Annotated in this window: 36 protein-coding genes, 1 tRNA gene and 1 pseudogene; 24 read left to right on the forward strand and 14 right to left on the reverse strand. The window is 59.0% G+C overall.

Going from position 1 to position 55,174, the window contains the following annotated elements; all coding sequences use genetic code 11:
- The 7 genes from pyrE to PLJ71_11220 form a co-directional block, all read right to left on the reverse strand.
- On the reverse strand, positions 1–479 hold a 479-nt coding region (pyrE, locus tag PLJ71_11190; GenBank protein ID HQM49240.1), incomplete at its 3' end, for an orotate phosphoribosyltransferase.
- Positions 476–1,168, reverse strand: a complete 693-nt coding sequence (pyrF, locus tag PLJ71_11195) for an orotidine-5'-phosphate decarboxylase (protein ID HQM49241.1) — start codon at positions 1,166–1,168, stop codon at positions 476–478. The genes pyrE and pyrF, both read right to left, overlap by 4 nt.
- Positions 1,169–1,182: 14 nt before the next feature.
- Positions 1,183–2,109, reverse strand: coding sequence for a dihydroorotate dehydrogenase (locus PLJ71_11200; GenBank protein ID HQM49242.1), 927 nt, complete (start codon positions 2,107–2,109; stop codon positions 1,183–1,185).
- 1 nt (position 2,110) lies between these two features.
- Positions 2,111–2,893, reverse strand: a complete 783-nt coding sequence (locus PLJ71_11205) for a dihydroorotate dehydrogenase electron transfer subunit (GenBank protein ID HQM49243.1) — start codon at positions 2,891–2,893, stop codon at positions 2,111–2,113.
- 28 nt (positions 2,894–2,921) lie between these two features.
- Positions 2,922–4,007 (reverse strand): DNA integrity scanning diadenylate cyclase DisA, encoded by a 1,086-nt coding sequence (gene disA / locus PLJ71_11210; protein ID HQM49244.1) that lies wholly within the window; start codon positions 4,005–4,007, stop codon positions 2,922–2,924.
- A gap of 55 nt (positions 4,008–4,062) precedes the next feature.
- On the reverse strand, positions 4,063–5,424 hold the full coding sequence (gene radA / locus PLJ71_11215; GenBank protein HQM49245.1) for a DNA repair protein RadA: 1,362 nt from the start codon (positions 5,422–5,424) through the stop codon (positions 4,063–4,065).
- A 140-nt stretch (positions 5,425–5,564) separates the two neighbouring features.
- Complete coding sequence (locus tag PLJ71_11220) at positions 5,565–6,452, reverse strand: hypothetical protein (protein HQM49246.1); 888 nt, start codon at positions 6,450–6,452, stop codon at positions 5,565–5,567.
- Positions 6,453–6,661: 209 nt separating this feature from the next.
- Between PLJ71_11220 and PLJ71_11225 the strand changes: the two genes are divergently transcribed.
- Entirely contained in the window at positions 6,662–7,918 is a 1,257-nt protein-coding gene (locus PLJ71_11225) for a diaminopimelate decarboxylase (GenBank protein ID HQM49247.1), read from the forward strand.
- Here the strand turns inward: PLJ71_11225 and PLJ71_11230 are convergent.
- From PLJ71_11230 to PLJ71_11240, 3 genes are all read right to left on the reverse strand, one after another.
- The gene (locus PLJ71_11230) at positions 7,910–9,952 is read right to left on the reverse strand and encodes an ABC transporter permease subunit/CPBP intramembrane protease (GenBank protein ID HQM49248.1); all 2,043 of its coding nucleotides are present in this window, start codon (positions 9,950–9,952) and stop codon (positions 7,910–7,912) included. The genes PLJ71_11225 and PLJ71_11230 overlap by 9 nt on opposite strands.
- Positions 9,949–10,698: an ATP-binding cassette domain-containing protein gene (locus PLJ71_11235; protein HQM49249.1), complete on the reverse strand. Its 750-nt coding sequence runs from the start codon at positions 10,696–10,698 to the stop codon at positions 9,949–9,951. The genes PLJ71_11230 and PLJ71_11235 overlap by 4 nt, the downstream gene beginning before the upstream one ends.
- Positions 10,699–10,909: 211 nt before the next feature.
- Positions 10,910–11,794 carry a sugar phosphate isomerase/epimerase family protein gene (locus PLJ71_11240; GenBank protein ID HQM49250.1) on the reverse strand — a complete coding sequence of 295 codons (885 nt, stop codon included), beginning with the start codon at positions 11,792–11,794 and terminating at the stop codon, positions 10,910–10,912.
- A 246-nt stretch (positions 11,795–12,040) separates the two neighbouring features.
- Between PLJ71_11240 and PLJ71_11245 the strand changes: the two genes are divergently transcribed.
- From PLJ71_11245 to rsgA, 4 genes are all read left to right on the forward strand, one after another.
- Positions 12,041–12,829: a 3-ketoacyl-ACP reductase gene (locus PLJ71_11245; GenBank protein HQM49251.1), complete on the forward strand. Its 789-nt coding sequence runs from the start codon at positions 12,041–12,043 to the stop codon at positions 12,827–12,829.
- A 171-nt stretch (positions 12,830–13,000) separates the two neighbouring features.
- A complete protein-coding gene (gene glyS, locus PLJ71_11250) occupies positions 13,001–16,042 on the forward strand; it encodes a glycine--tRNA ligase subunit beta (GenBank protein HQM49252.1) in 3,042 nt (1,013 codons plus the stop codon).
- Complete coding sequence (locus tag PLJ71_11255; protein ID HQM49253.1) at positions 16,039–16,806, forward strand: class I SAM-dependent methyltransferase; 768 nt, start codon at positions 16,039–16,041, stop codon at positions 16,804–16,806. Before glyS ends, PLJ71_11255 begins: the two co-directional genes overlap by 4 nt.
- A complete protein-coding gene (rsgA, locus tag PLJ71_11260; protein HQM49254.1) occupies positions 16,803–17,855 on the forward strand; it encodes a ribosome small subunit-dependent GTPase A in 1,053 nt (350 codons plus the stop codon). Before PLJ71_11255 ends, rsgA begins: the two co-directional genes overlap by 4 nt.
- A gap of 101 nt (positions 17,856–17,956) precedes the next feature.
- On the opposite strand, the gene PLJ71_11265 is transcribed toward rsgA, so the two are convergent.
- A complete protein-coding gene (locus PLJ71_11265) occupies positions 17,957–18,442 on the reverse strand; it encodes a prepilin-type N-terminal cleavage/methylation domain-containing protein (protein HQM49255.1) in 486 nt (161 codons plus the stop codon).
- A 522-nt stretch (positions 18,443–18,964) separates the two neighbouring features.
- On the opposite strand from PLJ71_11265, the gene PLJ71_11270 reads away from it, so the two are divergent.
- Entirely contained in the window at positions 18,965–23,257 is a 4,293-nt protein-coding gene (locus PLJ71_11270; protein HQM49256.1) for an acyl-CoA dehydratase activase, read from the forward strand.
- A gap of 113 nt (positions 23,258–23,370) precedes the next feature.
- Here the strand turns inward: PLJ71_11270 and PLJ71_11275 are convergent, their stop codons facing one another.
- Positions 23,371–23,859: a prepilin-type N-terminal cleavage/methylation domain-containing protein gene (locus PLJ71_11275; protein ID HQM49257.1), complete on the reverse strand. Its 489-nt coding sequence runs from the start codon at positions 23,857–23,859 to the stop codon at positions 23,371–23,373.
- A 497-nt stretch (positions 23,860–24,356) separates the two neighbouring features.
- Here PLJ71_11275 and murC point away from each other — a divergent pair, with 497 nt between their 5' ends.
- From murC to PLJ71_11320, 9 genes are all read left to right on the forward strand, one after another.
- Positions 24,357–25,793: a UDP-N-acetylmuramate--L-alanine ligase gene (murC, locus tag PLJ71_11280; protein HQM49258.1), complete on the forward strand. Its 1,437-nt coding sequence runs from the start codon at positions 24,357–24,359 to the stop codon at positions 25,791–25,793.
- Positions 25,790–26,578: an FtsQ-type POTRA domain-containing protein gene (locus PLJ71_11285; GenBank protein ID HQM49259.1), complete on the forward strand. Its 789-nt coding sequence runs from the start codon at positions 25,790–25,792 to the stop codon at positions 26,576–26,578. Before murC ends, PLJ71_11285 begins: the two co-directional genes overlap by 4 nt.
- Positions 26,579–26,640: 62 nt before the next feature.
- Positions 26,641–28,047, forward strand: coding sequence for a cell division protein FtsZ (gene ftsZ / locus PLJ71_11290; GenBank protein HQM49260.1), 1,407 nt, complete (start codon positions 26,641–26,643; stop codon positions 28,045–28,047).
- A gap of 117 nt (positions 28,048–28,164) precedes the next feature.
- A complete protein-coding gene (locus tag PLJ71_11295; GenBank protein ID HQM49261.1) occupies positions 28,165–30,027 on the forward strand; it encodes a hypothetical protein in 1,863 nt (620 codons plus the stop codon).
- A gap of 106 nt (positions 30,028–30,133) precedes the next feature.
- Positions 30,134–30,898, forward strand: coding sequence for a MotA/TolQ/ExbB proton channel family protein (locus PLJ71_11300; protein ID HQM49262.1), 765 nt, complete (start codon positions 30,134–30,136; stop codon positions 30,896–30,898).
- On the forward strand, positions 30,895–31,323 hold the full coding sequence (locus PLJ71_11305) for a biopolymer transporter ExbD (GenBank protein ID HQM49263.1): 429 nt from the start codon (positions 30,895–30,897) through the stop codon (positions 31,321–31,323). The genes PLJ71_11300 and PLJ71_11305 overlap by 4 nt, the downstream gene beginning before the upstream one ends.
- Entirely contained in the window at positions 31,320–33,665 is a 2,346-nt protein-coding gene (locus PLJ71_11310) for a tetratricopeptide repeat protein (GenBank protein HQM49264.1), read from the forward strand. The genes PLJ71_11305 and PLJ71_11310 overlap by 4 nt, the downstream gene beginning before the upstream one ends.
- 40 nt (positions 33,666–33,705) lie before the next feature.
- Positions 33,706–35,460 (forward strand): VWA domain-containing protein, encoded by a 1,755-nt coding sequence (locus PLJ71_11315; protein HQM49265.1) that lies wholly within the window; start codon positions 33,706–33,708, stop codon positions 35,458–35,460.
- A gap of 100 nt (positions 35,461–35,560) precedes the next feature.
- A complete protein-coding gene (locus tag PLJ71_11320) occupies positions 35,561–37,210 on the forward strand; it encodes a galactokinase family protein (protein ID HQM49266.1) in 1,650 nt (549 codons plus the stop codon).
- Here PLJ71_11320 and PLJ71_11325 read toward each other — a convergent pair.
- Positions 37,207–38,316 carry a DegT/DnrJ/EryC1/StrS family aminotransferase gene (locus tag PLJ71_11325; protein ID HQM49267.1) on the reverse strand — a complete coding sequence of 370 codons (1,110 nt, stop codon included), beginning with the start codon at positions 38,314–38,316 and terminating at the stop codon, positions 37,207–37,209. The genes PLJ71_11320 and PLJ71_11325 overlap by 4 nt on opposite strands.
- 243 nt (positions 38,317–38,559) lie before the next feature.
- On the opposite strand from PLJ71_11325, the gene PLJ71_11330 reads away from it, so the two are divergent.
- The 7 genes from PLJ71_11330 (at position 38,560) to PLJ71_11360 (ending at position 50,603) form a co-directional block, all read left to right on the forward strand.
- The gene (locus PLJ71_11330; GenBank protein ID HQM49268.1) at positions 38,560–42,207 is read left to right on the forward strand and encodes a WD40 repeat domain-containing serine/threonine-protein kinase; all 3,648 of its coding nucleotides are present in this window, start codon (positions 38,560–38,562) and stop codon (positions 42,205–42,207) included.
- Positions 42,208–42,636: 429 nt separating this feature from the next.
- Positions 42,637–44,385 carry a tetratricopeptide repeat protein gene (locus PLJ71_11335; protein ID HQM49269.1) on the forward strand — a complete coding sequence of 583 codons (1,749 nt, stop codon included), beginning with the start codon at positions 42,637–42,639 and terminating at the stop codon, positions 44,383–44,385.
- Positions 44,386–44,402: 17 nt separating this feature from the next.
- Positions 44,403–45,152 carry a glycosyltransferase family 2 protein gene (locus tag PLJ71_11340; protein ID HQM49270.1) on the forward strand — a complete coding sequence of 250 codons (750 nt, stop codon included), beginning with the start codon at positions 44,403–44,405 and terminating at the stop codon, positions 45,150–45,152.
- Positions 45,153–45,306: 154 nt separating this feature from the next.
- Positions 45,307–45,381 (forward strand) — tRNA-Arg (locus PLJ71_11345).
- Positions 45,382–45,491: 110 nt separating this feature from the next.
- Positions 45,492–46,697 carry a hypothetical protein gene (locus tag PLJ71_11350; protein HQM49271.1) on the forward strand — a complete coding sequence of 402 codons (1,206 nt, stop codon included), beginning with the start codon at positions 45,492–45,494 and terminating at the stop codon, positions 46,695–46,697.
- A 159-nt stretch (positions 46,698–46,856) separates the two neighbouring features.
- On the forward strand, positions 46,857–47,966 hold the full coding sequence (locus PLJ71_11355; protein ID HQM49272.1) for a C45 family autoproteolytic acyltransferase/hydrolase: 1,110 nt from the start codon (positions 46,857–46,859) through the stop codon (positions 47,964–47,966).
- 234 nt (positions 47,967–48,200) lie between these two features.
- Positions 48,201–50,603: a protein kinase gene (locus PLJ71_11360; GenBank protein HQM49273.1), complete on the forward strand. Its 2,403-nt coding sequence runs from the start codon at positions 48,201–48,203 to the stop codon at positions 50,601–50,603.
- A gap of 31 nt (positions 50,604–50,634) precedes the next feature.
- Here the strand turns inward: PLJ71_11360 and PLJ71_11365 are convergent, their stop codons facing one another.
- On the reverse strand, positions 50,635–53,148 hold the full coding sequence (locus PLJ71_11365) for a tetratricopeptide repeat protein (GenBank protein ID HQM49274.1): 2,514 nt from the start codon (positions 53,146–53,148) through the stop codon (positions 50,635–50,637).
- Between the two features lie 532 nt (positions 53,149–53,680).
- Between PLJ71_11365 and PLJ71_11370 the strand changes: the two genes are divergently transcribed.
- Complete coding sequence (locus tag PLJ71_11370) at positions 53,681–54,424, forward strand: TetR/AcrR family transcriptional regulator (protein HQM49275.1); 744 nt, start codon at positions 53,681–53,683, stop codon at positions 54,422–54,424.
- A gap of 117 nt (positions 54,425–54,541) precedes the next feature.
- Positions 54,542–54,853, forward strand: a pseudogene (locus tag PLJ71_11375) (prepilin-type N-terminal cleavage/methylation domain-containing protein).
- The last annotated feature ends 321 nt before the right edge of the window (positions 54,854–55,174 follow it).

Consider the following 55,174-nt stretch of genomic DNA (forward strand, 5'->3'; position numbering starts at 1 on the left):
GGCTCGTACGGGCAATCGAACGACGCTTCTCCGGAGCTGCGGTCAATGAGGACGGAAACGCCGGCGATCTGAGCGCCGCGCTGGCGAAGATGGGCGATGCTCTTCTTGATCGAGCCTCCTGTCGTGGCGATGTCCTCGACAACGAGCACACGTTCCCCTTGACGGAGCAGGAAACCCCGTTTGAGCGCCATGGCGCCGTCTTGTTCTTTTTCGGTGAATGCCGCGCGGCATCCGAGATGCCGGGCCGTTTCGTAGGCCAGGATGATTCCGCCGGTGGCTGGGCCGACCACCAGATCGATGCGGGCGTCTTTGAACCGGCTGGCCATGGCGGCGCAGAGGCGCTCGGCGATGTCTGGAAACTGGAGTACGCGCGCCGCCTGCAGGAACTGGCGGCCGTGGCGGCCGCTCGCGTAGAGAAAATGGCCGTCGAGAAGAGCGCCAGCCTCCCGAAAAGCTGCCAGTACCTGCTCGCCGTTCATCCTTGCAACTCCTCCAGGATCAATCGTACGGCTTCGGGCGGATTTTTGTGTTTGAGGATGGGGCGCACCACGACGATCATGTCCGCGCCGGCTTCCGCGGCTTCCCGGGGGGTCATGATACGGGCCTGGTCGTCCTGGGCTGCCCATTTGGGCCGGATTCCGGGCGTGACAATAAGGGGTTTCGGACCGACGGCTTCTCGAACCAGGGCGATCTCGCGGGGAGAACAGACAACCCCGTGGGCCCCGGCGTCCACCGCAAGTCTGGCCAGCCGGGACACGGCCTGGGCCGCCGTTTCCGGGAGCCCGATCTCGCGGCGGAGCATATCGTCCGTGAGGCTGGTAAGGACCGTGACGGCCAGGATTCTGGCCTGGGTTTCTTCGACCGCTTCGCGGGCTGCCGCGATCATTGCTTTTCCGCCCGAGGCGTGAAGCGTGAAAAGGCTCGCGCCAAGGTCTGCGGCAGCTTTCGAAGCCTTGGCGACGGTGTTGGGGATGTCGTGAAACTTCAGGTCGAGGAACACGTTCTTTTCGAGGCCCCGCACTGCCTCGACAATCTCCGGTCCGCACCGCGTGAACAGTTGTGACCCTATTTTGAACCACTGGCACCCTGCCGCGGCGCCCACCGCGGCCAAGGCCTCTTCGCGCGTGTCGACGTCCAACCCGGTTATGAGTTTGGTCTTATCTTTCATAAGCCCCCATCCGATCAGGTTTGCATGACGCCGATGAGTTGTCTTACGTCGGGGATGTTGTGCCGACTGAGATACTCCGCGATACCTTCAACAATCCGCAAGGCGATATCCGGCTGGCGGAAGGACATCGAGCCGACCGACACCGCCGTGGCGCCGGCCAGGAGGAATTCGATAGCGCTTGGCGCGCCGGTGATTCCTCCCGTGCCGATGATCGGTATGCGGAGCACGCGCGCGGCGTCCCAGACCATTTTCAGCGCTACAGGGCGAATCGCCGGGCCGCTCAGGCCTCCCACAATATTGGCCAGACGCGGTTTCCGGGTTTCCGGATTAATGGCCATGCCAAGGAGCGTATTGATGAGGCATACGGCGTCCGCCCCGGCCTCTTGGGCGGCCAGCGCGGGCTCCTGGATATTCATCACGTTCGGAGTCAATTTTATGTACAGGGGCAGTTTCGTGGCGGCGCGAATGGCGCGCGTGTATTCCGAGATCGCCTCGCAGCTCTGGGCCACAAGAACCGGGCCCCTGGCCGTGCGCGCGTCGTGGACGTTCGGGCACGAGAGGTTTGCCTCGATGGCATCCGCGGCGCCTTCAGACTCGAGCCGCTGCGCCAACTCGGCATATTCGTCCGGCAAATACCCGTAGATATTGGCGATAATGGCCGCTTTGCGCGCGCGCAAATAGGGGACCTTTTCCGCCAAGAACCGTTCGATGCCGACGTTTTGAAGCCCGATGGCGTTAAGGAGTCCCGCGGGCGTCTCGACGAGGCGCGGGGGTTTATTGCCCGGCCGAGGCTTCAGCGAAATGCTCTTGGTCGTGACCGCGCCCAGGAGGGACACGTCGAAATACCGGCCGAACTCCTCGCCGTATCCGAACGTGCCCGAAGCGACCGTTACCGGGTTCTTCATGTGCAGGCCGCCGAGGTCGACGGCTAATGTCGGCATATTACAGGTCATAGGCTGGGTTATGTGCTTCCCAATCGATTATTGCCGCGTCAAAAACGGGGCCGTCCACGCAGACGCGAACCATTTTCTCGCCCTCGTACTCCTCGATGGATTCGACAACGCATCCAAGACAGGCGCCGTCACCGCAGGCCATCTGTGCTTCCAGAGAAACCAGACAATTGGCCCCGGCGCGCCGGGCAACCGCCGCGGTAGTCCGCATCATGATCATGGGACCGCATGCATATACGCGGGTGGCTTCCCCCGGATTCAAGCGCTCGAGCATCCCGGCCGCATAAGCCTTCTGGCCCGCGGACCCGTCGTCCGTCGCAAGGTACACCGTACAGCCCAGGCCTTTGAACAGGTCTTCGCAAAGCAGGAGCTCTCTTGTTCGTGCGGCCAGCACCACCTCGGGGGGACGTTGACACGCCCCAACCAGAGCTTGTGCAAGGGCGGGAAACGTCGCCACGCCGATACCGCCCGACACGATAATGTGGCGCTCGAAGCTGCCGTCGACGGGGAATCCATTGCCCAGAGGCCCCTGGAGCGAACACTTCTGTCCGGGAACGCGCTGGGCCAGGAGCGCGGTGCCTTCCCCTTCGACCTTATAGAGGATGCTGACGCCGTCGTCATGGATTTCGGAGAAACACATGGGGCGGCGCAAGAAAGGGTAAAGGGTCTCAGACACCTCGACCATGCAGAATTGGCCGGGTATCGCCGCGCGGGCAATGTCTGGAGCATGCAGGCGCATGCGCCAGTGGCCCGGCGCGACACACTCCCTCGCCACGATCTCGCAATCCCGGATAAAGCGCATCTCAGGTCCTGCCTCGATCCAGGGCCAACTGGCTTCTCAGATTGTTGAGGCTGAGGCGAACCCGCTCCGCCAACACCTCGCCCACGCCCTCCACAGCGTCCAGTTCATCCTTCGGGGCGCGCATGATCTGTTGAAGCGTACCGAACCGGTTCACCAAGTTGTCGATGATCTGCGGCGTCAGACGGCGCGTCTGCGACAAGACCCGATACCCCCGCGTAGACAGATAGGTATCAACGCCTCGCAGGTTTGCGCCGTAACCGAGGGTCTGGCTGATGGTTTCCAGCGACAAGAGCTCGTCGTGCGACAGTTCTTCGATGCGCTGCTCGGCGATTTCAGCAGTAAGAGAGGGCTTTTCCTTATAGTAGTCTTTTATGACGAGCCGGGACTCCTCGATTGGGATGGACAATTCGCCCAGCTGCAACTCGATCAGGCGCCCTTCCGTTCCCAGTTCGAGAATATAGGGTTCGATCTCGGACGCTATCCGGCGCGACATCTCGCAGCGCTGAATCGCCTTGCACACGTCGAATATGGTGACCATGTCCTCGAATTCGCGGGCGCTCAGGTCCAGCATGGATTGGTTCAGGCTGGTAATGTACTTCTCGAGGGTCTGAAGCGCTTGTGCCGCCTTGTTGAGCAAGGTGGGAAGGCTGTCCAGCACGTGCCGTGTGTGCTGCACATACAAAGTCACGCTTGAACGCCGTTCCGAGACCGCTACCACCGCGCACTTTGCCTGCTTCGCCATACGTTCCGCGGCGATGTGGCGGGTACCGGTCTCGTGCGATACGATGGAATTGCTCGGCGTCAGGAAACGGTTGGCGTAGGTAATGGTGGTGCCGTCTTCGTTCAAGATGATGGCGCCGTCCATTTTCGAGAGTTCATACAGCAACTGCGGCGTGCATGCCGCGTTCAATTCAACCCCGCCGTCGGACAGCTCGGCCAGCCTCTTGGGATCTCCAATGCACAAAAGCGCTCCCAGACGGCTCTGCAACATCATCGAAATGGCTTCCCGGATCTTGGTTCCCGGGGAGATCATCTTGATGGCTTCGCGATAGGCAATGGACTTCGATTTGCGTTTTGACTTCACCATACCCCTCTTTCCTCGGCATGTCTGCATCACGTCTCTATGATGTCACGGAGGGTTCTTATCTTTCCATAGCTATCTCGATGGCCTGGCTCACCCGTCCCACGGGCCATACCGTTGTTCTCGCATCTTCGGCATCCTGTGCGCTACTCTTGGGGAGAATGCACGTGGTAAAGCCGAATTTAGAGGCTTCGCTGACCCGCTGGCGCACCATATCCACGCCCCGCACTTCGCCCGCCAGCCCGATTTCGCCAAACGCGGTCAGGTGAGGCGCGGCCGGGGCCTCCATGAAACTGGATACCAGGGCCAGAGCAATGGCCAAATCGGCCGCCGGTTCGTCCAGCCGGACCCCGCCGGCAACATTGACAAAGACGTCCCGGTCAGCAAAGTGCAGACCCGCGCGCTTCTCGAGGACCGCGAGGATTAGACTTACGCGGTTTGGGTTGACCCCCGTTACCGTTCGCCGGGGAGAGCCCAGATTCGACCCGCACACGAGGGCCTGCACTTCGACCAACAACGGCCGCGTGCCTTCCACGCTCGGCAGCACGATCGAACCGCTAACCCCTTCCGGGCGCTCATTGAGGAAGAGGGCGCTCGGGTTAGGCACCTCTTGGAGGCCGGTCTCGGTCATCTCAAAAACGCCGATCTCGTTGGTTGAACCAAACCGGTTCTTCACGGCGCGCAGGATGCGCAGGGCCTGCTTCCCCTCACCCTCGAAATACAGCACGGTATCAACGAGATGTTCCAGCATGCGCGGCCCGGCTATCGAGCCGTCTTTCGTGACATGGCCGACAAGAAAAACCGGCGTGCCCGATTTCTTGGCCAGGCGAAGAAACTCGCTTGCGCAATCCCTCACCTGGGAGATGCTCCCCGGCACGCCAGGCGATTCGGCCGAATACACCGATTGGATGGAATCCACCACGACCAAGCTGTACGCGCCCTCCAGCACGTATCTTGATATGGCCGTCAGCTCCGTTTCTGTCAGCATGAGGAGGTTGTCGGAGAGGGTTCCGAGACGCCGCGCGCGGAGCTGCGACTGGCTGAAAGATTCCTCGCCGGACACGTAAAGCACCGGCTGCCCTCCCGTCGCCAAGCCGTGAGAGATTTGCAGCATAATCGTCGATTTGCCAATGCCAGGGTCGCCCCCCACAAGGGTCAGGGACCCCGCCACAATCCCTCCGCCCAGAACGCGGTCGCACTCCGCGATGCCCGTGGAAATCCGTGCAGGCGGCTCCCGGCCTTGCTCGGTCACAGGAATCGGTTTGCCGCCGTCACTTATCGTTGTGCGGACGTGCTTGCCGGCTTCCACGAAGGGTTCTTCGATAACCGTGTTCCACTGTCCGCAGTCCGTGCAGCGGCCGACCCAGCGCATGTAGGTCGCGCCGCACTTCTGGCACACAAATGTCGATTTGGTCTTGGCCACCAGGAGATTCCCGTGAGAAGTTGCTCGTGCCTTGAAACCACGATCTCTACAGGTTTACCGCCGCACAGGAGGCTCATAACGCCTGAAGAATACCAGATGAGAAAGGCCCAATAAAGCACCCGTATATCTTTGAACACCAGCTATGTCTTCAGGAACGCCTGCAGTTTGGTCCGGAAATCTTCGGACGATATCTCGGTCCCTGAAGCAGAGTAAACGATATTGCCGCTTGTGTCCTGCAGGACGATTGAAGGAACAGCCTTCACACCGTACTTGATAACGGCCGGATCCTCTTGGGAATACAGAACACGGATGTTGATGAATTCGGCTAATGCCTTCTGGGCAAACGGCGTCTGAAAGACCGTTTCTTCAAGTCTTGAAGATTCTTCCGCGCCATCGTAAAAGAAGATGCACACAGGGCGCTTGTACTGCGAGGCGATATTCATTCCCTCGTCATACTTGTAGTACCACTGTACGGGCTGGGGCGGGGAATCGTCCGGGCTGAGGTCACCTGAGTCCGTTGCAGTATCCGATGAAGACATGCCGGTCTTCACCTTGCCGATTACGAAAGGAAATCCTATCAAGAGTATCAATAGCACGCCAACAACGCAGGCCAGGGTCACGTAGAACCGCTTATTGGACGAGCGCCGTGGCATCTCGGCAAAATCCGGCGCGGGGGAGGGGGCGCTGGGAGCCGCCGCCGCTCCACTCTGCCGGGTCGCGTCGTGACCCATCAGGCTTGCCAAATCCGTTGGACCCTCTTGGATAGCGCCATGCTCGCGCCGCAGACGGTTCAGAAGAGCCTGCGATTTCTGATCGTTATGCATGGCCACCGCCTGTTCGCAGATACGGATGGCCTCCAAAGGACGCTGCAGTTCGGCCAGACACATGGCCCGGCCATAGAGAACGTCCTTTTGATCCGGGAACGCGGCGTTGATTTCGTCCAGCATGATCAGCGCCTCGGGATACCGTTTTTGCGCAAACAGCGTCTTTGACTGCTGAAACTTCTGGGCCGCCTCTTGACTCGTCATAGCGGATTCTCCCTCAAATTCAATCGGCTGGTCTGGGGATCTGGCTTCAGTATACACGTTTCCCGCTGGGTCACCTCAATTGCGCGATGTGCTTGGCGGGACCAGCCAGATGAAGGCTGGGGAAGCGTCAAGTGGCTCACGCGGTCCCGTATATGGTATGTATAAGCCCCTCATGTGTCACAAATGAAGAGGAAAGGTGGAACACACTGATGGAACCCCTGCGATTCTTGACTGGCGGACAGGTTCGCGCCCTCGAGCGTGAGTTCGGCACCCCTGTGTACGTATACGATGCGGCAACCCTTGAAAACCAGGCCCAACAGGTCCTCCATTTCCCGAATCCCTTCGGGCTGACAGCACGGTTTGCCATGAAGGCCCTGCCGACGGGTGCTATTCTCCGGCTGCTCCATGACCTCGGGCTTCACATTGACGCCAGTAGCGGCTACGAAGCCTCGCGTGCGATGAAGGCGGGAATTCCGCCACAACATATCCAGCTGACGGCCCAGGAAATGCCCGGAAACCTGGCAGAGCTGGTCAGGGCGGGGGTTCAGTTCAATGCGTGCTCCCTGGCACAGCTTGCCGCCTTTGGAGAGCTGTTTCCGGGCGCCTCTTTAGGCGTACGTATGAATCCGGGGATGGGTTCGGGGCACAACAACCGGACCAATGTCGGCGGGCCCTCCTCGAGCTTTGGCATCTGGCGCGATTATGTGCCTCGCGTGCTCGAGACTTGCATGCACCACGACTTGCATGTCACCAGAGTGCACACCCACATTGGTTCCGGGGGAGACCCAAATGTCTGGACGAAGTGTGCAAACCTTTCCCTCGAAGTCGCCGCCCAATTTTCCGAAGTCACCACCCTGAATCTGGGCGGAGGGTTCAAGGTGGCCCGCATGCCCGGGGAAGTGTCCGCGGACCTGCAGGAAATCGGCGCGGCCGTCAGCGGGCTTCTTTCGAAACATGCCGATACCCACGGCAGGCGCCTGAGACTGGAAATCGAGCCGGGTACCTTTCTTGTGGCCAATGCTGGCGCGCTTGTGGCGCGCGTCATGGATGTCGTAGACACGGGCGCGGATGGGTACGCGTTCATAAAGATAGACGCGGGAATGACTGACATCCTCCGTCCGGCGCTCTATGGAGCACAACACCCGATAACGCTCGTTCCGGCCGCCGAAGAGGAGCGCGCGGAAGCGGAGTACCTCGTCGCGGGGCATTGTTGTGAAAGCGGCGATGTATTGACCCCTGAACCGGGCAACCCCGAAGGGCTTCTGCCGCGCCGTCTCCAAGAGGCCCGCATTGGCGACCTGCTGGTGGTCGGAGGCGCCGGAGCATACTGCAGCGCCATGTGTTCTAAGAACTACAATTCCTTTCCGGAACCGGCCGAGGTCATGCTGAAGAAAGATGGCGGAATGCAGCTCATCCGAAAGCGGCAGACCCTGGCTCAACTGCTTGCCAACGAGGTTCTACCCTGACAGTTCTTTGTCCGGCCGCGGAAAACGCAGGTGGAGATAGCCGATTCCTGCCGTCATTGCCGACGCCGCAATACCGATGAGCCACCAGGGAAGGCCTGCCTGTCCCGCGGAGAGGTTGCCGATGGCCTGGGCAAGCCTCAGGGGAATCCGCTCAGAGGCGATCAGCACTGCTGTGCCGTTGAAGACAAAATGCGCCAGGATGCCATTCCAGAGCGAGCGTGTCCGCCAAACGACATACGTGAGGACGACACCGGTCAGGCCCGTCAGCACGACACGGTAAATGCTGAGGTGGAATACGCCGAACAGAATGCCAACCGCCGGGATCAAGGCCCAGGAAGGCAGGCGTTTCTCCAGGCCCGACAGGATCGCCCCCCGGAAAAGCAGTTCCTCGCATATGGCCGGCGACACAGCCACCACGGCCAGGAGTACGAAAATATTGGTCTCGCCCACGCGCATCGCCTGAACGTACTGTCTGGAGATTTCTTCGGGCATCGGCAACACGCTGTTGTGCCAAATACCCAATTGAAACGCGAGCACCAGCCACGACAACCCGATCACGAGCGTTGCGATTGCCCCGTCAATCGTGAACGGCCGCAGGCGGAAGGCGTTGAGCAGATCAACCCGCACATACCAGAGCAGTCCGACCGCCGGCAATGCTATCAGCACCCATTCCGTAATCAGCAGGCCGCCCATAAGATTCTTCGACTGCACATAGACGCCCACGTAGAAGATGAGCAGGATGACCAGCGTGTACAACGTCATGGAAATCCCGACGGTGGGCTCCGCACGGGGGCGCAACAGCGAACGGCGCAGGGTAAGAGGAAGGCCCTTGTCTTCGGACAAAATGACGTCTTCGCGCTGGAACAGCCAAGTCGCGCAAACCAGGGAAAGCAACGCATAGATGCTCGTGCTCAGCAAGACGCTGAAAATGGCCTCGGGTGCCGCGCGGTCGGTGAGCAGGTCACGAAACAGCAGGCCAATATTGACGATGGGCACAAACTGCAGAATCGAACCCAGCTCGAGGCCTGGCAAACCGGCCAGCCCGGCCGGAATCGTTATCACCAGGAAGAAGGGAGTTACATAATTCTGAGCCTCTTTGAATGTACGCGCAAGCACCGCGACCGACATCATCAATGCCGAGACAAACAGCGCCAGAGGCACCAGCAGGAATATCATCAGAAACGCCGTGCCCAACGGAAACTCGACAGGTGTCTTCTCGGGACTGACCTGCATCTTCGTGAGCAAATCGGAAAGGTGGAACGTAAACGTCATGGCCATGCTGGCAAGATTCAGCAAACCCGTCAGCATCGAGATGCAGAAAACCGTCAAGAACTTGCCGCACACGATCTCGAACTTGGTCGCCGGCGTAGACAACAGCGCTTCAAACGTGCCTCGCTCTTTCTCGCCAGCCGTGAGATCCACCGCCGGATAGAACGCCCCGATGCCAACCATGAGAACCATAATCATCGGAAGCATTACGGCGAGCAGCGTGCCCACGATACGGGCCGTAGGGGCCACATTGACTTCCTGAAGCTTGAGGGGCGTCACGAATTCCGGGGAGATTCCCACGCTCGCGAGACGGTTCTCGAGAATCCGGTTCTGAGTGGCCCGAAACCCCTCGCTGAGGCGGTGGGCCGCTTCACGCGATTGCGGTTCCGTCGAATCGTATTGAATGACAATGAGCAGCGAGCCGCCTGCTTCCAGAACTTGACCCGCATTCTGCTTCACCACAACCACGGCATCGACTTCGCCCTCGAGAAGGGCCGCTTCCGGGTCCTTCGGATGGACCAATTCCATGCGGGGCAGCGCTTCCACCCACCGGTCCACCGTGACGTCCTGCTCCGACCTGACGGCAACGCGTGATATCGACTCCTCCACACTCGCAAGGTGCATCATCGCCACCTGAGAGGTGATCACCAACAGAGCGGGATAGAGAATCACGGGAATGCCGATCATCGCCGCCAATGTGCGCTTATCACGCAATGTAACCAGCGATTCTTTGAGGAATATGGCGTTGACAGTACGCAGCTTCATGGCGACACCACACGCTCATCACTGACCATGCGGACGAACGCATCGGTCAAATTGCCGCAGCCCGTTTCATCGTAGAGATGTTCCTTGGTTCCAATTGCGAGAATTTCGCCGCGATGAATGAGCGCCAACCGGTCGCAGAGAATCTCGGCCTCGGTCATGTAGTGCGTTGAAAAAATGATGCTGCGGCCCGTTGACTTCGACGCGCGGATGAACGACAGGATGGTCTGGCACGTCATGATATCGAGGCCGGTGGTCGGTTCGTCGAGGATGAGCACTTCGGGATCGTGCAGCAAAACCCGGGCAATCGAGACTTTCTGACCCTGCCCCGTTGACAGGGTATCGCACCGGCGGTTAATGAATTCCGCCATGCCGAGCATCTCGCACAATTCGGCTGTGCGCTGCTCGATCCGCTGTCGCGAAAGACCATGAAGGCGCCCAAAAAACCGCAACTCCTCGCGCGCGGTCAGGCGGCCGTAGAGTTTAGTATTCCCTGACAAAAAACCGATGTGCTGCCGCACCTCGTCGGGATTCTGGTCCGTGCGGAGGCCGGCAATCCAGCAGTAACCCGATGTCGGCACGATAATGGTGCCCAGCATGCGCAGCAAGGTGGTCTTGCCCGCGCCGTTCGGGCCCAGAAGTCCAAAAATCTCGCCCGGTTCAACGGATAGGGTTGCGCTCTTGACAGCTTCCACCGGGTCTGTCCGGGGCGGATAATAGACTTTTCGAAGCTGTTCGGTCCGGATCATCCTGCTACCTAAGAGTGTGTTTTCGTATTCTCCAAGTGCGTACTTTTAGCATATCCGGATGCCTATCGCCAAATACCCCCCTCTGCCGCGCAAATCATCTACCGGGATAAGGCCATTACAGCGTCAAGCGCGCGCCGAACGGCCAGCGGTTATTGACCCGGCCGAAGTTTGTGAAAATCGTCGCCGGGCACTTCCGTGAGCTCTGGTGTCCTCAGGCAATCCCGAGCAGCGTACGCGTGAACTGCGCGTTTCGTTTGAAGTCGGCCTCCCGCTCTCCAATTACCTTGGTTTCGAGTACGACCCAACCCTTGTAGCTGATGGCATGCATGGCGTCTGCCACTGCGTTCATGTTCACCTCGCCTTCGCCAAGATACCCTTCGTTGTCCTTGAAGTGAATCTGGCAAATGCGATCTCCCAGGAGCCGGATTTCCTGGCCAACGTCGTAACCATTGTGAGTGGAATTGCCGACATCGTAGTAGACGCGCACCGCGTTGCTCTTGACGCGACCGAGAATGTCCAGATTCTGCTCCGCGGAAAGGGTATTTTCGATGCCGAGGATAACTCCTGCCTTCTCCGCTTTCGGGGCGAATTCCGTGAGCTGTCCCACCAGTGTATCGACGTCCTTCTCCTTGAGCGCACCCGATTTGTCACGCAGATCGCCCTTCCCGAAAAACGCCAGGAGCATCACCTTCGCCCCCAGGTCCTTGGTCCCATCGATGGTTTGCTCGACCCATGCCGGGGCGCGCGGCTCGCTCACCATGGGAAAACCGTTCAACAGTCCCATCGCCACCGACGAGATCGCAACTCCGTGGGTCTCCATATTCTGCTTGTAGGCCTGTCTTCGTTCCGGATCCGCTATGGCCAGCACGTCGCCGGGCTTGCCGTTGTCGGCTGCAGCCGAGATCTCCAGTCCATCGAGGCCTGTCGCGGCCGCCGACGCAAGGCCCTCGGGTCCAGAAGCCCCCAACGACCAGTCGCACGCGCTCAGGCGTATCGCCGGTTTCGAATCGCCCGCCAACGCGCGGGGCATCACGAGACCAGCGGCAGCAACCCCAAATCCCGCCTGTACAATGAATTCACGCCGTGTCGTCCGCATTGTGAGCCAATCCTTTCTTTCCTGGAATCATCCATCAGCTGAATCGCTGCTGTTCCTGCGTACCATTCGTGTGGCCCAATCACAATACCACAGGACCCGCAGGCAGGCAACGCGCGCATCCCTATGCAGCCTCCGTATTGGGTATAGGTAATCTTGCGTCTGTCTGCGGGCGGTGGGTATAGTGCGTTGCCTCGCGCTTCTGTCTGCGCGAACGTTGCACCTCACTCGCGACACAGAGAGGGAGCCATGCGAAAACCAGTAGCCATGATCACGGGGGCCAGCCGCGGCATAGGACGCGGAATTGCCATCGAACTTGCCAGGAACGGGTACGATGTCATCGGTACCGCTACCAAGCTCACGCCAGAAGACACCGAAAAAGGGCTCTTCGAGGTCAAGCAGCGTGTAGAGTCGCATGGCGCCGTTTTTGTTCCTCTTGCCGGCGACATCGGAGACACCGCGGCCAGGAATCGGCTGCTTGAACAGGCGCTTGAGGCTTTCGGGCGCATCGACCTGCTTGTGAATAACGCCGGCGTGGGCCTCCTGAAACGTCTCGATATCCTCGAAACCACCGAGGAGAGTTTCGAGCGGCTGATACGCATCAACCTCAAGGGACCATTCTTTCTTACCCAATCCGTCGCCAACCACATGATTCGCCAGGTGAAAGAAGGGACCGAGTACCTGCCAAGCATCATTTTCATCACCAGCATCTCGAGCAATACCGCAAGTCCCAATCGCGCCGAGTACTGCGTGAGCAAGGCGGGACTGAGTATGACCGCCCAGAATTTCGCGGTACGCCTGGCTGAATTCGGCATAAACGTTTACGACATCCGGCCGGGAATCATCGCCACCGACATGACCGCCCCGGTTACCGAAAAGTACGACAAGCTCATCGCGGAAGGCATCCTTCTCCAGAGGCGCTGGGGCACGCCCGAAGACGTCGGCAAGGCGGTCGCAGGCCTCGCTAAGGGACATTTCCAGTACTCCACAGGCGCCGTCATCGAGGTTGGGGGCGGCTTCGGCGTCATGCGGCTATAGCTAAATCCCACTCAATACACGGCGCAAAACATCCTGTTACTTTGACTTGCAAAGGCCGAGACGTTACAATTCTGCCTTTGATTCAGGCGATTTCGGGCCGCTATTGTCTATGCAACCTTCGATTGGATAGCCCGTTTCCTGAGGATACCGCATCCAGGGAGATACCACTTCATGACAGTTCAGGAAGTCCTGCAAACCCTAAACGAATTCTGGGCATCGCGCGGCTGCATCCTGTGGCAGCCCTATCACACCGAGGTAGGCGCGGGCACTTCGAATCCAGCGACCTTCTTGCGCGTGCTGGGCCCCGAGCCATGGTGGGTCGCCTACCCTGAACCCAGCATCAGGCCTACTGACGGGCGCTATGGCGAGAACCCCAACCGTCTCCAGCACTACTACCAATACCAGGTCATCCTGAAACCTTCCCCGACAAACGTCCAGGAGTTGTATCTCCAGTCATTAGAAGCGCTTGGAATCGATCTGACCAGGCACGACTACCGTTTCGTCGAGGACAACTGGCAGAGTCCTTCCCTTGGTGCATGGGGGCTGGGGTGGGAAGCGTGGCTTGACGGGATGGAAATCCTCCAGTTCACTTATTTCCAGGAATGCGGCGGACTCAAGCTCGACGTGCGCGCTTGCGAGCTCACTTACGGCATCGAACGAATCGCCATGTATCTCCAAGGCGTCGAGAGTGTTTACGACCTTAAGTGGGCTCCGTCCGGCATTACCTACGGCGACATCTTTCATGCTTCCGAGGTCGAGTGGTGCAAATACAATTTCGAGGCCGCCGACACAAACAAACTGCTGCATGTGTTTGACCTGTGGGAGGCCGAAGCCACTCGCCTGCTCGAACTGGGCCTTATCATGCCCGCCTACGACCACTGCCTGCGCCTTTCCCACCTGTTCAATCTGTTGGATGCCCGCGGCGCTCTTTCGGTAACGGAGCGGGGTAGGTTCCTTCTTCGTTGCAGGGCAGTTGCGGAACGGTGTGCAAAGGGGTTCCTCGAGCAGCGCCAGGAAAGAGGCTATCCGTTGTGCCGTCTGCCGCGTCCAGGTGTGCCTGAAGAGGTAAAACCCCTAAAGGCCACGCCCGAAACATTCGCCGAACGCGACACGCTCCTGCTCGAGATCGGCGTCGAGGAATTGCCCCATTCCGACGTCAAGGCGGTTCGCGCCCAGTTTCCCGCACTCCTACACAAGTTCTTTGCTGAGGAACGTCTCGGCCACGGGGCGGTCACCGTATGGGTTACGCCCAGGCGCATCGTTGCCAAGATAGACGACTGCGTTTCCCACCAGCAAGATGTGGTTGAGGAAGCCCGAGGCCCGGCGCGAAAAGCGGCACAGGACGCGGCCGGCAATTGGACGGTTGCCGCCCGGAAATTCGCGGAGTCCAAAGGGGCCGCGGTCGAGGACATCTATTTCCAGGAGCAAGGCAAAGCGGAGTATTGCTTTCTGAAGGTGGCGCACAGAGGGCGTCACATCACCGAGTTGTTGTCCGGTATTGTCACGAAGCTGATCGCCGGTCTCCAGTTCACGAAGTCCATGGGCTGGGAAGACAGCACAGTCGCCTTCTCGCGTCCCATACGCTGGCTCCTGGCCCTGCACGGCGCCAGCCCGGTGCCGGTTTCCTGGAAATTCGTGGAAGCGGGCGCGTTTTCCGCGGAACGCCTACTGCACTCCGGCACCGTCTCCTATGGCCACCGCCGGCTTGCCGCAGGACCCATCGAAATCCCTTCCGCCAAAGACTACCTCGCCGCGATGAAACGGCATTTCGTGCTTCCGGTACGCGAAGAACGCATGGCGCTTCTGCGCAACGAAGCGGAGAGACTCGCCGCCGCCGAAGAGCTTCACCTCGAAGAAGACGAAGAGTTGTTCGAGGAGATCATCGACATCGCGGAATGGCCCGAACCCGTTATCTGTACCATTCCCGAGGAGGCCTTGGTGCTCCCCGAGGAAATCGTCATTACCCCGATGAAGGTGTATCAGCGGTATATACCCTTGCGCGATGCGAAGGGGACCCTCTGCAGGCATTTCCTTGCCGTTGCCAACGGGAAACACGATGAAGAAGGCCGCGTAACCATCCGTCACGGGAACGAGCGCGTGCTCAACGCGCGGCTCCGCGACGCACGGTATTTCTGGGATACCGACACCAAAAAACCGCTCCGCGATTTCGCTCAGGGCTTGTCGCGTGTCTTGTTCCATCAGAAACTTGGCTCGGTCGCGGACAAGATCGCCCGGCTTCACAAGCTGTACGCGGCCCTCAAAGGTGTGTTGCCCCGAGTGGATGACGCTCAGATGGCCCAGGTCCTTGACCTGATGAAAGCCGATCTCACTACGCAGATGGTCTTTGAATTCGATTCGCTCGAGGGCGTGGTTGGAATGCTCTACGCCCGAAAGGAAGGGCTTCGTGAGGAGATAGCGCGAGCCCTCTTTGAACACCGCCTGCCCCGCCGCGCCGATGATGCGCTGCCTGAAAGCCCGCTGGGGGTGTCGGCCGCGCTTCTCGACCGGCTCGATACGTTAGCCGGGTATTTTGGCATAGGCGTGCGCGTCAAGGGTACCAGCGACCCCTTCGGCCTCCGAAGGAACACGCTGGCATTGCTCTCGATCGTCCGCGAATGCGCTCTGGATATCGACCTGAGACAAGCGTTCCGCACCGCGATGGGAATCTACGGTGAGATGATCCCCGAGCCCGAAGTCGCCGTGGAAGGATTGCTTCAGTTCGCGAAGGATCGCTTGGCCGTCATCAACCGCGAAGAGGGCATCCCCTACGACTACGTTGCAGCGGCTATTGCGCCCCACGGCCACAGGCCGGTCCAGGTTCGCAACTGTCTCTCAGCCATGGCGGGTCTCGAAGAGGGGCAGGTTCAGAATCTTGCCGAACAGACCAAGCGTATCCAGCGGATCGCCAAAGACCCCGCGCCGAAGATCGACCCCGCGCTTCTGGATGAAAATGAGAAGGCCCTCTTCGAAATATCCAATAGCCCGAGCGCAACCGTTCTCGCCCACGTGGCATCCGGCAAGTTCGGCGAGGCGTTTTCCGAGTTGCTCTCCTGGATGCCCGTTATCCAGGCGTATTTTGAGGAGGTCTTCGTCAATCATGACGATGACCGGATTCGCCGAAACCGGCACGCCCTTCTCAATGCGGTTTACGGCGTCATCCTGGCGGTGGCGGATCTCACCCAGATCGAGAAGAAGGAGACTGTTTCGGAATGACCCGTCGGGAGACCGGTGCGAAGATTGATTACGACACAATCGCGCGGCGGTACGATACGTTCCGGAAGGGTGGGGGACCATACCTGCCGCTGTTGGTGGCATTGGCTCAGGCACATGCTGCCCAGCGGGTACTCGAAGTGGGAGCAGGCACGGGCAATAACACGGTTCTTTTCGAGAAGGCATATCCTGAGGCCTTCCTCATCACATGTGATTTGTCGTGGGGCATGATCGAGCGCGCGAGAGAGAAACAGACACCCGGCGCATGGGTGCAGGCCGATGCTCATTTTCTGCCCCTCGCCGCGCAATCCGTCGATTTCTGTTTCGGCTGTTTCATGCTGCATTACATCTCCGACTTGGGCGCATTCTTCCGCGACTGCGCGCGTGTTCTCCGGCGGGGATGTGCCGCGTTTGTTACCGCCTCGCATGAATTCATCGAGCGGCATCCCATGAACTGCTATTTCCCGAGTTTTGCCGCGGTGGACAAAGCCCGATTCCCAAGCCTGGAAACCATCCGGGACGCACTGAACGACGTCGGATTCCGCAATGTCTCCGATAGACACATACAGACGGCCCCTCAACCCATCGACGAGGCCTATCTGCGCCGTGTCGAAAACCAATTCATTTCAACCTATGCGCTTCTCCCCGAAGACGAGTTCAAAACGGGACTCGCCCGCCTGCGCGAGGACATCAAATCAAAAGGCCGGCTCGAAACCGGGCTTGTTTGGGAGTCGGTAACCATTTGGGGCGAGAAAGATACGCCGTGAAGGACCGTAGACGTAAGAAGCACCGGGTAAGAAAACGCGATTGGTCGGCAAAAGACGTGGATACTCACGCAAGGCTGCCGCGCCGGTTCAGCGGGCTGGAAGTCGGCTTGGACACCGAGGCAGTCCCTATCGAGAACCGTTTCGAGGCAATCCAACCCAACGGCGTTGTTGTCTCTCCTTATGGCGTGCTGGCCTTTGTGGAAGCGGACGGCGCGGAACGCCTCTGCAGGGTTGCCGAGCAGCTTTGTGCCGGGCGCACGTCTGTCCTTGCTCCGGGCGACCGGGTGCGCGTCGAACGTGATGAAGACGGCTTTTGCGTCACGGCGGTGATGCATCGAATAAGCAAACTGAGCCGCCCTGCAACAAAAGGCCAACGCGAGCAGGTCATCGCCGCGAACGTTGACTACATCGTTTGTGTTGTTGCTGTTGTTCAACCGCGCTTCAAAGTGGGCGTCCTGGACCGTTTTCTGATCGCGGCGGATGTGGGACGGGTACGCCCAATCATCGTGGTTAACAAGGTGGACCTCGCAAAGGAACCGCCGCAGGAACTCGATGCCTACCGCGACCTGAACGTGCCCATCATACTCACGAGCTGTGAAACGGGGGAGGGGATTGAGACCTTACGGCAGCATCTCACGGACTCTGTTTCCGTGCTCGCCGGGCAAAGCGGGGTAGGAAAATCTTCTCTCATCAATTGTCTCCAGCCGGACATCGCCCTCGAGACGCAAGAAGTTAGCGGATACAATGAGAAAGGGCGCCACACCACCACCACCTCGCGACTCTACCACCTCGACGGGGGCATCGACATCATTGACACCCCCGGCATCCGGCAACTGGGCATTTGGGACGTGACCAAGGAGGAGGTGGCCCTCTATTTTCCGGATATCGCCGCGTTGGGCGCCGAGTGCAAATTCAGCGACTGCAGCCATATTCACGAACCCGGTTGTGCGGTAAGGCAAGCCGTCGAAAACGGCCGCTTGCCCGCCATCCGCTACAAGTCCTACTGCCGCATCCGCGACAGTCTTGGCTCGGAAAGTCCTTGGGCCTGAAACGCGGCCGCCCCGGCAATCCAGGAGCAGCACATAATGCGGAACGGCGGGCCTCCGAGGAGGTCCGCCGTTCGCTGTGCTGCCTTTGCTGATGTCCCGAATTAGCCGAGAGGAGTAGAGGCTGCTGTAGCGGCTGCACCAGAATTTTCGAAGCGAATTACGCCCGTCTCATCCAGGAAGAAGGTCCGGCGGCCCGACTGCGGGCTCTGCGGATCCGCATTGCAAGTGTACGTAGCTGGCGCAGCTGCACCACCGGCGACCGTGTTCAGGACGAAGTTGTAGCCGTGCTTCACACCAGCGGCCAGGACTTCGTCGATGTACCCCGGAACCCCCGCGACAGCATCAGGACTCAGGAGCTGCGCCAACGTGCCATAATCCCCCGTGCCGTCGCCGTTAGCATCCTGATAGCAGGCGGCCTGGAAGCTCACTTCGCCAGCGGAAATCGTGCGAAGCGAGCCAATAGCGCCCGCTTCATTCGCGCTCATGCGCGAACGCAGCAAGCTCGGGATGGCAATTGCCGCGATTATCGCGATAATTGCCACAACAATCATCAACTCAATCAACGTGAAACCAAGATTCTTTTTCATGAGCCTTTCCTCCATCTGAGCGTCCCATCACCAAGCCCGTTGCCGGGCCACCCTTGCGGTTCAATTGTCGTGATGCTCTAAGGCAACCCGCGTGCCAATTCCCAAGAACTTTCGTAAGTCATTGTAAAACAATCCTATAGTGGCTTCCCTGCCGGAAACACAGCTCGAGCGAGGCGCAGAATTCGGGCCGCTGCGCGGCGCAAAGTGACAATTTTCGTCAGTCAAACCCCGTATATACCGCGAATAAGCATGGAAATAATCTTTTTCTATGCCGGAAAAGTGGCTCCCAAGCCGCTCGAATTGCTAAGGGGTGCTCCAAGACCGGTCGGATGGCCTCGCATTGTCCACATGACCTCACATTGCAGACGTCCATAGTGCTTGCCGGAAGCGAGTGTCTTTTGTAGTATGGGAATGTTCGGCAGCAAGAGAGTCATCTGGTGCGGTTGAACTGAATCCTGTAGACGAGCTGCCGCCATCTAGCGGTTCATAAGGGATGCGGAAGGGGCCTAGGGGTCAGCATAAATGAAAATACCGACGGAATCCCTGGGGATTTGCCTGGGTGCTTCGACCGTGGCCATGGTTCGTCTGCGGCGTGCCGAAGCAGCGTCCGACGTCGTTTGGGCAAAGACGCGGGTCCATGATGGCAATCCCAGGCGTGTCTTGCAGGAGATGCTCGCTTCCGTCGATGATCTGGGCATGCTTCGCGTGGCTGCCACCGGCCGCAAATTTCGCCGGTACCTCGAGTTGTCGACGATTTCGGAGCCCGAGGCCGTCGAACGGGCCGTCGCGCACACCTTCCCCGGGACACATCCTTACCGCGTCGTCATCAGTGCGGGCGGCGAGACCTTCATGGTCTATCATCTCGATGACGAGAATCGTATCCAAGGGATCTACACCGGCAACAAATGCGCGTCGGGCACGGGCGAGTTCTTCCTTCAGCAACTGGGCCGCATGGACATCTCCCTCGAAGAAGTCCGGCAAATGCCGCTGCCCGAGACCTGCCAGAAGGTTTCGGGGCGCTGCTCGGTATTCTGCAAGAGCGATTGCACCCACGCCCTGAACAAAGGCGTCCCCAAGGCCGACATCGTCGCCGGGCTTTCCCGCATGCTGGCCGGGAAAATCATTGAATTGATGAAGAAACTTCCCCAAACCTCCGCAATCCTCATCGGGGGGTGTTGCAAGAACCTGTCGATGGTTCATTATCTGAGGAAGCACATTCAAGACCTCTTCATCCCTGAATCCGCCCCGTGGTTCGAGGCTCTGGGGGCCGCCGTTTGGGCGTCCGAGAATGAAGTCCGGGCATGTGAGAACTCCACTGAGATAATGAGATCCCGCAAATCAGCGCTTTCCTTTCTCAAGCCGCTGGACGCCTCAAGACACATGGTGCAGTTCAGGCAGCACCCCCGCGGACGCGCCGCCGCCGGTGACGAGACCATCCTCGGTCTCGATGTGGGCTCCACAACCACCAAGGGCGTGGTGGTCCGCCGTCGTGACAAGGCCATTCTGGCCGCCGAGTACTTGCGCACCAACGGCGACCCCATAGGCGCGTCACGCAAAGTCTATGCTAGCCTCGCGAGGCAGCTTGATGCTCCCCTCGAAATCGTGGGTCTCGGCGTGACCGGTTCCGGCCGCCGGATCGCGGGTCTGCACGCCATGACAAATGGCGTAATCAACGAAATCATTGCCCACGCCGCGGGGGCCCTGCACTTCGACCCCGAGGTCGACACCATTTTCGAGATCGGCGGCCAGGACGCCAAGTACACCTACATCACCAACGGTGTACCGAGCGATTATGCGATGAACGAAGCCTGCAGCGCCGGCACGGGCTCCTTTCTCGAGGAATCCGCCAAGGAGAGCCTGGGCATTGCCGTTACAGATATCGGCCGCATCGCTTTTGAAGGCCAGGCTCCGCCCAACTTCAACGACCAGTGCGCTGCCTTCATCGGGTCCGATATCAAAGGCGCTGCGCAAGAGGGCGTCCCCATCGAGGACATTGTTGCGGGATTGGTCTACTCGATTTGTATGAATTACGACAATCGCGTAAAGGGCAACCGGCCTGTTGGCAGAAAAATCTTCATGCAGGGCGGCGTCTGTTACAACGAAGCGATCCCGGTTGCCATGGCGGCCCTTACCGGCAAGGAAATCGTTGTGCCGCCCGAACCCGGTTTGATGGGAGCGTTCGGTGTGGCCCTCGAGGTCGACCGGCGCATCGAAGACGGCCTGCTCCACCCGGAATCGTTCAACCTCGCCGAACTGGCCAGCCGTGAGGTCGTCTACCTGAGCCCGTTTATCTGCAACGGTGGTAACGACGGTTGCGACTTGGCCTGCCAGATCGCGCGCATCGAGATTGACGGGCGGGTTTTCCCATTTGGGGGAATCTGTAACCGGTACGATAACCAGCCTGGGAAGAAGGCCGTCGACGCTGGCAGTCTGAACCTGGTCGTACAACGCGAAAGAAGACTGTTTCAGGCGTCGAAGCCTGACAGCGCAGATAACCGGCCGGCCATCGGACTAAACCGTTCTTTCCTGACCCACACCTACCTTCCGTTCTACAGGCGGTTCTTTGACATATTGGGGTTTCGCGTCGTACTTCCCGATGCGCCCGATCCCAGCGGTTTTGACCAACAGGGCGCAGCATTCTGTTTTCCGGCGGAGCTGGCCCATGGTTATGCAGCCTCTCTTCTGGCCTTGAACCCCGACTACCTGTTCCTGCCCCACGTCGGCGGGATTCAAGCCGCTGCCGCCGATGCTCAGGCTTGCACCTGTGTCTTTGTGCAGGGTGAACCGTACTACCTCGCTGCGGCCTTTCCCCAATTCGAGTCTTCGCGGACCCTCCGGCCCTACCTCGATTTCTCGAAAGGAATGGAGGCGAATCTTGACGCCCTCGAGAAGGTCGCCAAAGCAATTGGACACAACAACGGAAATGTGCGCGAAGCCGCACAAGCTGCATGGACGGAGCAGGCCGCGTTTCGCGACGCTTTCCGAGAAATGGGCCGTGATGCCCTTAACCGCCTCGAAAGGGACCCCTCTCTGATTGGCATCGTGCTCTTCGGGCGGCCCTACAACAGTTTCGCGCCCGAAGCCAACAAGGGCATTCCGGCCAAGTTTGCCTCTCGAGGGGTCTGCATTCTCCCGTTCGACATGCTCCCTTGCGATGACCAGCCGCTGCCCGTCAACCACAACATGTACTGGGGCATGGGGCGAAACCTGCTCCGCGCCGCCCGGTACGTCAAAGCTCGCCCCCAACTCTTCGGCGCCTACATCACCAACTTCTCGTGCGGCCCCGACTCGTTTCTGATTACCTATTTCCGCGATATCATGGGGCGCAAACCCTCCTTGACGCTCGAATTGGATAGCCATACCGCAGATGCTGGCATTGAAACCCGCGTCGAGGCCTTTCTTGACATCATTCAGCATTTCCGGCAAATCGAAGCGCAGCCCGACAAAAGAACCACGGTCCGCAGCGAAGCGTTTCGCCCGGCGGCCGTCGAACACCGGAACGGAAGAACAGGCATCCGCCGTTCATCAGGCGAATGGGTTCCCCTCGATGATCCACGTGTCAAGGTTATCGTCCCCGCCATGGGGCGCTATGGTACGGCCCTTGTGGCCAAGGCATTTGGGAGGCGCGCGGTGCGGGCCGTGCCCCTGCCGTCCGCCGACGCGGAAATCCTGAAACTCGGACGCGGACACTCCACATGCAAGGAGTGTCTGCCTCTCCAGACAACGGTAGGTTCACTCCTCCAATATCTTCAATGCCGGCCGCCGGACGAGATAACCGCCTATTTTATGCTAACTACCGACGGACCGTGCCGCTTCGGACAGTACGACGTGTTCTCAAAAGGGCTGATCGAAAAGCTGCGGATTCCGGATATGGCCGTGCTTTCACTGACAACCGCCAACGGATATGCGGGCCTGGGTAACCGGTTCGCCCTGGCGGCGTGGCGGGCTGTGATAATTGGCGATCTGTTCGACGACATGTACTCCATGGTCCTTGCAGCTGCGGAGAATCCCAGTTACGGTTTGCGTGTCCTCGACGAGGAACACAAGGCCTTGTCGGCGGTCATGCATAAGAGTTGGCCGGTCGTCGCACGGCAACTGACTCGCTCGGCCGAACACCTTGCCAGTGTTACCCTCAAGAGGCCTGTTCGCCAAGTCCCCACAGTATCGTTGATCGGCGAAATCTACGTGCGGCGCGACCCCATTTCGCTCCAGGGCCTGGTCGAGCGGCTGTCCGAGGAAGGCATCGCCGTCCGCACCTCGCACACCAACGAGTGGATCAAATACCTGGACTGGCTCACGAAGGAGGGTATCGATGGGCAGAAATCTCTGGCTTTCTGGGTGCGCCACTGGGTTAAAAGGCATCTCGACCAGAGCGTGCGGAAACGTCTCGCACTCTCGAGTCTCTTCTATTGCGACGGACTGGATGTCGCGCCGATTGTCGAAGCCGGCGCGCGATTCATATCGCCCCGTCTCATGGGAGAGGCCATTCTGACGGTTGGAAACGCACTCCACGAGATTCTGCATCCCTCCTGCGGCATCATCGCTATCGGCCCATTCGGCTGCATGCCCTCGCGCGTGGCCGAGTCGGTCCTTTCCGAAAAACTTACGACCACCGAAAAACGAGCCATCGCAAAGCATAACGGCCACAGCTCGTGGGGCAAACTGCTTGAAACTCATCGTAAACTGCCGTTTCTCTCCATCGAAACCGATGGCAACGCTTTCCCACAAATCATCGAGGCTCGACTCGAAGCCTTCCTGCTGCAAGCCCGACGTCTCAATGAGCGCCTTCAACAACTTGAGCGCGCCAACTCTTGAAAGCCCGCCGTTTGGGGGCCGTCGTGACACGGGGTACCTGGAGCAGATTAGGCCGGCGGGGAGGCGGCCCGCCGGCTCAGAGGGGAAAACGCACGTTGAGGTGCCTTAAACGCTTAACCGCCAATGGGCGGAGAGGCCGCTGTTGCGGCTGCCCCGGTGTTCTCGAACCGGAGAACTCCGGTCTCGTCGAGAAAGAACGTTCGCCTGCCGCTCTGTGGACTTTGGGGGTCGGCGTTACACGTGTACGTCGTGGGAAGGCCCCCTCCGCCCGCTATGGGGTTCATCGTGAAGTTGTAGCCCTGTTTCACGCCGGCGGCAAGGGTTTCGTCTATGTATCCCGGAACCCCCGCGACTCCGTCCGGGTTCAGTAACTGAGCTAATGTGCCGAAATCGCCTACACCGTCTCCGTCAGCATCCTGATAGCACCCTGCCTGAAAGCTTACCTGCGCAGAAGAGAGGGTCCGCATGGAACTGATCGCGGAGCCCTCATTGGCCGAGATTCTGGCCCGCATGAGGCTGGGGATCGCTATCGACGCAATGATAGCGATTATCGCTACCACGATCATCAGTTCTATCAAAGTGAAGCCCGCAGTCATCTTCATTTTCCAAACCTCCCTGCATCCTCACTGTATTCACCCAACTTCTTAGATTTATTTCGCAATTCGCATGCCAGAAGATTCCCAGACTATAAACCATGATTTCTGAATAGGTTAGAAAACGGGTTCGACTGTTGCCAATGAGCAACGGCGCGTGAGGCTGATAGTTACTCGTCAGATTGACAGTTCTCATCCCTTCTGGAGACCCATTTCACGCGAGAATCAGGGAACTTTCTCAATAATTCGGGATGAAGCAAGACGAGGAATTGCCCACCAACGGATGTTCGAATCGGGTTTGGCGCACACGCTCAACACAACATTTGGGGGTAGCGGCGGGTGCGCAAAATGACGCCGCTCAGGTTCCGTGGCTGTAAGTCCTTTTCTGAAAATCCCTTGGCGCACCGGCAACAAATTGCCATAGAGCGGCAAGAAACACCTTCCCTTGTGGTAGGGGTTGTGCTATACTTGTAAAAACCACAATATATTGGGTGAAAGAGGCCGCATTGAACGGAATCAAACGAAAAGTCCATTTTGTAGGGGTTGGCGGCATCGGCATGAGCGGGCTTGCCGAAATCTTGCTCAATTTGGGCTATGAAGTGTCTGGAACGGACCTCCAGGCCACCGGTATCACCGAGCGGCTGGAACAGTGTGGCCTTCGGTTTCGGGAGGGCCACGACGCCGCGAACATTGGAGATGCCCAGATAGTTGTCGTTTCAGAAGCAGTACCCAAGGACAACGCCGAGGTACTGGCTGCCAAACAGCGCGGTACCCCGGTGCTCCATCGCAGTGAACTGCTTGCGGACCTCATGCGCCTCAAACCGAATGCCATAGCGGTGGGCGGCACCCATGGGAAAACGACAACCACGTCCATGATCAGCGCCATGTTCGAGCGGGCGAATTTTGGCGCGACGAGCATCGTGGGGGGAATCCTGCATCGAAGCGGCACCAATGCCCGGTGGGGAACCGGAGAGTATCTCGTTGCGGAAGCGGATGAGCACGACGGCTCATTCCTGCGGCTTCATCCCACCATCAGCGTTGTGACGAGCATCGACGCCGAGCATCTGGAGTATTACGGAACCCTGGACCAGATCAAGCGCGCCTTCACCGATTTCTGCAACGTCGTGCCATTTTACGGATTCTCGATTCTGTGCTGGGACGACGTCAATTCGCGTGACATCCTCGCTGGCATCGACAGTGTTTGCCTGACGTACGGCCTTGAGGAGGGCGCCTCGTTGCGCGGCGTTAACGTGCGCTGGAACGAGGGCAACATGAACCTTCCCATGTCGCGCCGCCTTGCTGAGCTTCGCACCCGCATCGATGTTGTCAGCGAAGACGAACGCCTTGGCGTCACCGGGCGATTGGGGCAGCTCGAGGTCAAGGCCCTCGGAATCCATAATGTGCGGAATGCGCTGGCTGCATGTTGTGTGGGCCTGTGTCTCGGACTCAAGTTTGCGCACATCGCTGAAGGGTTGCGCATGTATGACGGGGTCCGGCGCCGGCTGCAAGTCTGCGGAGAACAGCGCGGGGTGCTCGTCGTGGAAGACTATGCCCACCATCCGACCGAGATCGAAAGCACCATCGAAGCCGCACGCTGGATCCGGCCAAACCGAATCATCGCGGTTTTCCAACCGCATTTGTTCAGCAGGACGAAATTCTTCTGTGAACAGTTCGCTGCGGTCCTGAGCAAGGTGGACCAGGCTGTCGTCACGGACATCTATCCCTCGCGCGAGCAGCCTATGGCGGGGGTCGATTCGGGCTTGATCGTGGATGCCGCACGCCGGCACGGGGCGCAGAATGTGCAGTTGATTAACGATATGCATTCCGTGCCGGAGCGCATTGCCGGTGATTTGAAACCGGGCGACATGGTGCTGGTCCTGGGCGCGGGAAGCATAAACCAGATAGCAGAACCGTTGCTTCAGGAGCTGGCGAAACAGTCATGAAACCCCCAACGCTGCACAGGAAGACTTACAAGCTCCGAAAGTACCGGCTCGTGTTTTCGTATGTGAGTTCCGCGATACGGTTTCTGGTCGTTTGCGCATTGCTCTGGGGGGGCGGCTACGCATTCTCTCGTTATCTGCGTGAATCCGGCCATTACTGCATCCAAAAGATCAGCGTGTCTGGGATAAAGATCTTGACGCCCGAAGCCGTCATTCAGGCCTCGAATGTGACGAAGGCGGACAACATCCTGTTTTTGGATCCCCGCGAGATTGCCGCGCGAGTGGAAAAGCTTCCGCGCGTGAAGACCTGTGCCGTGACCAGAATCTTTCCCGACGTGGTGTCCCTGTCAGTTATCGAACGCGATGCCGTGGCCACACTGATTGTCAACAACCGCACCTTCGAGATTGACGAGTCGGGGTATGTGCTCGAGGAGGTCATGCCGGACGGACACTATTGCGGCCCTCTTATTACTCTGCATCCCCCCCTGAATTTGGTTGCACCCGGCGAAAAAATAGACCGTCCGGAGCTCATTCGGGCACTTGCCGTCTGGGACGCCTTCAGCAAGACCAGCATCTCGGGAGATATAGCGGTCTCGGAGTTGGCCGTGTACAACGAAAACGATATCCGCATGTACTGTGACGGCGTGCCGTTTGAATTGCGATGGGGCCGCGGCAATTCTGAGACCCAGGCCCGGCGGCTCGAAATTCTGTGGAAAGAATTGGCGGGATGTGTGCCGTGCGTCGAGTATCTTGATCTGCGCTTCGGCCGGGATCTTGCCTGCAAGTGAGGCATCAACAAGGGACAGGAAAAGGGGACACAAGCGGGTAGAACCGTTGGGGAGAACGTGATATGGCTATCGGGATGTCTGACGAGTACCAGACCTTTGAAGATCGCGCCGTCATTAAGGTTTGCGGCATCGGCGGCGGCGGCGGAAACGCCGTGGGACGCATGATCGAAGCGGGCCTCAAGGATGTCGAGTTCATCACCATCAACACCGACGCCCAGGCGCTCAAGTCGTCTCCGGCCGGCACACGCCTTCAGATCGGGGCAGGCATCACCGGGGGACTCGGTTCGGGTGCGATACCCGACGTCGGCGAGAAGGCGGCCCTCGAAGACCGCGAACGCATCGCCGACGTGCTCCGTGGCGCCGACATGATCTTCCTGACGGCCGGTCTTGGGGGCGGCACAGGTACGGGCGCCTCGCCGATCATCGCGCAAGCAGCCCACGAAACAGGGGCGTTGACGGTTGCTATCGTCACCCTTCCCTTCAGTTTCGAGGGTCCTCAGCGCCGTGAGAATGCGCTGAAGGGCTTGGGCGCCTTGGAGACGCACGTGGACACCCTGATTGTGGTACCCAATGACCGGGTAGCCTCCCTCTGCCAAAACAACATTTCCTTTCTCAACGCGTTCCGGCTGGCCGACGAGGTCTTGCACAATGGCGTTCGGGCGATCTCGGAGCTGATCACGGTGCCCGGCCTGATCAATCTGGATTTCGCGGACGTCCGCACCATCATGCAGGCCCGGGGACGCGCCCTCATGGGTATCGGCAGCGCACAAGGCGAAAACCGGGCCGTACGCGCCGCGGAAGAAGCTATCGTGTGCCCACTATTGGAGCAATCGAATATCGAGGGCGCCCGAGGAGTCATCGTGAACATAAAAGGCGGTTGCGACATCGGCATGCGAGAAGTGCAACAGGCCGTCTCGGCCGTGCAGAAGGCCGCCCATCCGGAGGCCAATATTATCTTTGGAGCAGTTGTGGACGACGAGGAGCGTCCAGAGCTTCAGGTGACGGTTATCGCTGCGGGCTTCACGCCTGTGGCAAGGACTGAATACGGGCACACGGCCTGCGCCGCGGCGCCGCTCTTTGCGGAGTCCAATATCGAGCGAATGGATAGCCACCGGAAAATGACCGTCGAGGTCGCCCCACAGGAGGAATCGCCCGATTTCGTCGGTTCGCTGGAAATCGATGAGTCGGCGGAGGCCGAACTCGTGGGTGTTGTACCGGATGTGGAACCCTTGCACGACGCCGCACCGAAGACCCCTTCTGCCCAGGAACGTGCCACTGTCCCTTCGAGAACTCCTCCAGGAAGAGAATCATGGGCCGCTGCGTCCGAACCAGAGATTCAGTACCTCTTCCCGCAGCAAGACGACGACGATGCCAGCGTTGAATCGCGGGATCACCTCGCGATACATCGGGAGGACGAAGCGGAGGATTTGGATATCCCGGCATTCATGCGGCGCAGAAGAAAAACCTGAGATATTATTCCTATGGACCTTTTCGCGCGGAGGTCCTAAGATATCTGGCGGAAATACAGTATCAACACCTGTTTCTTGCCGGCGGGCGCTGCGAGGAGAGTCGGAGGGTTTGAAACGATGTTGGCGCGGGTTCCTGCCGTGATTGCGGTTTTGGCCGCGGGCTATGCAGTATCAGCCTGTGCCGGTCTCCCTGCGTTTCAATGGCATCTCGAGCGCACACTTGCGGGCGAGGGGTCAACGGCCCTTGATTGCCAGCGTGCCATTTACGAACTCCTGCAAGAAGCCGTGATGCTGCCGGGTGGCGCCGTGGTGGCCGGAACCGCCGTCACCGCTGAGAAGAGCGGTCACCGCATTTCCCCGGCCATGCTTGACGGGTCTGTTCTTCACGCGCAGCCCGTCACTATCTCCGCGCTAGGCCCGGAGCCAGTGACGATTTGCGCCCCCGTGCCCGGTGAGGGGAACATCACATCGGTTTATCGCCGCGTGGATTCGGATTTGTATGTGCGGGTTCCGGGACTTGCCCCCCCTGTCGGTGGATACCTCATTTTCGATGTTCGGTACCCGGGAGAATATGTCGTCGCGGTGGAGCGTGCCGAACAGGCTTCCCCAACCGAGCCGGTTACCCGATGCCTTGATTTCGCGCCCCCTTCGCGGGACCCCGCGGCCAGAAGCGCATGGAAATTCTATCCCGTGGCTCCCAAGGAGATCTGCGGCCCCTTGCCGCTGGTTCTTATTCACGGTTCGGGGGATGACCGGTGGGGCGATTTCTCTCACTGGGCCCAATACAGCGACGAGGCTGCTCTGTTGCGCAAGCATTTCCAGGTCTGGAACTTCAGCCATCCGATGTCTGGGGTGGCGGCCCCGATTGGTCTCAGCAGGGATTATCCAGCCTTTTCAGAAAGCGTGGTGGCCGCTCTTGACGGCTATATCGCGGAGGCGGAGGAAGATGGCGTCCTTGTTGACGGAGAGCGCTATTTCTTTTCGAAGGGACCCTACGCGATATTGACGCACAGCCAGGGCGGCATAAAGGCACGGGCCTTGCTTGTGAATTATCCGGAACACGCGGAGCGCGTTTTTGCGGTGGTATCGCTGAATTGCCCGCATATGGGAACGCCGTGGGCGACTCCGGAGTGGGTCAGGCACACCCTGTCGAAGGTGGGCCTTACCCGCCGGCTTACTCTGGAGAAGATCTTTCAAGGCGTCTTGGCCGAAGGGGTTCTGAGAGGCTATATCAACGTCGATCGCCAGAGCGACCTCGATACCGGATGGGCCAATTTCGATAGAGCGGGCGGCTTCGGGATTCCGACGCGAACGTTCTCGGCCTGGTATTGGGGCGGTGGCATCAAGAATGTAACGCTCTCGCCGTGCGATGCCAATCAAACCAACGCCAGGGAACTGCCCGGGATAGCCGATGAGACATTTGAGCCGCCAGCCCTGCTCGACGTGTACTGCGGGGGGCTTGACTGCATCACGCCTTCAGAGCGGGGCGGCATGTTCCTTGACAAGTTCTTTGTGTATGCCGGATACATTGTTTTTCTTGATGATTTCGCGGGAGCGTTGACCGGCGCCGCGCCCCAAGAGAATGCCGCGCGATCGGTCCAAAACAGCGCCCTGCGAACCGTCCAGCTGCTGATGACCATAACGGACTCCGAAGGTTCGGTATATCCAATTGCCGCATATAGAGTTGGAGACGGTTTCGTCCCGCTCCAGAGCGAGCTGTTGTTGGATGGCGCCGAGACCGCGTTGATCTACAAGACGCGGAAGTTCCTGGGGTGGGAAGTTCCCGTTTTCCCCACGGAACTGCGAGAAGATCTGATTCGCGAGCACACGCTGGCGCTGCCCGAAAAACTTCGTATTCTCCGAGGCTGGAGCCACCTGGACACGATCACCGGGAGGTACAACCCGGAAACAGGGCATAGCGAGCTTTTTCAGCGGGTGCTCGATGATTTGCTGAGCGTTCTGCCAGCGGATGACGAATGATTCTTGAGGCTTTTGCAACCAGAATCGCCCCCAAGGCATAATAAATCCTATGCAGCGCGAAGCTCGAGCTTCGTGTGCACAACTCTGGAAAGGAGCATCTGTCACGATGAGGTGGAGTTTGCTTGCGGCAGGAGTCTTATTGGGGGTCGTTTTGTGTGCGGCGCTGACCGCCGAGGCACAGGACCCCGAACCTCCGGCGACAGAGGAGATTGCCGTATCCCCCGTACAGGATACAGCTGAGCCACAGCAGCTCACACTTGCCGTGATGATGCGGGAAGGGGGCTGGATCCTCTACATCATTATGGGATTGAGCGTGGTCACGTGCGTCATGGTCATTTATTACTTCTTCACCATCACGCCCGCCCGGGAAGTTCCTCAGAATCTATTGAAACGCACCCTGAGCCAAATCCGCGCTGGCGACCTTCGGGGCGCCTATCAGATGTGCGACGGACGCGACGAGTTGCTCGCAAATGTCATTAAATCGGGCCTGAAAATGGCCGGTCATGACCGTTACGTGATTCAAGAGGCCATGGAAAGCGAGGGCGAACGCGGCGCCGCGGCATTGTGGCAACGCATTTCTTACATAAACAACGTTGGCGTTATCGCGCCTCTGCTGGGACTTTTCGGAACGGTATGGGGCATGATGCGCGCGTTTGGCGCTATCGCTTTTGATGACGCGCAGAGCCGCAGCCTCACCATGGCGTACAGCGTTTCGCAGGCCATGATTACTACGGCGGCCGGTTTGATGCTCGCCATTCCCGCTCTCATGGCGTATTACTATTTCCGGGGGCGCGTTGTGAAGATAATCGCGGAAGTTGAGGCTCAGGCGAGCGAAGTGGTGGAGGCGCTCTCCCGGGGAGAGGGTCTATGAAATTTGGCAATCGAGTCAGCGAAGAACTTGAGGGCGTGCAACTTGCTCCGCTTATCGACATCGTGTTCATTACTCTTCTCTATTTCATGACGACGACCGTGTATACGGCGATGGAGAGCGAGATCGATGTTAAGCTGCCGACGGCAAGCCAGGCCCAGATGGACAATCGCTCTCAGGGCGAGATCTTCATCAATCTGACCAGCGACGGCAAGATCATCGTGAATGATCGCGAGCTGACGTTGGAACAATTGCAGGGCGTTTTGGACCGTGTAGCCGAGCTGTTTCCCGGAGGCTCCATTATTATCCGCGGAGACAAGAGCGCCATGCTGGGCCGTGCAATTGCGATTCTCAATTGCTGCAAGAACGCCGATATTGACAACGTTTCGTTTGCAGCGCTGCCAGAGGAGCCCGAAGGGAGTTCGTGAGCATATCCATTGCACATGTCATGAGAACGGGGGGCACGTTCGCCCTGCTGGCATTGGTTGCCTTCTCGAGCGCTGCCCAGGATGCCGAACAGGCCCAAATCGACATCGCCAACGGCTTTTTCCGCAGAGGGTTCTTTGAAGAAGCGGCCGCCGAGTACCGCGCGTATCTCGAAAGCTATCCGGAAGGTCAGAGTGTCACTACGGCGCTGTATCGCCTTGGGGAATCCGAGTATGCCCTGAAAAAGTACGAAGATGCCCTGAAAGTATACGAACAGTATCTGGCGAAGGCCCCTCAAGGCGAAGAGTCTAATCGCGCGCTGTTGCGCAAGGGTGAACTACATTATCATCTCGACCAGCCGGACCAGGCCGAGGCCGCACTGACCGGACTCACGGGGGAAGCCGCCTCGCCGGAGGTACGGGCGGGCGCCCTGTATTATCTGGGAAAGCTATACTATCAGAAAAAGGATTTGCCGAAATCCGCTGCGGCATTCACCACGCTCGCGGAAACGTTTCCAGATAACCCCCTGGCCCCCTTTGCGCGATATCAACTCGCATTTGTCTATGTCGCTCAGAACGCGTTCGAGAAGGCCGCCTCAGAATTCGCGGAGGTCGCATCTTCGAATGCTGACAATTCGCTTCGGGCAGAAAGCCAGTTTCGCGCCGCTGAGACCTATGACCAGCTCGGATGGTATGAACCTGCGATCGCTGCATACCAAAAACTTCAGGCCGATTTCCCCGAGACCCCCTACGCCCGGAAGGCGGCGTATGGGTATGCTTGGACCCTGTACCACGGGGGCAAATGCGCCGAGGCAATTGATGCGGCCAAGGCGTTTATGACCGCTAATCCGGAATCTCCTGAAATCGTGGGGATGAAGTATCTCGAAGCCAATTGTCTCCAGTTTCTCGAGAAGTACGATGACGCCATCGCGGTATACAAAGAGATCCGCGATAAATTTCCCGATTCGGAGTTTGCTCATCGCGCCCATTACAAGATTGCCTGGTCGCTTTTCCTGAAGGGCGATGAAGAGACTGCTCGCGCGGAGATCGAGCAGTTCCTGGATGCTAACCCCCAGTCACAATTTGCCGGAGAGGCCTCATTTCTTTTGGCCGGTCTCTTGACGAAGCAGAAGAATTACGAAGATGCCTTCGACCTGTACCGGTTGATTGCCGAGAAATATAAGGACAGCGAATTTGGCCCAGAAGCCTTGTTTAAACAGGGGGAGGTTCTGGAGGCGCTCGGCCGGGACCAGGAGGCGGCCGGGATATTCGAGCAATTTGCCAAGACCTACCCCGAGCATGTCTTGACCGAGCAGGCTATGTTGCGGATCGCCGATAAGGAATTCCTGCAGGCCTCATTTGGTGAGGCCATCGATAAGTACAAGCAGATCCTTGATACGGCCACCGAGCCCTCGGTTCGGGAAGAGATGCTCTATCGAACGGCGATCACCTACCACAATATGCAGAAGTTTAAGGAGAGCGCCGACACGTTCGCCCAGATTCTCGAAGCATTCCCGGCCGGGCCGCATGTCGCTGAGGCCCACTTGCGTATTGCGGACTACCTTGTCCGTGAAGGCAACGACTCCGTCAAGGCCATCGATTCTTACTCCAAAGCCTATGAAATCGACCCCAAGGGGCCGTATGCCGGCCGGGCATTGAAAGGGTTGGCGCTCGCCCGGTACGAGACCAAAGATTACGCAACGGCCACGGACATCTTCTATCGTGTGGTAACCGAATTTCCCACCGCCGAACTGAATGAACAGACGTATCTTTGGACCGCAAATGAGCTGTTCAACGCGAAAAAATACGATGAAGCAACCACGGTGTTGCAGGCTCTTCTGCAGGCTATGCCCGATTACGCGAGCCCCAACCGTGTCCGCTTCAAGATAGCCGAGTGCCGGGAACTGGCCGGCAAGACCGAAGAAGCCCTGCAACTGTATCAGGGCATCGTTGCGCAGGCGCCGCAGAGCACCGAGGCCGTCGAATCCTATTTTCGCATGGGCAAGTTGCTTGAGGCAATGAATCAAATGGACAAGGCCTTCGAGATGTATCAACAGGCTGCAAACACAAACACAGGCGATACGGCGGCGCAGGCACGGTTCCGCATCGGTGAAATCCAAGAGGCCAAGGGCGAGTTTGATGCGGCGGCACGCAGCTATATGCGAGTGGCCATTCTGTTCCTTCACGAAGAGTTGTCGCCGGAATCGCTCTGGCGGGCCGGCCAATGTTATGAGAAGGCCAACGCACTCGAACAGGCCAAGAAAGCGTATACCGAAACGGTAGAGGAATTCCCGGAATCCGAACAGGCAGCAAAGGCGCGGGAGCGTCTTGCCGCGCTAGGATAATCAGTTTCGTACCATGCTACGCCGAAGGACACTCTTGCTCTTGAGCATCATCATATCGGTGCTCATGCATGCATCGCTCATAGCGCTGGCTCCCCGGGTGCCTGTGTTTCAAATCAATGCTCCGGCCCCGCAGATGGTTCAGCGATTCCGGGTCCGGGTGGCTGAAGATGTTCCTCCACTCGCCCGGGAAGAAGTGCCCGAGCCGACCCAGGAACTGGCGACCCGGCCTGGTTCCATTGAGGAACTGCTGACACGTGAAAGGGAGGAACTGCCCCCCTCCGAATCACGTATTGGCCAAGATGTCAGCGTTCCCAATCTTGCTCAGCGCGTGGCGGCGGAGCCCTTAAACAGGACCCACGATCTGCAGCTCGATGAAGCGATCCTCAAGAAGGTGGACGCCCGCATTATCGAAATCTCCGAAGAAACCGCACGACAAGATATTCAAATCGCCCGCCGCCACGTGCAGCCCAGTCCCATGCGCATCCTGGAGGAGAACGAATTCCCTGTTATGCGCACGCAGGGGGCGGACCTCCCAGAGGAACTGTTGACGTTAGACCCTCTCAACCCGGGCGGCGGGTTCGGAGGAGCTGGCGATCGGATTGGCCCGGGAGCTGCGGGAGCAGCCCCGAATGAGCCTGAAAAGGAGCAAGTACCTGTCCCGGAAGGGCCGCTCGAACCTCCGGAGGAAAAACTCGCGGAACTGCCGGAAGTGACCGATATCGGCCGCCGCGAAGAAATCGCCAAAGCCACTGCCGAAGCTAAAGAGAAATACGAGTTTCTCGATGAGCTCGTCGACATCCAAATCGCGACGTACCGCAGCCAGAAGGATCCTATCGGCTATTTCAGGCTGAGTATTGTCCCTAAAGCAGGCCAGTCAATGGACGTCCTTCCGAAGGACGTGACCTTTGTTGTCGACGCTTCAAGCAGTATCGCCCAGCCCAAGCTCGACAATACGGTTAAAGGCCTGCGCGAGGCGTTGAACCGGCTGCGTCCCGAGGACCGGTTCAATATTGTCGTATTCCGAGATACGGCTGCAGGTCTCGAGCGCGGATTCGTTAATGCTACCCCCGAGGAAAAGCAGGCCGCGGTGCGCTTCGTGCAGGGTTTGCGCTCGTACGGGAAGACGGATGTGTACAGTGCCATCGGCCCTGTGGTCGAGAGGGAACCGCGGAAGGGGGTGCCAGGGGTCGTCTTTATCGTAACCGACGGGCGCCCCTCCGCGGGCATGCTCGACAGCCGTGACATCATCAATGCGGTCACTGACAAGAATGCGCCTCGAAACACCGTTCTCGCTTACGGGGGCGGCAATACGGTGAACCAATATCTGCTGGACCTTCTTGCGTTTCGAAACAAGGGATATTCGTTTGTCAGCGCCACATGGGACGCTATGCTCAGCGATCTGCCGCAGTTCTTCAACACCGTCAATGATCCCGTTCTGGTGGATTGCCAGGCCGACTACGGCCGGATAGTGGAAGAGAGCGTCTTTCCCAAGGAGCTTCCGGATTTCTTCAAAGGCCAGGGCGTCACCGTGTACGGCCGGTACGACCCCGCGAAGAACAAGGATTTCGCGATGCGCCTGACCGGCTTGGCCGGTGACCGTAACAAGGAGGTCATCTTCAAGGCCGACCTCGAAGAAGCACAAACCGGCGACGCGAGTATTGCCAAGGATTGGGCGCTGCGGAAAGTCTATTACCTCATTGGCGAAATGACCCGGCTGGGACCTCAGCCCGAACTGGTGGCCGAACTTGATCGGTTGCACAAGGATTACGGGCTGAAGACCAGCTACTCAAACTAGCATTGCGCCGCCCCGACGCTGCGCAAGGGAAACCGGCAACAAGCACGGCGCGCAGGAACGCTTCCCGAAAATGGCATGCAATCGCGGAGGGACAGCGATTTTGACGGCATCAAAATGGTTGGAGCACCTGGCAAACTGTCCGAATGGCCTGTTGCCGGTCTACGGTAATGACGCCGCCGTTCTTCAAGGCTCCCTCCGGCTGTGGCGTGAGACGCTCCGCCGGTTTCTTGAACGCTTCGGTGACCGGGAGATCCGGCTGTTCCGGAGTCCGGGGCGCATAAACCTGCGGGGAATGCATGTCGACACCCACGGCGGATTCCTTAACCTCATGACCCATCAGCGCGAAATTGTGGTTGTGGCGTCCACCTCAAACGAGCCCTTCACGACAGCCATAAACATAGACCCCGTCTTCCCCGAGGCCTCGTTTTGTATCCGGGAACTCTCGGAACGATGCGGTCTTGGCGCCCCGTGGAGGCAGGTGATTGCTTCTCCGTGGGTGCGAAACCGCGTCCAGAAGACCGCAGGCTCCTGGCAGAACTACGTCGAAGGGTGCGCACTGAACGTCCAGCACACGCTGGGATCTTACAGACTTCCCGAACTGTGTCTGGCTGTAGGGGGTAATCTGCCGCAAGGGGCCGCGTTGAGTTCATCGGCCGCCCTGTGCGCCAGTATGGTACTGGCATTCTCCCGGTGGGCTGGAAAAGTACTATCGCCTGAGGAACTGATTCTGGCCGCGCGTGACGGGGAATGGTATGCGGGCTCCCGTTGCGGCGTCAGCGATCAAGCGGCCATTGTTCTCGGAACGCCGAGCCGCTGTGTCAACATCGCGCTTCGACCCGAGCGCCTTGATATTTCCTCGAAACGCCTGTACGAATTGCCTCAAGATGTGGCTGTGCTTGTGGCCGATTCTCAAACCCAGCGCAGTCTGAGCGGCAAACAGCTCATCGACTACACCCGAAACCGCTTCGTCTACAGCATGGCCCTGCACGTCTGCAGACACGAACTCGCCGTTTTGGGCATGAGAAGCGAAAGCGTCAAGACAATAGACCGGCTTCCCGCCCTGAGCCCCGGCGCATTGGAGGCCTACGGCGGTCTCGAATTGCTGTATCGCGTGCTCCTCCAGATTCCGGAGACAATCGAGCTCGCCGCCTTACGCAGCCGTTACGACATCCCGGATGTCGACGCTCTATATGCCCAGTACTTTGGAAACGTGCCCGAAAGCGAACGGCCTGGCCTGTTTCACATGCGGGGGCCACTGCTTTTCGGCATAGCGGAATCGGAACGCGCCCGTGTTTTTCCGGATGCCGTTGGGTCCGGAGATTGGCCAAGAACCGGTGATCTGATGCGGATCGGGCATGATGGCGACCGCCGTCTGCGGGCTGATGGCCGCCCCTATGTCTTTGACACGAGCGATGGTGCCATCGCACGTCTGGCCCGCGATAGGATCCCCATCGAGAACTGCCCGGGAGTCTACGGCGCAAGTACGCCCGCCCTCGACAAGCTGGTTGACGCCGCCATCGATGCGGGGGCGTATGGCGCTTGCCTGACTGGCGCCGGCCTTGCAGGGTCAGCCCTCGCATTATGCCCTAGAACCGAAGCCGAAGAGGTTGCGGAGAAGCTCCGGCGCACGATTGCCTCTCCCGAATACGCCGCGCTTGCGGGCGTAGCCGCCGCCATTCCCGCCGCTCGAGTAGGTGAAAGCGTTGTCGTGAATCATCCCGTAGCGGGCGCAGGCGAGGTGCGGCTCTAGAGACGCGCGAGGTGGCCCTTCACCGTCTCCACAACTTCGTCCTGCTGCTCGCGGGTCAATTCCGGATACACCGGCAGTGCGAGAACCTGTTCGCACGCCATGCATGAGTTGGGAAAAGCCGCCGCATCATAGCCCAAGTCCAGAAAACACGTCTGGCGGTGCAACGGGCAGGGATAATAAACCGCGCATCCTATCCCATGTTCCGCAAGGAACTTGCGTGCATCGTCACGTTTCGGAAGGCGAATAACGTACTGATTGTATACATGGCGGCAGTCGGGAGATGCGTACGGCGTGACCACTTCAGGCACTTCCGCGAACTTCTGCTCGTAATACGCGGCATTTGCCCGGCGTTCCTCGCACCATTGGTTGAGGTGGGACAGTTTAACGAGCAGAACCCCCGCCTGCAGTGCATCCAGACGGCTGTTCGTCCCCACGATTTGATGAAAATAGGTTTCGGACGCGCCATGATTGCGCAGCAATCGCACTCGCGCCTCCAGGCCCGCATCCCGGGTTACCACCATGCCGCCGTCCCCGGCGCCCCCGAGATTCTTGCTCGGGAAGAAGCTTAGAGCCCCTGCGTCCCCCATGGTACACGCCGGGCGGTCCTTGTATCGCGCCCCAATCGACTGAGCCGCATCCTCAATCACACGCAGATTGTATTTTCTGGCCAGGTCGAGAATGTGATCCATGTCGGCACACTGTCCAAAGAGATGAACAGGGAGAATGGCCCGCGTGCGTGCGGTTATCTGGTCCTCGATTCGACTCGCATCAATATTGAAGGTTCTGGGATCTATGTCCACGAACACAGGGCGGGCCCCCGCATTGAAAATGGCTCCCGCGGTAGCAAAAAACGTAAACGGTGTTGTGATAACCTCTGTGCCCGGGCCGGCGCCGGCCGCCTTCAACAGCAGCAGCAGCGCATCCGTGCCCGATGCCACGCCCACGGCGTACGGCGCACCGGTGTATTGCGCCACGGCCCGCTCGAGAGCCTCCACTTTTGGGCCTCCGATAAACTGCTGTGATTCAAAAACCTCGGCCACTAGGACATCAATTTCACCTTTTATGCGCCGGTACTGCGCCCGCAGGTCTAGAAGTGGAACTGCCATGATTACCCCCTTCAACCAGGAATACGAACGAGCGTAACAAAGAGACAAGCAACGTTCAACACGGCGGCGATGAATTCCCAGGGAAACTTACTCTTAAGGAGCATGTGTCGCAGCTATTGCAGGACGGGGTAGATAAGCCCAAGTGCCCCAGACTTCATGCTATCGTGACGCGCCGAGAGCCACACGCGGTTCGCATTTGTTTCAGCATACTCTAGGGTAGTAGAATAGAGACAGGTGGCATGTATGCAACGTGATCGCAATTTTCTGTTTGGGATCTTCGCGGTTCAACTCGGCAAGGTGACCCAGGCTCAGCTGATGGACGTCGCCGGGGCATGGGCCACCGACCCTTCCCGCAGCGTCGCCGACCGTCTTGTTCAGGGCGGCGCGCTTTCTGAACAGCTCCGTGAGCTCATAGACCGGCTCGTTGACGAAGCTATCCGCGCGCACGAAGGGGATACAGCCGCCACGCTGCAGACTTTCGGCGGAACAGAGCAAGTGAATGAGTCGTTTGGAGGCGCGCTTCTCCTGACCGATACCGATGGCGTCACGAAACCCGCCCCACCGTTGTTTCCAGAGCCTTCTCCGCAGACAGCCTCGCTTGCGGCAGTCTTTGAGGCGCCTGGCCGTTACACACATGTCAGCGAATACGGACGAGGCGGCATGGGGCGCGTCTTGCTCGTTCATGACGAGTCCCTGGGCCGGGATATCGCTCTCAAGGAACTCCTGCCGGCCGGAATCGGCGACGCAGACGCGACGGCGGCAAGCCCTATGCGCTTATCCATGCAGTACCTGGCCCGTTTCATCCAGGAAGCCCGGCTCACGGGTCAGCTCCAGCACCCGTCTATCGTGCCTGTTTACGAGTTGGGACGCAGGGCGGACGGAACGTTGTACTACACAATGAAGCTGGTTCGGGGAAGTCCTCTTTCCAGGGTTATTCGGGAAGCACAATCTCTGGGGCAGCGTCTCGGCATGATAAGCCAGTTTGCCGACCTCTGTCAGGCGATCGCTTATGCGCACAGCCGGGGCGTTATACACCGGGACATCAAGCCGGCAAACGTCCTGGTCGGCGAGTTCGGCGAGACCGTTGTGATCGATTGGGGCGTGGCCAAAGTGAAAGACCGCGAAGATGTTCATGCAGACGGTCTGGCCGAAACCATTCGCATGCTGAACCTGGGAGAGGATGTCGATCTCGCCAAGACGGGCTACGGCCACATAGTCGGTACGCCCGTCTACATGCCTCCCGAGCAGGCAGCGGGCGATCTCGAACAGGTCAATGAGCGCTCCGACGTCTACGGCTTGGGGGCCGTGCTCTATTCCATTCTTACGGGGCGGGCGCCATACGAGGGGGGCTCCACCGCTGACATCCTTCGGAAGGTGCGCCAGGAAGAGCCCGTGCCGGTCCCGGACCTTGCCCCCGAGACACCGGCGGAATTGGCCGCAATCTGCAAGCGCGCCATGGCCCGGGACCCAGCCAAACGGTACCAGTCCGCAAAAGAACTTGCTGATGAAGTCGAGCGGTTTCTTTCCGGAGCCCTGGTTCAGGCATATACATACTCCTTCGCGGACCACTTGCGGCGTTTCATCGGGCGCCATAAAGCCGCGGTTGCCACAGCCGGAATTGCCTGCATCATCTTGCTGACAATCGCCGGAGTCTATCACTTCCGGCTTACGGTGGCCCATCGCCGCGAGCGTGAACAGAGAATGGCCGCCGAAGCCGCCAACGAACGCCTTCTTTGGGAGAATTATGCCGTCAGTCTCACGGCCGCACAGAAGCACATGACGGACCGGCAGTACGAGACCGCGTCGCAGCTTCTCGACAAATGCCCCGCCCAACACCGAAACTGGGAGTGGGGGTTGCTCAAGCGCGCCTGCCAGCCCGAATTGTGGCATCTTGGCGACGAAGATGTCCCGGAAGACACCTACGGAATGAATGGGCGCGTGGTTTTCAGCCCCGACGGACGCTACGTGCTGAATAAGCGGTTCTTCAGTGGACTCTATCACATCTATGACCTTCTCGAGGCGAAAAACGTTTACGTGGCGCGTGAATCCGAACTCCCAAGCGCGCGCCTTGGATGGATCGAAACCTGCCGCTTCCTTCCTGACGGAACTGCTTTCACAACGACGCTCGACTCCCATCGGGTGAAACTTCGCCGTATCGCCGACGATGCGTCCCTGGCGGTATTTGACGCCGGAAGCAGCGAGATTCGGTACCTGTCCTTCACCCCCGACGGCTCGCGTGCCGCAGGGCTTGTTGTCGACCAGAGCCCTTGGCATGGGATTGTTCTTTGGGACACCGCCTCGGGAAAGGAACTCAGGCGTTTTGACTTGGCCCCCATCCAGGACCCCTCGTATTACGCCCGGGAAGATGGCGGCCGTTGGGACCGGTTCCTCTCCAGACAAGCCGGCCAGCTTCTGGGCTTCTTCAGAGACGGACGCCGCGTCGTCATTCTCGACAACCAGCTCGGCGTGCTCGATGTGGAATCTGGGGAAAGAACCAATGTTGGCGCATGCACTGCGGTCGCCGCATTTGCACCCGAGAGCGGCATCGCCGTCATGCGGAACCCTTCCGGGAATCTCGAAGTCTGGCAGATGGAGTCCATTACCCGCCTGAACACCATTCAGGAGGATTTTGGACAAATTGGGGACCTGGCATTGAGCCCCGACGGTACGTTATTGGCGGCGGCGGGCCCCTCGCTGCAACTTTGGGACGTCGCCGCGGGCCGCAAACGCTACGAGACGCCCCATTCCGTCCGGTCCCTGATGTTCAGTCCGAATAGCAAGGCGTTCCTCGCTATCTCGGACGGCCGATACGGCTGTTTTGACATCTGGGATGCAACACGCATCCGCGACATGGAGACCATCCCCTTTACTCTGGAAACCGGCGAATCCTCGTCGATTGAAATGAAAGAAGTCCTCGGCGCCCAGCCCGTGTATGCCTACAATGCACGCGGCACGCGCATGGCTTCAGTAGCCGGCGGAGAAAACCTGGTTCTTTGGCAGGTGCCGTCATTCAGGCGCGAAGCGTCTTGGCGAATCGGCGGACGAAAGATCCTTTGCGTCGCGTTCAGTCCTGACGACGAGCGCGTGGCCACCGCGACACCTGATGAAGTTGCCGTCTGGGATATTGATACGAAAGAGAAGTTGTTAGCCATTCCCTCGGAACACGAATACTACATGAAATGCTGCGCATTCTCAGCGTCAGGAGCGCGTTTGGCTATCGGGAGAGCGTCCACGAAAGGAGTCAGCGACGCTGGCGTCAATTGCGCATGGGTCGTGGATGCGGCCTCCGGCGAACGCATCTACACGGTCTCAGGACATCCCGGCGCCTGTAACATGGTCCAATTCAGCCCGGATGATCGGTGGCTTCTCACCGGGACCTACGGGTCGCCTTCTGTTCCCGGCGATATCTCATTGCGCATCTGGGACGCTGCTACGGGGACCGAGCTTGTGGGGACCATCGACCGGCTGAACTGGCCGTGGCATGCTTCCTTCTCGCCCGATAATACCAAGATGCTCGTGGTGGGACTGAGTATCGAGCCGGTCCTCTGGGATTTCGAAGCCCAGCGCGAAGTGTATCGCGTCAAGAGTGGGAGCGCCCGGCAAGTCATCTTCCACCCTGACGGCGAACGGTTTGCCGTCGTCCGGACGCCCGGAGTGGCAATTCATGCCGTCAAGGATGGCCGTGAACTGTGCTCATACCCGTTCGGCAAGCTCCCGGGAACCTTCACCCTGGACGGGCAGTCATTCATCTGCAGATATGATGCCGAGAATATGCTCATCCTCCATGCTTCCGATTGGACGGTGGCAGACAGAGAAACGGAGTTCCGCAAGGGCCTCGCGGAAGTTCAGGAACTCCTCCAGTTGCGGCCGGCATCGCGAAGCACTCCCTGAGCCCTCCGCAGCCCCGCCTCCGGGCCCGGGAAGCGCGAGCAATGCTCACGTTCGCGCCACTCAAGAGACGCCCAGGACATGAAGCATCCTGGCAGGTCTGGCGCCAGGTGTTTCGCGCCGTTTGGGAGATTCCAATTCGTGTCCTCGCATGTAGCCCTCTCATCAAGAATGGCTGAAAATGTACCCCCTGATCTAGTATGCTTCCGCGCGGACAATGCGATATCCAAAGACCAGGATGACAGCAAGCAAAGAGACGTGCATGAAGGCGATCAATGCGAGCTGCAACGCCGGGTTTCGGCTCTGATAGGCAGGCCAATGTGACCTGGTTCTCCGGAAACCGCAAACCCAGAGGCAATCGGAAGCCTACGAAGAGGGGTAATAGCCGTGGCGCGTCGACAACGGACTGGCCGTGCACGTGAGGAATCCGGGGTGTCTCCCACGGCGCAGGGACCGTTTGCGGGGGCAATCCTGATTGGGACGGGCTTGTTCCTGCTGACGCTGGCCGTGTATTGGCCAGCGCTGAGGCATGATTTTATTGAGCAATTTGATGACAACCTGTACGTGACCCGGAACGCGTACGTCCAGCAGGGCATCACACCCGACGGCCTGCGGTGGGCGCTCACGGCTTCAGTGGCGTGGAACTGGCATCCCCTGACCGTACTCTCCCACATGCTCGACGTCGAGCTGTACGGCCTGAATCCCTGGGGCCACCATTTCACCAATATCCTCCTCCATGCTGCCGCGGCGGTGCTGTTGTTTGTGCTGCTGTTCCGGCTTACGGAATCCATGTGGGCCAGCGCGTTCGTCGCAGCCCTTTTCGCGCTGCATCCGATGCACGTCGAGTCGGTGGCCTGGATCGCCGAGCGCAAAGACGTACTGAGCGCCTGTTTGTGGTTCCTGACGACGCTGGCCTATGTTCACTACACCCGCGCTCCCAGTCTGCCGCGGAAAGGGGCGGTGATCGCGCTCTGCGCGCTTGGCCTGACGGCAAAACCCATGCTTGTTACAGTGCCGTTCACCCTGCTTCTGCTGGATTACTGGCCCTTGGGGCGGTTTCACCAGACTCAGCCCGGCGAATCGCCGTCCGACAAGTTCCTCGCACTGATCACGGAGAAGCTGCCCCTTTTCGCCTTGTCGCTGGCAGCGGCCGTTGTGACGCTCCTGGTGCAGCACGCCCAGGGCGCGACGGAAAGAGCAAACCTCTTGCCGGTGGAAGCCCGAATCGCGAACGCCCTGGTTTCGTATGTGGCCTATATTGTCAAGCTCGTGTGGCTCACCGACTACGCCCTCATTTATCCGCACCCGGAGACATCGCTGCCGCTGTGGCAGTTCCTCGGCTCAACGCTGATCATTGCCACGGTCACGGCGATTGTCTTGTGGCAAGCCTCGCGGCGGCCGCATTTCATCGTGGGTTGGCTCTGGTACCTTGGCACCCTCGTCCCGGTGATTGGCATTATCCAAGTGGGCATGCAGGCCATGGCGGACCGGTATAGCTACATCCCATCGATCGGGCTTTTCATCATGCTTGTGTGGGGGGTGGCTCCTCTGGCCAAGACACACCTCGGCAAACCGGCGCTCACGGCCTGCGGCATTGTCCTGTTGGCTGCCCTTGCCATTGGCACGCGGTTTCAACTCGAACACTGGCGGGACAGCGAAACAATCTTACGGCACACCATCAGAGTCACGAAGGACAACTTCTTTGCCAACTACCTGCTCGGTACATGCTTGTCTGAACAGGGCCGGTTCGGCGAGGCCGAGAACTGCTTCGCTGAGGCTCATCGAGTGTTTCCAGACTCCCCGCTGATCCTTCAAGACCTCGGGAAAGCCCGGCTGGCCCAAGGCAAGTTTGCCGCGGCGTACGAGTGCTATGAGGAAATCGACGGTTTGGTCCCCGGCCGCCCCGATGTGCGGTACACGATGGGCACCATCCTTGAGAAGATGGGCAAAACCGAAGAGGCGGCAAAGATATTCGAGGAAGTCATCGACGAGTACCGGGCGGCCCTGAAGGCAAGGCCGGACGATGCCTGGTCGATGTTCAACTTGGCGACTGCCCTCGAGCACGTGGGAAGGCGCGATGAAGCTCTGCCGTTGTACAGGGAGGCGCTCCAACTCCAACCGGACCTCCTTCCGGCACGCGAAGCGGAGGCGCTTCTGAACACCAAGACGGGCCAGCAATAAAACCTCCGGAGGTCCAGATGTATCGTGACAAAAAGGTGGTGGTGGTCATGCCCGCATACAACGCAGCCCGCACCTTGCGCGAAACGTACAATGAGGTGGTCGAACAGGGGGTGGTGGACCTGGTGATCGTGGTCGATGACGCCAGCCAGGACGAAACTACCGCCATCGCCAGGACGTTGGCGAACGCAAAGGTCTTCACCCACGATGCCAACCGCGGTTACGGGGCGAATCAGAAGACCTGCTACAAGCTTGCACTGCAAGAAGGCGCTGACGTGATCATCATGGTTCATCCGGACTACCAGTACACGCCCAAGCTGATTCCCGCAATGGTCGCACTGATTGCCAACGGACTCTATCGGTGCGTGCTCGGTTCCAGGATACTTGGGGGCTACGCGGTCAGGGGAGGCATGCCGCTCTGGAAGTATGTATCCAACCGGATTCTTACCCTTATTGAGAACATTCTTCTTGGCGCAAAACTCTCCGAATACCATACCGGCTACAGGGCGTTTTCGAGAGATATCCTCGAACGGCTCCCTATCGAAAACAATTCCGATGATTTTGTTTTTGACAACCAGGTGCTGGCGCAAATACTGAGTTTGGGGGTCCAGATCGCCGAAATCACCTGTCCGACGAAGTATTTCCCGGACGCATCATCAATTGACTTCCGCCGAAGCCTCAAATATGGGTGTGGATGCCTCCTGACGGCCCTGACCTTTCGCCTGGCCAAGATGAACCTTATCACCTCAAAACTCGTGCCCAGACTATGATGAGCGCTTCTGCGCGGCGCCGCGACGCCGCGTCAAATGGCTCGCTTCCACAGTACGCGACAAGTACGGAAAGTGCGGCACGCCCTTTTGATTCCCTGCGCGGATTTGTCGTACGATCGCTTCCCGGAACTTTCCCTAAGACCGGTTAACACAGGCCCCGATAGTTCAGTGGATAGAACGAAGCCCTCCTAAGGCTTAAACGCAGGTTCGATTCCTGCTCGGGGCGCCATTGCGTTACGGATATCCCAGCGGGATAATGGCATTGTTACCGCATGGTCACGCGTGAGAGGTCGACGTGGGGTTCTTTTCTGCCGGACGTGTGCCGGAGGGTGCGGAGCCATGGAACCAAATCCGAAATGCCTGCGGGAATGCGAGAGGATCCTTCCGTCCAAAGTCATTGAGCGAATAGACGCCGCCGTGAAGGCTGTGGTCGACGCGAAACAGCGGGGCGGCAAAGTGATTGTGGTGACGGGAAGCGGTCCGAATGTCCATGAGGGGGTCACCACGCTTGTTGCCGAGTTGATGCGCGTGGGAATCGTTGACGGCGTCTCAACGAGTTCCGCGGTCATAGCTCATGAACTCGGCGGTGTGCTGGACCGCGTGAAGCGGGTTGACGGGGCAAGTCTGGGCATCGAACCGAGCCTGCTTCCTCGTGGAGGCCATTTCGAGCAAACCGTCTTGTCTCGGGAGGCTCTGGACGCGATCCGGAATCTGGTTCCGTTCGACGACAACTTGTGGGAGCGGCTTGACGCTGCCCCCGGCACAACCATCATAAAGGCTGCCGGCAATCTTGGGTATCCCATGGGCCTTTACATCGAGCGAATCGCGCGCGATGTTCAGGCCTTAGCGCAGTCGCATCGGAGGTCTTTCGAGGAAACCGCCGGTTTGGGCGCGGATCCTCGTACCATGCTCGGCGCCGGCGCGGCGCGGGGTCTTCCCGTTGTTGTCACCATCCCGCAATTGGTCGGAGGGGGCGCAGTGGGACTGGCCATAGGGGATACCATCACCATTACCGAGCGGGCAAAGCGTCTTGCGGCGATGCTCGAATCCGCCGATGTCATCATCGAGTCCGCCGTCGCGCTGACCCAGGAGGTTCACGACGGCCCGTTCGAGACGTATACGGGCCATGGTCTCTGGGCAAGTTGGGGGGGCCACAGTACGTACTCTCTCGAAGGCAAAACGCTTGTCCGGATTGACCTGGACCCGGCCCTCGAAACGGTGTGGCAGTCGGAACGCGGGAATTCGGCGGTGCAGGAGGCTATTGACAAGGGTTTGCCGAAGACGAAGCTGTTCAAGACGCCGTTTCGGATGGAAATGTCGGGTTTCGCGCGCTTGGAGGGGAGTTTGCCCATTACGGCCGACATCGGCGCCGTCTGGCCTGTCATGGCTTCGCGAATCGCGCAACAACTCGGAATCGAACTCGAGTTTATGTCCTACCCACAGCATACGGAAGCAGGAAAGGAGATGCGTGACTGGATAGTCGAGCATGTTGCGGCATTCAACCGGGGGAAAATGATGGCCGCGGTTTGTGCCTCGGTATCGTGAGAACAAAGCGCCCCAGCGTTTATTCATGGTGTTCTCGCGCCGGGCCGGATGCGCTGCCGTTGGTACGATAAGGAGCCGATTCGACTGGGAGAAGACGAGGGCCGCGCCTTCCCGAGCATCCACGTCTCGAAGCCGCGGCGCCAATGAAAGGAGCTCGCAATGCGGAACCGACTTTCCTTTTTCATCTTGGCCGTTCTCATGACATTCCCGGGGGTTGTCGCCGAGGGGGAGGGCTACAAGGCTTCCATTACCCAGGGGGATGTGGAGATCCCCGTCATAGTGGTCTCAGGCAGTCCGTTCGAAATGGGGAAGAGTCTCGGGGAACTGACCGCGGACGCTTCCAAAGCCCTCTTGCAACAATTCGTCGCCGTGTGTCAGACGGGCGAGCCAGAAAAGTACTCGGACGCCCAGTTGGACGCCGCCTGGGAGGCGGTCGCACCCCACACCGACCCGCGCTTCAAAGAGGAAATGAAGGGGCTGGCGGAGGGAGCTGGAATCCCCCTTGAGCTGATCCAGCGCGCCCACATGCTTCCGGTAGTCTCCGAATACTCGTGCAGCAGCATCGCCGCCTGGGGCCCAGCCACCAAAGATGGACACCTGTATCAAACGCGCAATCTGGATTGGGATATGCAGGTCGGCGCTCACAAGTTCCCGTGCATCGTCATTTACCGGCCCTCCGCCGGGATCGCCCATGTCAATGTCAGCTTTGCCGGGTATATCGGTTCGAATACGGGCCTGAGCACGGCAGGCATTGCCCTTGCTGAGATGGGAGACTCGCCTTCCAGCGAGTATCCCTATGACGTGAACGGAGAACATTTCACGACGCTGTTCCGCAGAGTCATGTATGACGCCAAGAACCTCGATGAGGCCGTGGCCATGTTCAAGTCCGCGAAGCGTATCAAGCGCTACCATTATGTTGTTGGCGATGGTAAGAACATGTGTGCGGTCAAAATGCTTGCCCACGCGCCCAATCTGAGGATCTGGAAAGACAACGATCCGACAGACGAACTTGCCCCGAACATCATGGAACATGTGGTCTACCAGGACGAAGGCCGCGGCGCTTTTCCCATGATCAAGGAAAGGTACGACGAGATTACGGCGGAAGATATGATCAAAATGGCATGCAGCATCCCCATCAAGGGAGGGAATGTGCTTGATGTCGTGTATGACGCAACCTCCCTCGAGTTGTGGGTCTCGTATGCCAAAGACGAGACCGAGGCCTACCTGCGGCCGTTCGTCCATCTCGATATCAAGCAATACCTGAAATAGGAGGTCTCGGACATCGGCCTCTGAATCGAGCGTGTCCCTGCGTTGGAATGCGCCGCTTGACTCGTGGAAGGCGTTGAATTACTGTGCTAAGGGATTAGGGCAGTTTTCCCCGGCCGCCAGCTCAGCAAGGAGGGGATAGACAAAAGGGACGTTGGGAATAGGCAAGGAGCACTCGCCGCCTGGTGCCGGGGACACCCGGTTGCTGCCCTCAGCCGGAGCATTCGACATATTCTCATGAATAACGACCAAACAGAACCGTTTGCCGAAGATATCCCAGCAACCGAAGACACCCACCGCATCGAATGTGGATGTGGGCACATTCTGGAGGTCCACGATGATGACTTGGGACGAACGCTCCGGTGTCCCGCCTGCGACGGTCTCGTCTATCTCGCGCATGAACTCGTGTCACCGGTTTCCCCTCCCAAGGTTACACGCCACTACAGCGACGACGAGGTGCCTGCCGACCTGAAACCCGGTGACCGTTTCATGGCGACCTATGAGGTGCGGGAACTCATTGGCCGGGGCGGCATGGCCTATGTGCACCGCGTTCATCACAAAGGGTGGGGGATTGATCTCGCTCTAAAAACACCCAAGCCAGACTTGGTGCTCAGAAACGATTGGCAACGCGATTTCGAGCGCGAATGCGAGACATGGGTGGGGCTTACACCCCATCCAAACGTGGTTCGGTGTCACTATGTCCGCCGTCTGGGAGGGATCCCGCGGCTGTTTCTCGAGTTTGTGCCGGGCGGGTCCCTGGTCCATTGGGCCCGTAAGAACCTGCTGTATCGCGGGGATTCGGGCGAAGTGTTGAAGCGAGTTCTGGATGTCGCCATGCAGGTCGCATGGGGCTTGAACCATGCCCATGAACAGGGATTGATTCATCAGGATGTGAAGCCTGGAAATATCCTGATGACCCTGAACGGCCAGGCAAAAGTGACGGACTTCGGTCTCATGCGTGCCTTTGGCGGAAGCAACGCCGGCCCTAGTTTCTATCCCACCTCAGGCACCCCCCCGTATAGTGCGCCGGAACAGGGTCCGCATACCCCGCCGAGCCATCTTGCCGATATTTGGGGATGGGGTGCGAGCCTGTTCGAGATGTTCGTGGGCACCCCGAGATGGTCGAACTCCCAAGAGCTCCTGCAGCTCTTTGAAGAATACCTCGCCAATCGTCTCGAACGGCCGCGGATCGCGCATATTCCAGAACCTCTTGCCGACCTTCTCAAGAATTGTTTTCGCGAGAGACCGCAAGACCGTCCCGGAAGCATGCAAAGCGTGATCGAGGCCCTTCGGGAAGTCTACCAGTGGACCGTCGGCGTTCCCTACGAGCGCGAGCATCCTCATCCCGTGTTGGCATCCGCGGGAGTGCTGAATAACCGCGCGATTTCACTTTTCGAGCTTGGGAAGCAACAAGAAGCAGAGACCCTTTGGCAACAGGCCCTCGCGTTGACCCCTGACCATCTGGAATCGCGGTTTAACAACCTCTTGTATGAATGGCGTACGGGTCGCTGCACGGATATTGCCGTCATACGTTCACTGATGGAGCTGCTCGAAGAGAAAAAGAGAAGTCCCAAGGTCCGTTATCTTCTTGCCCGGATCATGCTGGAATGGGGGGATTGCCGCGTAGCCGCGGATATTCTGCACCGCATCGAGGTTTCTCCGCAGAACATGCGCGAGATCGACGTGGCCCTTGGAGCGACCAAAGAGGCCCTCGAAGATACCCGGGGCCTGGTCGCGGAATTCGGGCAAGATGCGCGCACCGTGAAGGCCATCTGCCTTCTGGAAGACGGCCGCTTGGGTCTTGTAGGAAAACAAGACGGGTCGGTGGAATGTTGGAACCCCTTTGCCGGGGAATGTCTAAAAACCTTTGAAGCTCACCCGGGCGGGGTCTTTGCCCTCGCTTGCTCGTATGACAACCGCACACTGGTTTCCGGCGGCGCGGACGGCATGGTCAAGCTCTGGGAATTGCCTGACTGCGCGTTGATAGCATCTTTCTCAGGCCACGGAGGGCCGGTACGCGGAGTCGCTGTCGACAGGGAAGTCACCATGGTGGTCTCGGGGAGCCAAGACCACACGGTGCGCGTCTGGCGAGTGGAAACGGGTGAGTGCATGAACGTTCTCGAGGGGCATACCGCGGGAGTGAATGCCGTCGCGCTGGATGCCGCGGGAGTCTATGCACTGTCGGGAGGCCGCGACGCGACCGCCAAAGTCTGGAATCTCCGCGAAGCGAACTGCCTGCGTACCCTGAAGGGCCACACGCACCGGATTCACGCCGTATGCCTCAGCGAAGATGCCCGCCTCGCCGTGACCGCAAGCCGGGACCGCCACGTCGTGTTGTGGAACACCGACTCCGGCGAACCGTTGCGCACCCTTCACGGGCACGTCACGGAAGCCTATTCCGCGGCCTTTACCCGCGACAAGGCCCACGTGTTTACAGGAAGCCGCCAAGGCACGTTGAGACTCTGGAATGCCGATACGGGCCAGTGCCTTCACACATTCAACGGCGGCGCGCCTGCCCATTTGGAACGCACGGGGACGTATGCTCTTTCCTCAAGCAGGAACGGTCCCCTTAAATTCTGGCGGGTCTCCTGTGCGCGCCGTTTCTTGCCCGCTACGTTCGCGCCCAGCCTCGAGGAGTAAGCAATTCGGGGCCGTCCCGCATCAGAGAGCTCTAGATTTCTTCGCCGCTCCCGAGGGCTTCGAGCGTACTGCGCGCTTCGATGGTTTGCGCGTGGTATTTCCCCAGGCATTCCTCGTAGATGGACAATGACTTCATGACGTTTCCCACAGCGCGCGCTGTGTCTCCCATGTCGCGATACACCAGCCCCATGCCGAGAAGGTCGCGCGCAACGTCCGGGTGGCGGCTCCCATGCTCGCGCATATCCGCCGTCATGGCTGCCTTGAACCCCTCCAGAGCCTTCTCGTGGTCGCCCAGAGCGCGATTGACGGCGCCCGTGCGATACTGGAGCGTACCTATGCGGACCTTCTTTGTGGCCAGCTTCTGTTCGAGTTCAAGAGCGCGGACAAAGCATGCTTGTGCCCCTGTAAGGTTGCCCGACAGCTCCAAAGCGTCTCCACAGTCCATCAGGCTCGAAACCAGTTCCGGATTCTCGGCTCCTCCTGCTTCCTCCTGCATCCGGCAGATTTGCTCATAGCATTTCGCCGCTCCGAAGGGATCTCCCTGGGCGCTCAGGACCCGAGCAAGTTGAGCAAGGATCCGTACCTGCATCTGGTTGTTCGCCGAGGCCGCACGGCAAATCATGAGCGCTTCTTCAAGAGATTTTCGCGCCTCCGGGTACCGTCTCTCGATACGATAGGCGTTGCCCAATTCATAGAGGCTTTCGGCCAGAGGTTCGCCGGCGGGATGGTTCAGTTTTCGTTGCAGCGCGACACAGGTCTGGAGGTGTTCGAGCGCGGCGCCTGCTTCTCCAGCGCGGAGAAGCGAGCGCCCGAGGTTCCGTGAATACAGTGCAATGGCTTTCTCATTCGGCGGGCTGCTCAACAACGCGCAACGAAGGGCTTCCTCGAAACATCGCCGGGCGCCCTTCCCATCCCCGCGTTTGCCGAGGATACGGCCAAGACTGTAGAGACATTCGTGCACGTACGGATGGGTTTGACCCAGGGCGTCCGCATAGACGCGCAGGGCGCGCCGGTAGGTTCGTTCCATCTCGCGCTCGTCTTTGCTGTCCTCGGCAACAGTCACCAGGTTGCGCATGGCCATGGCCAACATGTGATCGGCTGGGCCGTAAGCGTCTTTGATGATGCGGATCGCCCGGCGGAACGCCTCGCGGGCCTCGTCAAGCCGGCCGGTTTCACGGTACACGACCCCGAGATTGTTGATGCGCACAGCTACCTTGGGGTGGTCAGCGCCTTCTACCATCTCGCCGCACGCAATAGCATGCAGGTAGTACTTGATGGCCTCTTCGCCTTGGCCGCACGCGCGAAGGTACAGACCAACCTGGTTCAAAAGCCGCCCCGCGTTGTCCAGAGAACAGCCTAGGTGCTCCGCCCATGTCGCCACCGCCGACGCATGCCCCAGCAGGCGGGTGCACAGAACGTCGAATTGTTTGTGTTCTTCCTTGAAAGGAAAGACGCTTGCCATAAAGCTCAGCGCAGCATCGCACCAAGGCTGCTTCTTGTCTGCGGGCAGCACAGACACAAACCGTTCCTGCAACAATGCCGGAACCGCAAAAGCGGAGCGTCCCGCCTGAGCAAGACCCGCAGAGGACATGACGTCTACGAGTGCCTGGAAAATCTTCTTGTCGGTGAGCCCGAGGTTCAACGGCTGCGGCAAATGCATGACGCCGTCGAGCAGCATGCTCGCATAAATGGGCTGGGGGCCCATAAAACCCGACAGAGCGAACAGACTGGCTGCCAGATTCTCGGTTTCCCAGAAAGCGGCAAGGATACCCTTCAGCAAATGGTCAAGACAGAACCCTATGTTGGCCCCCCCCACGGAAGCAGGTTCTTCGCTCAACTGCACCAATGCCCTCCGCAGCGCTTCCTTCCGCAATGGGGCAATCCGGCTGCAACCCGCGTACAGGTGGAGCAGAAGCGGGACGCCCCCCAGATGAAACGCGCATTCCTCGTCAACAGCGTTCGAAATCTTGCCCAGGCGGGCAGCAAGAAACGCGTGGGACTCGTCGGTACGCAGATCCGGGATCGGCACAGCGTTCTCAGGAGCCGGCCAGTTGTCCTGGTAGGAAGTCATGAGCACGCAGGCGTCGGCGTCCTCCGGGATAAGGGCATCGACGGCTTGCGGATGGATGACGCTATCGAAGACCAGGAGACAGCGCGAGTCATGTGCCAGACGGTTCCTCACCGCAGCAGTCATGACATCCTGGACGCCTGATTCCGCTTCCGGAAGGTCAAGGGGAAAAGCAATCGAGGCGAACAACCCCGGTACGGCAGCTGCGCACCCCCCGGGAATCCACCACACACTATCAAAATCTCCCCGGCACAGATGGGCTACTTCGACAGCGAACTCCGTCTGACATTGGGTTCGGGGGCGCGACGGCGTCCCCGTAATCGCGAGCCTCCGGCTCTCGAGGAGCCTGTCGCGGATGGACTCCAGCAGCCCGCGCTGAGTAGCGAAGGCGGCATTCGAAGCAAAAGGCATGTTCGTCAACAGACCGGCTGCGTTGGGGGGAGTCCCATTTGGGCTCTCGTGATCTGACTCGTTCATCACCCGGATTCGCCCTCCCCCAAAACTGCACACAGGGCCCCACCGAAACGCAGCCAGGAAATGCTCGCTCGCATACGGATGCTACTCTTCTTGCCTGTCCCACACGCATAAATTGTGTATAAACAGCGGGCAATATGCAATCACGAATTTGCAGGAAAGCGCCCGCCGGCCAGCATTCGAATCTCACAGCGTCTGTTTCTAGAGCTAGCTGCAGGCTATATATCGACAGATAGTCATGGAGCTACCAAAAAGGGCAACGCAGGATACGCCGAGCCCCCATTCGTCCGCGCCCCATGTTTGATGCGCTGTGACTTGGGCAGCCTTTACCGAATCGCTCGGGGCACGATTTCAAAGAGATGTTCCCTGTTTTGGGCTTCTATAATCCCGACAAAGAGTTATGAAAATGTGTATACGCGTTACCCATGAGAGCTGACGACGGGCACTAAGAGGTTGAGCTACAGTCACTTAGGAGGACAATAGGAATTTCGCTGAGGGTATTGCCAAAACTGACGAATAGTCGTAAAATGTGTCCATGGCCACTATGTCACCCAAACAGCGCGAGATGCAGGAGCGGGGAGTAGCACTTCTCGATGCTGCTCGGACCATACTTCTGCGTCGCGGATATCACGGATTGACGATGGCGCGCATCGCCCAGGCCGTTGACTGCGCGAAGGCCACGGTGTATCAGCATTTCCCCTGTAAAGAGGAAATCATCATCGCTCTGGCGTACCGGAGTATCTGGCTGCAGGGCGCTCTTGTCGAGCGGGCGGCCCGGTTCCAGGGACGTACCCGGGAAAGAATGCTCGCCATAGGCGAAGCGACGCAGTTATTTGCCCGTCTCCATCCGGATGATACCCGCATCTTCCAATTGATGAACGCTGAGGCGATCACCCAGAAGGCCTCCCAGGACTCGTTGTGGCGGATGAGGAGAGCGGCGCACCACACCGTAAGCATCATGAATGGCATAGTGAGAGATGCCATCGCTCAAGGCGACGTTGTTTTTGACGGCGGCCGGAGTATCGAGGAGTTCACATACCAGGTCTGGCTCCTCGGGGAGAGCAGCAAAGCCGCCATGTGGAGCTGGATGCCGTGCCAGGAACTCGGCATCGACAACCCCTTCAATGCGATGATGCGCAACGGCCAGATTATCGGCGATGCTTACGGATGGCGGCCCCTTTCCAGCGAATGGGACTATCATGAAACCTTGTTGCGCATCCGCCGGGAGGTCTTTCCCGCGGAATCGCGAAAGATCTACGGGGCGGATGCAAACGCATAACGTAGGGGAAAGGAGATTGTCTCGGACAAAGTTGTTCCGGTTTTCTAAGGCATTTTCATTATTGGAGCAGGAGTGGATCGGAGCTCAGCAAATATCACGATTAAGGAGTTACAAATCATGAAGAGGCAAGGATTCACATTGATCGAGCTGTTGGTGGTTATTGCCATCATCGGCATCCTGGCGGCGATTCTGCTGCCCGCGCTGGCCCGCGCGCGTGAAGCTGCCCGCCGTGCGAGCTGCGCAAACAACCTGAAGCAATTCGGGTTGGTGTTTAAAATGTACGCCAATGAATCCTAAGGAGAGAAATGGCCTACGGGCATGCATCAATGCGTAAATACTACGACGGGCATCATCACCATGCCGAACACCACGCAGCTGATGCCCGAATACCTGGCGGACCCCAATATCTTTGTTTGCCCCTCGAGTGCGATCATGACCCAAGATGATATGTATCGCATCGACAACAACGGCAATGAGGTTTCCGTGCTCATCGTGGACCCGGAGGGCAACGGCGTAGCCGCAGGCGAACAGCACTGGTGGGCCGGCGCAGGCTCGTACAATTACTGGGGCTGGGCATTCAATGATTCCGACATGAATTCGACCCACACCATTCAGCTTGGCACAATAGCTGCCGCATTGGGCATCGTAGGCTTCGATCCGGCTTTGATGGGACCGTTGCAGATTCTGGAAGTGTTCATGTGGGAAAAATCCGCGCCGACAATATTGCCCAATCTCACAAACCTAACCCAG

The sequence above is a fragment of the Candidatus Hydrogenedentota bacterium genome, assembly GCA_035416745.1.
Classification (GTDB): domain Bacteria; phylum Hydrogenedentota; class Hydrogenedentia; order Hydrogenedentales; family SLHB01; genus UBA2224.

Excerpts from the sequence above, each read along its gene's own strand:
- PLJ71_11275 (HQM49257.1), bottom strand. The coding sequence starts at position 23,859 with ATGAAGATGACTGCGGGCTTCACTTTGATAGAACTGATGATCGTGGTA.
- PLJ71_11235 (HQM49249.1), bottom strand. The coding sequence starts at position 10,698 with ATGATCCGGACCGAACAGCTTCGAAAAGTCTATTATCCGCCCCGGACA.
- PLJ71_11255 (HQM49253.1), top strand. The coding sequence starts at position 16,039 with ATGACCCGTCGGGAGACCGGTGCGAAGATTGATTACGACACAATCGCG.
- PLJ71_11270 (HQM49256.1), top strand. The coding sequence starts at position 18,965 with ATGAAAATACCGACGGAATCCCTGGGGATTTGCCTGGGTGCTTCGACC.
- PLJ71_11225 (HQM49247.1), top strand. The coding sequence starts at position 6,662 with ATGGAACCCCTGCGATTCTTGACTGGCGGACAGGTTCGCGCCCTCGAG.
- PLJ71_11350 (HQM49271.1), top strand. The coding sequence starts at position 45,492 with ATGGAACCAAATCCGAAATGCCTGCGGGAATGCGAGAGGATCCTTCCG.
- PLJ71_11330 (HQM49268.1), top strand. The coding sequence starts at position 38,560 with ATGCAACGTGATCGCAATTTTCTGTTTGGGATCTTCGCGGTTCAACTC.
- PLJ71_11370 (HQM49275.1), top strand. The coding sequence starts at position 53,681 with ATGGCCACTATGTCACCCAAACAGCGCGAGATGCAGGAGCGGGGAGTA.
- PLJ71_11230 (HQM49248.1), bottom strand. The coding sequence starts at position 9,952 with ATGAAGCTGCGTACTGTCAACGCCATATTCCTCAAAGAATCGCTGGTT.
- PLJ71_11365 (HQM49274.1), bottom strand. The coding sequence starts at position 53,148 with ATGAACGAGTCAGATCACGAGAGCCCAAATGGGACTCCCCCCAACGCA.
- PLJ71_11355 (HQM49272.1), top strand. The coding sequence starts at position 46,857 with ATGCGGAACCGACTTTCCTTTTTCATCTTGGCCGTTCTCATGACATTC.
- PLJ71_11200 (HQM49242.1), bottom strand. The coding sequence starts at position 2,109 with ATGCCGACATTAGCCGTCGACCTCGGCGGCCTGCACATGAAGAACCCG.
- PLJ71_11245 (HQM49251.1), top strand. The coding sequence starts at position 12,041 with ATGCGAAAACCAGTAGCCATGATCACGGGGGCCAGCCGCGGCATAGGA.
- PLJ71_11220 (HQM49246.1), bottom strand. The coding sequence starts at position 6,452 with ATGACGAGTCAAGAGGCGGCCCAGAAGTTTCAGCAGTCAAAGACGCTG.
- PLJ71_11300 (HQM49262.1), top strand. The coding sequence starts at position 30,134 with ATGAGGTGGAGTTTGCTTGCGGCAGGAGTCTTATTGGGGGTCGTTTTG.
- PLJ71_11265 (HQM49255.1), bottom strand. The coding sequence starts at position 18,442 with ATGAAAAAGAATCTTGGTTTCACGTTGATTGAGTTGATGATTGTTGTG.
- PLJ71_11305 (HQM49263.1), top strand. The coding sequence starts at position 30,895 with ATGAAATTTGGCAATCGAGTCAGCGAAGAACTTGAGGGCGTGCAACTT.
- PLJ71_11360 (HQM49273.1), top strand. The coding sequence starts at position 48,201 with ATGAATAACGACCAAACAGAACCGTTTGCCGAAGATATCCCAGCAACC.
- PLJ71_11325 (HQM49267.1), bottom strand. The coding sequence starts at position 38,316 with ATGGCAGTTCCACTTCTAGACCTGCGGGCGCAGTACCGGCGCATAAAA.
- PLJ71_11285 (HQM49259.1), top strand. The coding sequence starts at position 25,790 with ATGAAACCCCCAACGCTGCACAGGAAGACTTACAAGCTCCGAAAGTAC.
- pyrF (HQM49241.1), bottom strand. The coding sequence starts at position 1,168 with ATGAAAGATAAGACCAAACTCATAACCGGGTTGGACGTCGACACGCGC.
- PLJ71_11240 (HQM49250.1), bottom strand. The coding sequence starts at position 11,794 with ATGCGGACGACACGGCGTGAATTCATTGTACAGGCGGGATTTGGGGTT.
- ftsZ (HQM49260.1), top strand. The coding sequence starts at position 26,641 with ATGGCTATCGGGATGTCTGACGAGTACCAGACCTTTGAAGATCGCGCC.
- PLJ71_11295 (HQM49261.1), top strand. The coding sequence starts at position 28,165 with ATGTTGGCGCGGGTTCCTGCCGTGATTGCGGTTTTGGCCGCGGGCTAT.
- PLJ71_11340 (HQM49270.1), top strand. The coding sequence starts at position 44,403 with ATGTATCGTGACAAAAAGGTGGTGGTGGTCATGCCCGCATACAACGCA.
- disA (HQM49244.1), bottom strand. The coding sequence starts at position 4,007 with ATGGTGAAGTCAAAACGCAAATCGAAGTCCATTGCCTATCGCGAAGCC.
- glyS (HQM49252.1), top strand. The coding sequence starts at position 13,001 with ATGACAGTTCAGGAAGTCCTGCAAACCCTAAACGAATTCTGGGCATCG.